This is a genomic window from Nocardia sp. NPDC055053 (genome assembly GCF_053608285.1).
In genome coordinates this window covers 1-56,827 of record NZ_JBSGVD010000029.1, presented here as the reverse complement: position 1 = coordinate 56,827, position 56,827 = coordinate 1, and the positions used below count along the sequence as shown (strand labels likewise).

At 70.4% G+C, this 56,827-nt stretch carries 53 protein-coding genes (1 of these 53 cut by a window edge); 26 read left to right on the top strand and 27 right to left on the bottom strand.

Features of this window, described 5'->3' with window-relative positions; all coding sequences use genetic code 11:
• From ACWF82_RS25605 to ACWF82_RS25595, 3 genes are all read right to left on the bottom strand, one after another.
• Positions 1–741, bottom strand: the 5' portion of a protein-coding gene (locus ACWF82_RS25605; RefSeq protein WP_452505080.1) for a type III PLP-dependent enzyme. Its footprint begins 375 nt before the window's first position; only the first 741 of its 1,116 coding nucleotides appear in the window; it begins with the start codon at positions 739–741; the stop codon falls past the left edge of the window.
• A gap of 104 nt (positions 742–845) precedes the next feature.
• Entirely contained in the window at positions 846–3,344 is a 2,499-nt protein-coding gene (locus tag ACWF82_RS25600; protein ID WP_452505078.1) for a DEAD/DEAH box helicase, read from the bottom strand.
• A gap of 53 nt (positions 3,345–3,397) precedes the next feature.
• Positions 3,398–4,342: a PAC2 family protein gene (locus ACWF82_RS25595; RefSeq protein ID WP_452505076.1), complete on the bottom strand. Its 945-nt coding sequence runs from the start codon at positions 4,340–4,342 to the stop codon at positions 3,398–3,400.
• Between the two features lie 195 nt (positions 4,343–4,537).
• On the opposite strand from ACWF82_RS25595, the gene ACWF82_RS25590 reads away from it, so the two are divergent.
• Together ACWF82_RS25590 and ACWF82_RS25585 are read left to right on the top strand one after the other, a co-directional pair.
• Entirely contained in the window at positions 4,538–5,269 is a 732-nt protein-coding gene (locus ACWF82_RS25590) for a sensor domain-containing protein (RefSeq protein ID WP_452505074.1), read from the top strand.
• Positions 5,270–5,416: 147 nt separating this feature from the next.
• Complete coding sequence (locus tag ACWF82_RS25585; protein ID WP_452505072.1) at positions 5,417–6,583, top strand: DUF4192 domain-containing protein; 1,167 nt, start codon at positions 5,417–5,419, stop codon at positions 6,581–6,583.
• 22 nt (positions 6,584–6,605) lie between these two features.
• Here ACWF82_RS25585 and galE read toward each other — a convergent pair whose 3' ends face one another.
• Both galE and ACWF82_RS25575 read right to left on the bottom strand, forming a co-directional pair.
• Entirely contained in the window at positions 6,606–7,586 is a 981-nt protein-coding gene (gene galE / locus ACWF82_RS25580) for a UDP-glucose 4-epimerase GalE (protein ID WP_452505070.1), read from the bottom strand.
• A 3-nt stretch (positions 7,587–7,589) separates the two neighbouring features.
• The gene (locus tag ACWF82_RS25575; protein WP_452505068.1) at positions 7,590–8,276 is read right to left on the bottom strand and encodes an iron dependent repressor, metal binding and dimerization domain protein; all 687 of its coding nucleotides are present in this window, start codon (positions 8,274–8,276) and stop codon (positions 7,590–7,592) included.
• 129 nt (positions 8,277–8,405) lie between these two features.
• On the opposite strand from ACWF82_RS25575, the gene ACWF82_RS25570 reads away from it, so the two are divergent.
• Together ACWF82_RS25570 and ACWF82_RS25565 are read left to right on the top strand one after the other, a co-directional pair.
• Positions 8,406–9,647 (top strand): acetoin utilization protein AcuC, encoded by a 1,242-nt coding sequence (locus ACWF82_RS25570; protein ID WP_452505066.1) that lies wholly within the window; start codon positions 8,406–8,408, stop codon positions 9,645–9,647.
• Positions 9,640–12,387 (top strand): bifunctional acetate--CoA ligase family protein/GNAT family N-acetyltransferase, encoded by a 2,748-nt coding sequence (locus ACWF82_RS25565; protein WP_452505064.1) that lies wholly within the window; start codon positions 9,640–9,642, stop codon positions 12,385–12,387. The genes ACWF82_RS25570 and ACWF82_RS25565 overlap by 8 nt, the downstream gene beginning before the upstream one ends.
• 99 nt (positions 12,388–12,486) lie before the next feature.
• Here ACWF82_RS25565 and ACWF82_RS25560 read toward each other — a convergent pair whose 3' ends face one another.
• The 3 genes from ACWF82_RS25560 to ACWF82_RS25550 form a co-directional block, all read right to left on the bottom strand.
• Positions 12,487–13,455, bottom strand: coding sequence for a sigma-70 family RNA polymerase sigma factor (locus ACWF82_RS25560; RefSeq protein ID WP_189024020.1), 969 nt, complete (start codon positions 13,453–13,455; stop codon positions 12,487–12,489).
• 170 nt (positions 13,456–13,625) lie between these two features.
• Positions 13,626–15,146 carry a DUF7782 domain-containing protein gene (locus ACWF82_RS25555; RefSeq protein WP_452505062.1) on the bottom strand — a complete coding sequence of 507 codons (1,521 nt, stop codon included), beginning with the start codon at positions 15,144–15,146 and terminating at the stop codon, positions 13,626–13,628.
• A 93-nt stretch (positions 15,147–15,239) separates the two neighbouring features.
• Positions 15,240–15,980 (bottom strand): VOC family protein, encoded by a 741-nt coding sequence (locus ACWF82_RS25550; RefSeq protein ID WP_452505060.1) that lies wholly within the window; start codon positions 15,978–15,980, stop codon positions 15,240–15,242.
• A gap of 548 nt (positions 15,981–16,528) precedes the next feature.
• Here ACWF82_RS25550 and ACWF82_RS25545 point away from each other — a divergent pair.
• Entirely contained in the window at positions 16,529–17,749 is a 1,221-nt protein-coding gene (locus tag ACWF82_RS25545; RefSeq protein ID WP_452505142.1) for an MFS transporter, read from the top strand.
• Between the two features lie 4 nt (positions 17,750–17,753).
• Here the strand turns inward: ACWF82_RS25545 and ACWF82_RS25540 are convergent, their stop codons facing one another.
• A complete protein-coding gene (locus tag ACWF82_RS25540) occupies positions 17,754–18,167 on the bottom strand; it encodes a DUF3099 domain-containing protein (RefSeq protein WP_452505058.1) in 414 nt (137 codons plus the stop codon).
• 83 nt (positions 18,168–18,250) lie between these two features.
• Between ACWF82_RS25540 and ACWF82_RS25535 the strand changes: the two genes are divergently transcribed.
• Positions 18,251–18,490, top strand: coding sequence for a DUF3039 domain-containing protein (locus ACWF82_RS25535; protein WP_189024012.1), 240 nt, complete (start codon positions 18,251–18,253; stop codon positions 18,488–18,490).
• Here ACWF82_RS25535 and ACWF82_RS25530 read toward each other — a convergent pair.
• Positions 18,460–19,428, bottom strand: coding sequence for a YihY/virulence factor BrkB family protein (locus ACWF82_RS25530; protein ID WP_452505140.1), 969 nt, complete (start codon positions 19,426–19,428; stop codon positions 18,460–18,462). The two genes, ACWF82_RS25535 and ACWF82_RS25530, sit on opposite strands and share 31 nt — an antisense overlap.
• Positions 19,429–19,837: 409 nt before the next feature.
• Here ACWF82_RS25530 and ACWF82_RS25525 point away from each other — a divergent pair, with 409 nt between their 5' ends.
• Positions 19,838–21,517 carry a DEAD/DEAH box helicase gene (locus ACWF82_RS25525; protein WP_452505138.1) on the top strand — a complete coding sequence of 560 codons (1,680 nt, stop codon included), beginning with the start codon at positions 19,838–19,840 and terminating at the stop codon, positions 21,515–21,517.
• Positions 21,518–21,542: 25 nt separating this feature from the next.
• Here ACWF82_RS25525 and ACWF82_RS25520 read toward each other — a convergent pair whose 3' ends face one another.
• Positions 21,543–22,148, bottom strand: a complete 606-nt coding sequence (locus ACWF82_RS25520; RefSeq protein ID WP_452505056.1) for a TetR/AcrR family transcriptional regulator — start codon at positions 22,146–22,148, stop codon at positions 21,543–21,545.
• Between the two features lie 148 nt (positions 22,149–22,296).
• On the opposite strand from ACWF82_RS25520, the gene ACWF82_RS25515 reads away from it, so the two are divergent.
• On the top strand, positions 22,297–23,034 hold the full coding sequence (locus ACWF82_RS25515; RefSeq protein WP_452505054.1) for an SDR family NAD(P)-dependent oxidoreductase: 738 nt from the start codon (positions 22,297–22,299) through the stop codon (positions 23,032–23,034).
• 89 nt (positions 23,035–23,123) lie between these two features.
• On the opposite strand, the gene ACWF82_RS25510 is transcribed toward ACWF82_RS25515, so the two are convergent.
• Both ACWF82_RS25510 and ACWF82_RS25505 read right to left on the bottom strand, forming a co-directional pair.
• Positions 23,124–23,672: a hypothetical protein gene (locus ACWF82_RS25510; protein ID WP_452505052.1), complete on the bottom strand. Its 549-nt coding sequence runs from the start codon at positions 23,670–23,672 to the stop codon at positions 23,124–23,126.
• Positions 23,672–25,486: a DEAD/DEAH box helicase gene (locus ACWF82_RS25505; protein ID WP_452505136.1), complete on the bottom strand. Its 1,815-nt coding sequence runs from the start codon at positions 25,484–25,486 to the stop codon at positions 23,672–23,674. The genes ACWF82_RS25510 and ACWF82_RS25505 overlap by 1 nt, the downstream gene beginning before the upstream one ends.
• A gap of 125 nt (positions 25,487–25,611) precedes the next feature.
• On the opposite strand from ACWF82_RS25505, the gene ACWF82_RS25500 reads away from it, so the two are divergent.
• Positions 25,612–26,373 carry a TetR/AcrR family transcriptional regulator gene (locus ACWF82_RS25500; RefSeq protein ID WP_452505050.1) on the top strand — a complete coding sequence of 254 codons (762 nt, stop codon included), beginning with the start codon at positions 25,612–25,614 and terminating at the stop codon, positions 26,371–26,373.
• Between the two features lie 93 nt (positions 26,374–26,466).
• Here ACWF82_RS25500 and ACWF82_RS25495 read toward each other — a convergent pair whose 3' ends face one another.
• Positions 26,467–26,661, bottom strand: coding sequence for a DUF7455 domain-containing protein (locus tag ACWF82_RS25495; protein ID WP_029903635.1), 195 nt, complete (start codon positions 26,659–26,661; stop codon positions 26,467–26,469).
• Between the two features lie 402 nt (positions 26,662–27,063).
• On the opposite strand from ACWF82_RS25495, the gene ACWF82_RS25490 reads away from it, so the two are divergent.
• The 3 genes from ACWF82_RS25490 to ACWF82_RS25480 are packed head-to-tail and all read left to right on the top strand — an operon-like array spanning position 27,064 to position 29,140.
• Entirely contained in the window at positions 27,064–27,435 is a 372-nt protein-coding gene (locus ACWF82_RS25490; RefSeq protein WP_452505048.1) for a DUF952 domain-containing protein, read from the top strand.
• Between the two features lie 38 nt (positions 27,436–27,473).
• Entirely contained in the window at positions 27,474–27,956 is a 483-nt protein-coding gene (locus tag ACWF82_RS25485; protein ID WP_378849682.1) for a cation:proton antiporter regulatory subunit, read from the top strand.
• A gap of 5 nt (positions 27,957–27,961) precedes the next feature.
• Positions 27,962–29,140, top strand: coding sequence for a cation:proton antiporter (locus tag ACWF82_RS25480; RefSeq protein WP_452505046.1), 1,179 nt, complete (start codon positions 27,962–27,964; stop codon positions 29,138–29,140).
• On the opposite strand, the gene ACWF82_RS25475 is transcribed toward ACWF82_RS25480, so the two are convergent.
• From ACWF82_RS25475 to ppgK, 3 genes are all read right to left on the bottom strand, one after another.
• The gene (locus ACWF82_RS25475; protein ID WP_452505044.1) at positions 29,141–30,064 is read right to left on the bottom strand and encodes an MHYT domain-containing protein; all 924 of its coding nucleotides are present in this window, start codon (positions 30,062–30,064) and stop codon (positions 29,141–29,143) included.
• Positions 30,065–30,294: 230 nt separating this feature from the next.
• Positions 30,295–31,662, bottom strand: a complete 1,368-nt coding sequence (locus tag ACWF82_RS25470; RefSeq protein ID WP_189023992.1) for an RNA polymerase sigma factor — start codon at positions 31,660–31,662, stop codon at positions 30,295–30,297.
• 244 nt (positions 31,663–31,906) lie between these two features.
• Positions 31,907–32,665, bottom strand: coding sequence for a polyphosphate--glucose phosphotransferase (gene ppgK / locus ACWF82_RS25465; protein WP_452505041.1), 759 nt, complete (start codon positions 32,663–32,665; stop codon positions 31,907–31,909).
• Positions 32,666–32,761: 96 nt separating this feature from the next.
• On the opposite strand from ppgK, the gene ACWF82_RS25460 reads away from it, so the two are divergent.
• The gene (locus ACWF82_RS25460) at positions 32,762–33,658 is read left to right on the top strand and encodes an inositol monophosphatase family protein (protein ID WP_452505040.1); all 897 of its coding nucleotides are present in this window, start codon (positions 32,762–32,764) and stop codon (positions 33,656–33,658) included.
• A 41-nt stretch (positions 33,659–33,699) separates the two neighbouring features.
• Here ACWF82_RS25460 and cei read toward each other — a convergent pair whose 3' ends face one another.
• Positions 33,700–34,383 carry an envelope integrity protein Cei gene (gene cei, locus ACWF82_RS25455; RefSeq protein ID WP_452505038.1) on the bottom strand — a complete coding sequence of 228 codons (684 nt, stop codon included), beginning with the start codon at positions 34,381–34,383 and terminating at the stop codon, positions 33,700–33,702.
• A gap of 374 nt (positions 34,384–34,757) precedes the next feature.
• Between cei and ACWF82_RS25450 the strand changes: the two genes are divergently transcribed.
• Positions 34,758–35,060 (top strand): DUF4193 domain-containing protein, encoded by a 303-nt coding sequence (locus tag ACWF82_RS25450; RefSeq protein ID WP_218716942.1) that lies wholly within the window; start codon positions 34,758–34,760, stop codon positions 35,058–35,060.
• Between the two features lie 13 nt (positions 35,061–35,073).
• Here the strand turns inward: ACWF82_RS25450 and ACWF82_RS25445 are convergent, their stop codons facing one another.
• Positions 35,074–35,586 carry a DUF3093 domain-containing protein gene (locus ACWF82_RS25445; protein WP_452505134.1) on the bottom strand — a complete coding sequence of 171 codons (513 nt, stop codon included), beginning with the start codon at positions 35,584–35,586 and terminating at the stop codon, positions 35,074–35,076.
• A gap of 96 nt (positions 35,587–35,682) precedes the next feature.
• Here ACWF82_RS25445 and dut point away from each other — a divergent pair, with 96 nt between their 5' ends.
• Together dut and ACWF82_RS25435 are read left to right on the top strand one after the other, a co-directional pair.
• Positions 35,683–36,153, top strand: coding sequence for a dUTP diphosphatase (gene dut / locus ACWF82_RS25440; RefSeq protein ID WP_379306175.1), 471 nt, complete (start codon positions 35,683–35,685; stop codon positions 36,151–36,153).
• Positions 36,154–36,158: 5 nt separating this feature from the next.
• Positions 36,159–37,058, top strand: a complete 900-nt coding sequence (locus ACWF82_RS25435; protein ID WP_452505133.1) for a DUF3710 domain-containing protein — start codon at positions 36,159–36,161, stop codon at positions 37,056–37,058.
• 125 nt (positions 37,059–37,183) lie between these two features.
• Here ACWF82_RS25435 and ACWF82_RS25430 read toward each other — a convergent pair whose 3' ends face one another.
• Positions 37,184–37,909 (bottom strand): alpha/beta fold hydrolase, encoded by a 726-nt coding sequence (locus ACWF82_RS25430; protein ID WP_452505036.1) that lies wholly within the window; start codon positions 37,907–37,909, stop codon positions 37,184–37,186.
• 74 nt (positions 37,910–37,983) lie between these two features.
• Between ACWF82_RS25430 and ACWF82_RS25425 the strand changes: the two genes are divergently transcribed.
• The 3 genes from ACWF82_RS25425 to ACWF82_RS25415 all read left to right on the top strand — a co-directional run bounded on the left by ACWF82_RS25425 (position 37,984) and on the right by ACWF82_RS25415 (position 39,887).
• Positions 37,984–38,391: an OB-fold nucleic acid binding domain-containing protein gene (locus tag ACWF82_RS25425; protein WP_189023975.1), complete on the top strand. Its 408-nt coding sequence runs from the start codon at positions 37,984–37,986 to the stop codon at positions 38,389–38,391.
• 3 nt (positions 38,392–38,394) lie between these two features.
• Positions 38,395–39,138, top strand: a complete 744-nt coding sequence (locus ACWF82_RS25420) for a DUF3159 domain-containing protein (protein WP_452505034.1) — start codon at positions 38,395–38,397, stop codon at positions 39,136–39,138.
• 128 nt (positions 39,139–39,266) lie between these two features.
• Entirely contained in the window at positions 39,267–39,887 is a 621-nt protein-coding gene (locus ACWF82_RS25415) for a sigma-70 family RNA polymerase sigma factor (protein WP_452505131.1), read from the top strand.
• A gap of 6 nt (positions 39,888–39,893) precedes the next feature.
• Here ACWF82_RS25415 and ACWF82_RS25410 read toward each other — a convergent pair whose 3' ends face one another.
• The gene (locus ACWF82_RS25410) at positions 39,894–40,565 is read right to left on the bottom strand and encodes a potassium channel family protein (RefSeq protein ID WP_452505032.1); all 672 of its coding nucleotides are present in this window, start codon (positions 40,563–40,565) and stop codon (positions 39,894–39,896) included.
• 2 nt (positions 40,566–40,567) lie between these two features.
• The gene (locus ACWF82_RS25405; RefSeq protein WP_378854333.1) at positions 40,568–41,233 is read right to left on the bottom strand and encodes a potassium channel family protein; all 666 of its coding nucleotides are present in this window, start codon (positions 41,231–41,233) and stop codon (positions 40,568–40,570) included.
• Between the two features lie 173 nt (positions 41,234–41,406).
• Between ACWF82_RS25405 and ACWF82_RS25400 the strand changes: the two genes are divergently transcribed.
• Both ACWF82_RS25400 and ACWF82_RS25395 read left to right on the top strand, forming a co-directional pair.
• Positions 41,407–43,401, top strand: a complete 1,995-nt coding sequence (locus ACWF82_RS25400) for an APC family permease (RefSeq protein WP_452505030.1) — start codon at positions 41,407–41,409, stop codon at positions 43,399–43,401.
• Positions 43,398–44,768, top strand: coding sequence for a class I SAM-dependent RNA methyltransferase (locus ACWF82_RS25395; protein WP_452505028.1), 1,371 nt, complete (start codon positions 43,398–43,400; stop codon positions 44,766–44,768). The genes ACWF82_RS25400 and ACWF82_RS25395 overlap by 4 nt, the downstream gene beginning before the upstream one ends.
• A gap of 161 nt (positions 44,769–44,929) precedes the next feature.
• Here the strand turns inward: ACWF82_RS25395 and ACWF82_RS25390 are convergent, their stop codons facing one another.
• Both ACWF82_RS25390 and glsA read right to left on the bottom strand, forming a co-directional pair.
• On the bottom strand, positions 44,930–45,598 hold the full coding sequence (locus ACWF82_RS25390) for an SIMPL domain-containing protein (protein WP_452505026.1): 669 nt from the start codon (positions 45,596–45,598) through the stop codon (positions 44,930–44,932).
• 76 nt (positions 45,599–45,674) lie between these two features.
• Positions 45,675–47,483: a glutaminase A gene (gene glsA, locus ACWF82_RS25385; RefSeq protein ID WP_452505129.1), complete on the bottom strand. Its 1,809-nt coding sequence runs from the start codon at positions 47,481–47,483 to the stop codon at positions 45,675–45,677.
• 306 nt (positions 47,484–47,789) lie between these two features.
• Between glsA and dxs the strand changes: the two genes are divergently transcribed.
• Positions 47,790–49,688 (top strand): 1-deoxy-D-xylulose-5-phosphate synthase, encoded by a 1,899-nt coding sequence (gene dxs / locus ACWF82_RS25380; protein ID WP_452505025.1) that lies wholly within the window; start codon positions 47,790–47,792, stop codon positions 49,686–49,688.
• Between the two features lie 55 nt (positions 49,689–49,743).
• On the opposite strand, the gene ACWF82_RS25375 is transcribed toward dxs, so the two are convergent.
• From ACWF82_RS25375 to ACWF82_RS25365, 3 genes are all read right to left on the bottom strand, one after another.
• Positions 49,744–50,580 carry a class I SAM-dependent methyltransferase gene (locus tag ACWF82_RS25375; RefSeq protein WP_452505023.1) on the bottom strand — a complete coding sequence of 279 codons (837 nt, stop codon included), beginning with the start codon at positions 50,578–50,580 and terminating at the stop codon, positions 49,744–49,746.
• Between the two features lie 122 nt (positions 50,581–50,702).
• A complete protein-coding gene (locus ACWF82_RS25370) occupies positions 50,703–51,953 on the bottom strand; it encodes an HRDC domain-containing protein (protein ID WP_452505021.1) in 1,251 nt (416 codons plus the stop codon).
• A gap of 22 nt (positions 51,954–51,975) precedes the next feature.
• Positions 51,976–52,527, bottom strand: a complete 552-nt coding sequence (locus ACWF82_RS25365) for a DUF3000 domain-containing protein (protein ID WP_452505127.1) — start codon at positions 52,525–52,527, stop codon at positions 51,976–51,978.
• A 351-nt stretch (positions 52,528–52,878) separates the two neighbouring features.
• Between ACWF82_RS25365 and hemE the strand changes: the two genes are divergently transcribed.
• The 4 genes from hemE to hemQ all read left to right on the top strand — a co-directional run bounded on the left by hemE (position 52,879) and on the right by hemQ (position 56,700).
• Positions 52,879–53,934 (top strand): uroporphyrinogen decarboxylase, encoded by a 1,056-nt coding sequence (gene hemE, locus ACWF82_RS25360; RefSeq protein ID WP_452505019.1) that lies wholly within the window; start codon positions 52,879–52,881, stop codon positions 53,932–53,934.
• A 328-nt stretch (positions 53,935–54,262) separates the two neighbouring features.
• Positions 54,263–55,621 carry a protoporphyrinogen oxidase gene (locus ACWF82_RS25355; RefSeq protein WP_452505017.1) on the top strand — a complete coding sequence of 453 codons (1,359 nt, stop codon included), beginning with the start codon at positions 54,263–54,265 and terminating at the stop codon, positions 55,619–55,621.
• A gap of 161 nt (positions 55,622–55,782) precedes the next feature.
• Positions 55,783–55,944 carry a hypothetical protein gene (locus tag ACWF82_RS25350; RefSeq protein WP_452505015.1) on the top strand — a complete coding sequence of 54 codons (162 nt, stop codon included), beginning with the start codon at positions 55,783–55,785 and terminating at the stop codon, positions 55,942–55,944.
• A 60-nt stretch (positions 55,945–56,004) separates the two neighbouring features.
• Positions 56,005–56,700, top strand: a complete 696-nt coding sequence (gene hemQ, locus ACWF82_RS25345) for a hydrogen peroxide-dependent heme synthase (RefSeq protein ID WP_379083343.1) — start codon at positions 56,005–56,007, stop codon at positions 56,698–56,700.
• Positions 56,701–56,827: the final 127 nt, after the last annotated feature.

Sequence of the window (56,827 nt, the reverse complement as noted above, 5' to 3'; positions counted from 1 at the left end):
GCGGCCGGGTTCGACGACCAAGCCGGTGGATTCGGGCAGGAACTCCGCGGCGGCGCCGGTCATGGCGGCGGCGATCGCGTCGAGTTCGGGAGCCGCGTCGGCGTAGGAGATCGGCAGACCGCCGCCCACATTGACCGCGGTGACGTGAATGTCCTTGTCCGCCAGCGCCGTGACGATCTCAGCGGCCTGCTGGATACCGATCCGCCAGGCGGCGGGGTCCAGCTGCTGGGAGCCGACGTGGAAGTACGGGCCGCCCACCACCAGGCCCAGGTCGCGGGCGCGCACCAGCAGCCGCAGCGCCTCGGCGGGCGCGCAGCCGAACTTGGTGCCGAAGGGGGTGCGCGACTCCGGCGCCGAGGACAGGAACCGGCACTCGACCTCGGAACCGGGGGCGTGCTCGGCGATGCGCAGCAGATCGTCTTCGGTGTCGAAGGCGTAGCGGCGCACACCGAGGGCGAAGGCGCGCGCGATGTGGGCGCTCTTCTTGATCGGATTGCCGTAGCAGAGCGTGCCGGGGTCGATACCGAGGCGCACGGCCTGGTCGATCTCGCCGATGCTGGCGACGTCGAACTCCGCGCCCTCGGCGTCGAGCAGCGTCAGCAACTCGTCGACCGGTGCCGCCTTCACCGCGTACCTGATCCGGGTGCCCTTGGTACGCCGCGCCGACACGGCGGCTGCGAGAGCTCGGTAATTGGCACGTACCCGTTCGGGGTAGATGACAAGGTACGGGGATTCGGGCATAGTTGAACTTTCGGTCGGCGGCCGGGAGAGACTATCAGCGGCGCCTACCCAACAACGAATCCGTCAAACGTTCGTCATTTTCCGTGATAGCGAACGGGTATGGCTCAGCCCGCCGCCACCGTGACCTCGTCGAACACCACTTCACCCGCGGCGTCGGACTCCTCCAGATCGACGATGGCCGCCAGCGCCCAGCCGTGGTCGCCCGCGGGGTCGTCGAGCACCTGGCGCACATGCCAGAAGCCGGGTCGCTGCTCCACCTGGAACAGCTGCGGGCCGCGTGCGTCGGGGCCGGTGCCGATCGTGGCGTACTCCTCGAAATAGGGCGCGAAGTCCTGCGCCCAGTCGGGGCCGGGGCTGAGCTCCTCCAGGTCGTACCAGCGTTGCCGGGCGGCCAGGTCGACCCGGCGGAACATGGCGTTGCGCACCATCACCCGGAATGCGCGTTCGTTGGCCGAGATCGGGCGCACCGACTCCGCGCCGAACGCGATCTGCTCGGTGTCGTTCTCCGCGCCGGGGTTGGTGAGCTGCTCCCATTCGTCGAGCAGGCTCGAATCCACCTGGCGGATCAGTTCGCCGAGCCATTCGGTGAGGTCGTCGAGTTCCTCGGTGCGGGCCGCGTCGGGCACCGTGCGGCGCAGCGCGCGGTAGGCGTCGGCGAGGTAGCGCAGCACCACGCCCTCCGAGCGGGCCAGTTCGTAGAACGAGATCAGTTCGGCGAAGGTCATCGCGCGCTCGATCATGTCGCGCACCACCGATTTCGGTGACGGCGCGAACTCCGAGACCCACGGATGCCCGGCCCGGTAGGTCTCGAACGCGGGGTCGATCAGCTCGGCCAGCGGCTTGGGCCAGGTGACCTCTTCCAGGAGCTCCATCCGCTCCTCGTATTCGATGCCGTCGGCCTTCATCTCGGCCACCGCGGCGCCACGGGCCTTGTGCTGCTGAGCCATCAGCAGCTGGCGCGGGTCCTCCAGGGTCGCCTCGATCAGCGAGACGACATCCAGTGTGTAGGTGGGGCTCTCGCGATCGAGCAGCTCGAAGGCGGCCAGCGCGAACGGCGACAACGGCTGGTCGAGGGCGAAATCACGTTGCAGGTCGACGGTGAGCCGCGCCATCCGGCCCTTGGCGTCGGGTTCGGAGAGCTGTTGCACCACACCGGCATCGCGCAGGGCGCGGTAGAGCCGGATCGCGCGCAGGATGTGCTTGCGCTGGGCGGCGCGCGGCTCATGGTTGTCCTCGAGCAGGTGCCGCATCGCGGCGAAGACATTGCCGGGGCGGGCGATCACGTTGAGCAGCATGGCGTTGGTCACCGTGAAGCGCGACACCATCGGCTCGGGCTGGGCGGAGACCAGACGGTCGAAGGTCTCCTCGCTCCAGGACACGAAACCCTCGGGTGGTTTGCGGCGCTGCACCTTTCGCTGCTTCTTCGGGTCGTCGCCCGCCTTGGCGATCAGGCGCGCGTTCTCGACCTCATGCTCGGGGGCCTGCACGACCACGGTGCCCATGGTGTCGAAGCCGGCGCGGCCCGCGCGCCCGGCGATCTGGTGGAACTCCCGCGCCTTGAGCCTGCGGGTGCGCACACCGTCGTATTTGGTGAGCCCGGTCAGCAGCACCGTGCGGATCGGCACGTTGATGCCGACACCGAGCGTGTCTGTGCCGCAGACCACCTTGAGCAGCCCGTCCTGGGCCAGTTTCTCCACGAGCCTGCGGTATTTGGGCAGCATGCCCGCGTGGTGCACGCCGATGCCGTGCCGGATCAGCCGGGACAGGGTCTTGCCGAAGCCGGCGGCGAAGCGGAATTCGCCGATGGCGGCGGCGATCGCGTCCTTCTCGGCGCGGGTGGCGAAATTCACGCTGGTCAGTGCCTGCGCGCGCTCCAGGGCGGCGGCCTGGGTGAAGTGCACGACATACACCGGCGCCTGGTTGGTGGTCACCAGCTCTTCGATGGTCTCGGTGATGGGGGTGCGCACGTACGAGAACATCAGCGGGACAGGGCGTTCGGTGCCTGCGACAACCGCCGTGCTCCGCCCGGTGCGGCGTTCGAGGTCGGTCGCGAAGAAGTCGACCTCGCCCAGCGTCGCCGACATCAGCAGGAACTGCGCGCGCGGCAGCTCGATGATCGGCACCTGCCAGGCCCAGCCGCGATCGGGGTCGGCGTAGAAGTGGAACTCGTCCATCACGACCTGGCCGACCTCGGCGGCCGCGCCCTCGCGCAGCGCCAGATTCGCCAGGATCTCCGCGGTCGCGCAGATGATCGGGGCGTCGGCGTTGACGGCGGCGTCGCCGGTGACCATGCCGACGTTCTCGGCGCCGAACACCTCGCACAGGGCGAAGAACTTCTCGCTCACCAGCGCCTTGATCGGCGCGGTGTAGTAGCTGCGCTGCCCGTTGGCCATCGCGAACAGGTGCGCGCCGACCGCGACGAGGGACTTTCCGGAGCCGGTCGGAGTGGCCAGGATGACATTGGACCCCGAGGCCAGCTCCATCAGCGCTTCGTCCTGCGCCGGATACAGGGTGGTGCCCTGCTCGGCGGCCCACGCCGCGAAGGACTCGTAGAGCGCGTCGGCGTCGGTCCCGGGAATTTCGAGCAGGTCGGTCAGATCCACTCCGACCACCCTAGTGGGCGCAGCGGGCGTAGCCCTCGTCAGACCTGCGCGGTTCAGGCCCTGTCGTCGCCGGAGGTGTCGTCGTAACCGCCCTGTTCGGCCAGGAAGCGCTCGAACTCGGCGCCGAGCTCCTCTCCGCTGGGCAGTTCGCCGTCGCCTGCCAGCAGGCTGGACTGGCGTTCCTGGGCGGTGACGAAGCTGTCGTACTGGCGTTCCAGCGCCGTGACGACCGTCTCGACCTCCTCGTTGCCCGCGATGTGCTCGGCGACCTGCTCGCGCACGCGGGCCGCGGCCTCGCCCAGCGCCGCCAGCGGCAGTTCCAGGCCGGTGTTGTCGGCGACGTTCTCCAGCAGGGTCTGCGCGGCCTCGGGGTAGTCGGTCTGGGCCAGGTAGTGCGGCACGTGCACGGAGAACCCGAGCGACTCGTGCCCGTGCTGGGCCATCCGGAACTCGAGCAGCGAGGACGCGCTGCCCGGCACCTGCAGCTCACCGGGCCAGCGCTGGTGCTCGCCGATCAGCGAGCGATCCGAGGAATGCGCGGTCACGCCGAGCGGGCGGGTGTGCGGGATCGCCATCGGAATCGCCGACAGGCCGATCGTGCGGCGCACCCCGAGCTGTTCGGCCAGCAGCCGCACCGCGGTGGTGAACTTCTCCCAGCGCAGATCCGGTTCCAGGCCCGCCAGCAGCAGGAACGGGGTACCCGCGGTGTCGCGCAGGGCCCACAGGTTCAGCTCGGGCTCGGCGTAGTCGGAGAAATGATCGGTCTTGAACGTCATCAGCGGACGGCGCGAGCGGTAGTCGAGCAGCTCGTCCACGTCGAAGGAGGCGACGAGCTCGGATTCGAGACTCTCGCGCAGATGGGTGGTCGCCAGGCGCACGGCATGACCGGCGTCGGTGAAACCCTCGAGGCCGTGCACCAGCACGGGGCCCGCACCGTCGTCCGACGACAGCTGCGGTGCCGGGAACTCCAGCTCGTACATGTGCGACTGGTCATCCATCGCGTACTCCTTCCTGCGCGGTCCACCAACGCTCGCGGCGGGGGAGGCGTTCTCCATTGTCCCCCACGCGAGCAGACGCATCGCACACGGCCGGAGGACGGCTCGTCCTGCTGCACAACAGCCGCCGCTGCCTCGGCATTCCCGCGCGGCGTGGCGGCGGCCGCCGGATCGGCCCGGTGGGGCACAGTGGGTGGTGTGAACGTGGCGGAAACGACACCGACCGGTATGGGCCCGCGCTCCTGGACGCGGCGTCGGGTGCTCGCCTGCGCGGCGGCGGTCTCGGTCGTTGCGGCGGCCGGGTGCGGGCACAGCATCAGCGGGACGCCGGTCGCCGAGAGCGCGATGGCGGTGCGGCACGTCGACGGCGCGCTGCCCGATCTGCTGCCCGCTCCGCAGCAGTTTCCGGCCCGGTATCCGGCGGTGGTGCTGCCACCGCGGGCGGCGGCCGCTGCCGCCGGTGATCTCGACGGGGTCGGGGCGGGCGCCACCGTCAGCCCGGCCACCTGCACTCCGCCCGAGCCCGACGCGGGCGCCGAACCGGCAGCCGTCATGGTCGGTTCCGACGACGCGAGCCGCGCGACGCTGACCGTCGAGCTGTCCAGGACCGCCGAACAGCTCGCCCGGCTCCGGGACCGGCTCGGTGGGTGCGAGCAGATCCGCGTCGGCAGGGCCGGTGCGGAGTCGACCGTCACGACCGTGCTCGGCGAGACCGTCCCCGGCGGCGCCGACGACGCGGTGTCGTTGCGGCGCACCGTGATTCCCGATGTCGGCGGGGCCGGGCTGACGCAGACGATGCAGACCTCGATCGGGCAGATCGGCGACGTGCGGATCACGGTGACGTCGATGACCTTCGGTGCCGGGCAACCCGACGGCGCCGCCGTCGAGGAGATGTTCGCGACCGCCGTGCGCGGCGTGCGCGGCAGCTGAGGGCTTCTACCACGCGGCGGTGACAGATTCGATCCGGCGGCAGTGCTCGGACCGGGATCGTTCCACAGCCGAGGCGTTGCCAACAGGGCAAGAGAAAGCCCAGGTCGCGGATCGAGTCCCGGAGTAGGCGGCGGGCACGGTGGAGCCATGACACCGTCGACGAACTCCACCCGCCGCGCCAAGCGCACCGGACCCTTCCCCCGAGCGCTCACCTGCGCCGAATCGACCCCCGCCTATCCCGCCGAGCTGCCACAGCCGCCCCTGCGGGTGCACGACCCCGGCGAGCTGATCGCCGCGTTGCCCGCGATGCTCGGCTTCGTTCCCGAACGTTCGCTCGTCGTCGCCGTCCTGCACGGGCCGGGACGTGGCGGCACCGCCGCGATCGAAGCGGTCGTGCGGTTCGATCTGGACGGTGTCTGCGATCCGCGGCGCATCGACCAGTTCACCGCGTGCGTCGGGTCGATCTGTGTGCGCGAGCAGGCGACCGGGGTGCTGGCGATCTTCGTCGACGACCGTACGGAATCCGGTGTGCCGGCGGCGCTGCGCGACGTGGCACTGCTCGAAGCGCTCGGCGCGTCGGGGATCGCGGTACGCGGGGCCTGGGCGGCGCCGGCGATCGTGGCGGGCGCGCGTTTTCGCAGCCTGTTCGACCGGGCCGCCGGAGGTGTCGTCGGTGACCCGGCCGCCTCGCTGGTCGCGCTGTCGCACGTGCTCGACGGCAGGCAGATCCGCCGCTCACGCGGGGAACTGACGGCCCTGGTCGTGCCGGACCGGCAGCTGTGCGCGCGGGTTTCGGCCCGGCTTGGCCCCGAGGTGGCGCGATATCGCGGCGGGCTGTCCGCCGCGATACGCGCCGGGAACGGCGTGGCGTTCCAGCGACGCCGCCTGGAATGGGTGCTGTGGCAGATAGCCGACACCGCCTCCGGGGTGCCGCGGGCCGACCGCGAACTCGCGCGGCTTGCCGCCACGCTGCGCGATCGGCCGATCCGTGACGCGATGTACGGCCTGGCGCTGGGTGACCACGCCGAGGCGGCCGAGCAGCTGTGGGCCCAGCTCGCCCGGGCGACACCCGGCACCGACCGCGCCGAGGCCGCGGCACTGCTGGGATTCAGCGCCTACGCGCGCGGGGACGGTCCGTTCGCCGGCGTCGCCCTCACCGCCGCGGTGGAAGCCGACGCCACCCATCCGATGGCGGTGCTGCTGGAGACCTCGCTGCAGAGCGGTCTGCGCCCGGAACGGCTGCGCAAACTCGCCCACTGCGGTCAGCAGATCGCCGCGGACCTCGGGGTCGACATCGGCCCGATCGGCCTGTGACGCCGTCGATCTCGCCGCCGGATCAGCGGGCGCTGTGTGCCTTGCCGCCGAGCGAACGCAGGAAATCCCAGGCGTCGGTGACGATCTCGTCGAGATCGTTGTGCTCGGGCTGCCAGCCGAGTTCGGCGATCGCGCGGTCGCTCGAGGCGATGAGCACCGCAGGATCGCCTGCCCGGCGCGGCGCGTCGATCGCCTCGATCGGCAGGCCGGTCACCCGCTCGCACGCCGAGATCACCTCGCGCACCGAGAAACCCGTGCCCGAACCGAGATTGAGGATCCGGTGGCTGCCCGGCTGCGCCGAGGACAGCGCGAGCAGATGCGCCTGCGCCAGATCGCGGATGTGGATGTAGTCACGCACACACGTACCGTCCGGCGTCGGCCAGTCGGTGCCGTACACGGAGATGGCCTTGCGGTGGCCCAGCGCCACCTGCAACACGAGGGGGATCAGATGTGTTTCCACGACCCGGTTCTCGCCGAGACCGCCGTAGGCGCCCGCCACGTTGAAGTAGCGCAGGCTCGTCGCGGCCAGGCCGTGCGCCACCGCGTAGGAGGTGATGGCGTGATCGATGGCCAGCTTGCTCGCGCCGTAGGGATTGGTGGGGCGAGTGGGCGAGTCCTCGGTGATCGGCACCTGCTCGGGCTCGCCGTACACCGCGGCGGTGGAGGAGAACACCAGTCGCGGCGTCGCGGTCTCACGGATCGCCTCGAGCAGCGCGAGGGTCTTCACCACATTGCCGTGCCAGTACTTCTCCGGCCGCTCCACCGACTCGCCGACCAGCGACTGCGCCGCGAAATGCAGGACACCGTCGAAGGATTCGGCACGCAGGAGCTCCGGCGCCGCGACCGCGATGTCACCGTCGACGAACCGGGCGCCCGCGGGCACACCGTCGGCGTTACCGGTCGAGAGGTCGTCGACGACGACCACCTCGTGGCCTTCCTCGAGCAGGACGGCGGCGCACACGCCACCCACATAGCCGGCGCCGCCGGTGACCAGGAGTTTCACGAATCAGACCAGCCTCACCTGGACGGCGTGCGCCATCTCTTCGGACAGTTCGAAACCGGTGTGCCCCGGCACCGTGATCAGCACCGCACCCGGCTTGGTCTCCACGGTGACGCGCGCGTCGGGCACCACACCCGCCTCGCGCAGCCTGCTGATGACCTCCGGGTCGGTCTGGATGTGCTCGGCCAGCCTGCGTACCACCACGGCGTGCAGCGTGCCGTGGGGCAGGTCGGACAGGCGAACGAGCGTCTCCTCGGCGGCGGGGGAATCGCCGAGGCCGAGCTCGTCCAGGCCGGGGATGGGATTGCCGTAGGGCGAGGTGGTCGGGTGGTTGAGCACCTCGATCAGGCGCCGCTCCACCTCCTCGCTCATCACGTGCTCCCAGCGGCACGCCTCGGCGTGCACGTTCTCCCACTCGAGGCCGATGATGTCGACCAGCAACCGCTCGGCGAGCCGGTGCTTGCGCATCACCGCGACCGCCATGGCGCGGCCCTTGTCGGTCAGCTCGAGATGGCGGTCACCCGCGACGAGCAGCAGGCCGTCGCGTTCCATCCGCGCGACCGTCTGGCTCACCGTCGGACCACTCTGCTCGAGCCGCTCGGCGATGCGCGCCCGCAGCGGCACCACGCCCTCTTCCTCGAGGTCGTAGATGGTACGGAGATACATCTCCGTGGTGTCGACCAGATCCTTCACCTGTTACCCCTTCGTCGGCACGAATTCTACCCACGCGCGAACGCCTGTCCGCCCGCCGGACCGGCGGCCCTATTTCTACTGCATTGCAACGCCACACGGGGTCCGCTGCTTCCGGCTAGCGTGGCGAGCATGGTCACGCCGTCGCGCAGCGCAGAGTCCGGGACCGTCGTGTGGACCGAGCGATTCCTCGGCTATACCTGGAGTCCCGAGCATCCGATGAAACCGGCGCGCTTGCAGTTCACCATGTCGCTGGCCGAAAGTCTGGGCGTCCTCGACGGTGTCGAGCCGCTGGCGCCCGACGCGGCGACCCGGACAGACCTCCTGCGGGTGCACAGCAACCCCTATATCGAGGTGGTGCGCCGGGCCGGTGACGGGCCGCCGACGCCCGAGGACACCGTGTACGGCCTGGGAACGGCCGACAATCCGCTCTTCCCGCACATGCACGAGGCGGCCTCGGTCATCGTGGGCGGCACTCTTGCCGCGGCCAGGGAGATCGCGGCGGGACGGACCCGGCGGGCGGTGAGCATCGCCGGTGGAATGCATCACGCCATGCCGGATTCGGCGTCGGGCTTCTGCATCTACAACGATGCCGCGATCGCGATCTCGTGGCTGCTCGATCACGGGTACGACCGCATCGCCTACCTCGATGTCGACGTCCACCACGGCGACGGCGTGCAACGCGCCTTCTACGCCGATCCCCGGGTCCTCACGATCTCGCTGCACCAGCACCCGGCGACGCTGTGGCCCAATACCGGCTGGCCGACGGAGACCGGACTCGGCGCGGCCGAGGGCACCTCGATCAACCTGCCGCTCCTGCCCGGCACCCGGGATGCCCAGTGGCTGCGCGGGTTCCACGCGGTGGTGCCCGGCGCGGTCGCGGCGTTCCGGCCGCAGATCATCGTCAGCCAATGCGGGGTGGACACCCATCGGGAAGACCCGCTGGCCGATCTCGAACTCACCGTGGACGGTCAGCGCGCGGCCTTCCTGGCCATGCGCGACCTGGCCGACCGCCATGCCGAAGGGCGGTGGCTGGCCATCGGGGGCGGCGGCTACGGCGTGGTGCGGGTGGTGCCACGCGCCTGGACCCACCTGCTCGCCGCGGCGCTGGACCGGCCGCTGGCACCGGAGACACCCGTCCCGGACGACTGGATCGACCAGGTGCGCGCCGCGTCCCCGCGCGTGCAGCCGCCGACGAGCATGGGCGATGGGGGCGATACCGCCTACCGGCCGTGGGACGGTCCCGGCGGCACCCCCGAGATCGGCGACGCCGGGCAGATCCGTGCCCAGCGGGCGGTCGACACCGCCATCACAGCCACCCGACGGGCGAGTTTCGGCCTGCTCGGCCTCGACCCGGAGGATCCTCGTGACTGAACCACTGCTGCCTGACACCCCCGATACGCCGGCGAATCCGCCTGCGCCACCGCAACAGTGGTACGGCGATGTGCTCGCGGCCGACGGCGGTGTGGTCCGGGTGCGCCCGATCATGCCCGCCGACGCCGGGTCGCTGACCGCGTTCCACACCGGGCTGTCGGATCGCACGCGCTATCTGCGCTATTTCGGTCCGTACCCGCGGATCTCGCCGAAGGACATGTATCGCACCACCCACGTGGACTATCACGACCGCGTCGGCCTGGTCGCGCTGCTCGGCGACGCGATCATCGGCGTCGCCCGCTACGAGCTGCTCGACCGGCCCGGCCCGCGCGCGGCCGAGGTGGCCTTCGTCGTCGCCGACGAGCACCAGGGCCGTGGCCTGGGATCGGTGCTGCTCGAACACCTCGCCGGCGCGGCGGCCGAGAACGAGGTGGTCGCGTTCGTCGCGGAGGTGCTCGCCGAGAACGAGGCGATGATCACAGTGTTCCGTGATGCCGGCTACCAGCTGCAGCGCAGTCGCGACGGCGCCGAGGTGCACCTGGAGTTCGCCATCGACCCCACCGAAGCGCTGCGCACGGTCAGGGACGCGCGCGAGGCCGCCTCGGAGGCGCGCAGCGTCGGCAATCTGCTCGCGCCCGGTTCGGTGGCGGTGATCGGCGCGTCGCCGGAGCGGACCAGGGTCGGCGGCGCGGTGCTGGCGAACCTGCTCGCCGGCGGGTTCAGCGGGCCGATCTTCCCGGTGAACCCGAACCGGCGGTCGGTGCGGGGCGTGCGCGCCTACGCCACCGTGCGCGAGATTCCCGACGAGGTCGACCTGGCGGTGGTTGCGGTGCCGCCCGCCGCGATCGGGTCGGTCCTCGACGACTGCATGGCCAAGGGTGTGAAGGGCCTGGTGGTGCTGACCGCGGGCTTCGGGGAGACCGGTGCGGCCGGTCTGGCCGCCGAAGACGACCTGGTCGCCGCGGCCCGCGGCCACGGGATGCGGGTCGTCGGCCCCAGCGCCCTCGGCATCGCCAACACCGACCCCGCGGTCGGCCTCAACGCCACCCTCGCGCCGGTGCTGCCCGAGCGAGGGCGGATCGGCTTCTTCTGCCAGTCCGGCCCGCTCGGCGCGGCGATTCTCGGCGAGGCCGCGGCCCGCAATCTCGGCCTGTCGACCTTCGTCTCGGCGGGCAATCGCGCCGATGTCTCCGGCAACGATCTGCTGCAGTTCTGGGACACCGCCGCCGACACCGAGGTGATCCTGCTGTACCTGGAGAGCTTCGGTAACCCGCGCAAATTCTCCCGGCTGGCCCGGCGGGTGGCGCGGGGCAAGCCGATCGTCGCGGTGAGCAGCGGCAGGCTCGCCGCAGGCGCCGACATGGACCGCACGGTGGTGCGTGACCTGTTCACCCAGGCCGGGATCATCCAGGTGGACTCCATCTCCGAACTGTTCGACTGCGCCGCGCTGCTGGCCTGTCAGCCACTGCCACGGGGCCCTCGGGTGGCCGTGGTCGGCAACAGCGCCGCGCTGAACTGGCTGGCCATCGATGCCGCCGACAGCGAGGGCCTCGGCGTGCATCGGCCGGTGACCGCCGTCGACCGTGGGCCTGGCGCGCGGCCGACCGAGCGCAGCCTCGGCAACGCGCCGGTCGACGGGCCGGTGGATCTGGGGCCGGAGGCGACTCCCGCCGATTATCGGGAGGCGGTGCTGGCGGCGCTGCGCAGCGACCAGGTCGACGCCGTGATCGTCGTCGTCGTCCCGCCGGTGCCGACGTCCATGGGCGGTTTCGCCGACGCGCTGCGCGCGGCAGTGGCGGCCGCACCGGACAGGGCCAAACCGGTGCTGACGACCTTCGTCGCCGAGTCGGGCATTCCGCAGCTCCTTGCGGTCCGCACGACCGGCGGCGCGCCCGCGCGCGGCTCGATCCCGTCCTACCCCGATCCGGAACGCGCGGCCAGGGCGCTGGCCAGGGTCGAGCGGTACGCGCGCTGGCGCGACCGGCCCGTCTCACCGGTGGTCCGGCCACCCGGCATCGACACCGCGGCCGCGTCGGCGCTGGTGGCGGGCTGGCTGGCCGAATCGGGCGGGCGCTGGCTCACCGACGAGGAAGCGGCGCGGCTGCTCGAGTGCTACGGCATCGACGTCGTCGAGTTCCGGGCCGTGCGTGACGCCGAGCAGGCCGTCGCGGCGGCCGCGGAACTCGGGTACCCGGTCGCGGCGAAGGCGACGGGGGAGCTGTGGCGGCGCAGGCCGGATCTGCTGGGGGTCCGTCTTGACCTGTGGGGGCCCGATGCCGTCCGCCAGGCCTACACCGACCTGGTGGCGATCTGCGGCGATCCGCTGCTGCACGTGCAGAAGATGGCGACCAAGGGCGTCGGCTGCGTCCTGCGGGTCACCGACGATCCCTCGTTCGGGTCGGTGATCGAGTTCGGCCTCTCGGGCATGATCATCGACCTGCTCGGCGACCGTGCCTACCGGGCACTCCCGCTGACCGCCGACGAATCCGCCGCGCTGATCGACGCGCCGCGCGCCGCGCCGCTGCTGTCCGGTGGCCCGGCGGGTCCCGCGGTCGACAAGGCGGCACTGGCAGAACTGGCGCAACGCATCTCGGCCCTGTTCGACGACATCCCGCAGATGCGGGAGCTGTCGTGTGACCCGGTCCTCGCCGCACCGGCGTCGGCGGAGATCATCTACGCCCGCGCCAGGATCGGCCCGGAACCGAGCCGCTTCGACACCGGTCCGCGGCGGTTGGCGTGAACGAACAACGCCGACCGGCTCGCGGCCACGGAGGGGAGTGGTCGCGGACACCGGTCGGCGTTTCGGCAGACGACCCTGAGGGGGCCGTCGAGTAGGGGATCAGCTGGCGTAGGCACGCAGCCGGTCGGCGCGCTCACCCTTGCGCAGCTTGGACATGACCTCGCGTTCGATCTGGCGGACCCGCTCGCGGGACAGGCCGAACAGCTTGCCGATCTGATCGAGGGTGCGCGGCTGGCCGTCGTCGAGGCCGAAGCGCAGGCGGATGACCTGCTGTTCGCGCTCGTCGAGGGTGGCCAGGACGCTGCGCACGTCGTGGTGCAGCAGGCCCGCGATGACCGCGCTCTCGGCGGAGGTGGCCTCGGAGTCCTCGATGAAGTCGCCGAGCGGGGCTTCTTCGTCATTGCCGACAGGCATGTCCAGGCTTACCGGGTCGCGGCTGTGGTCGAGCAGGTCGGCGATCTTCTCCACCGGGATGCCCGACTCGTTGGCAAGTTCGGCGTCGGTGGCTTCGCGACCGAGCTGCTGGTGCAGTTCACGCTTGATCCTGGCGAGCTTGTTGACCTGTTCGACCAGGTGCACAGGCAGGCGGATGGTGCGGCTCTGATCGGCCATACCGCGGGTGATGGCCTGGCGGATCCACCAGGTGGCGTAGGTGGAGAACTTGAAGCCCTTGGCGTAATCGAACTTCTCCATCGCGCGGATGAGTCCGAGGTTGCCTTCCTGGATCAGGTCGAGCAACGGCATGCCGCGGCCGGTGTAGCGCTTGGCCAGCGAGACGACAAGGCGCAGATTGGCCTCGAGCAGATGCGAGCGGGCGGACTGCCCCTCACGGACCAGAATCGCCAGATCACGCTTGCGGGTCGCCGATAACCGCTTACCGGTCTCGAGCAGGTGCTGGGCATACAGGCCCGCCTCGATACGCTTGGCCAGTTCGACCTCGTCGGCCGCCGTGAGCAGTGCCGTGCGGCCGATTCCGTTCAGGTACACGCGTACCAGATCGGCTGCGGGGCTCTGGGCGTCGATATCGGACTCGCTGGGGCGCACACGAGTAGTGGCGGGGCTTGTCATGACTTGCCTCCTGTCGGTGGTGTCTCACTCCGATCAACGGACCCGACTTAGAGAAAGTTCCCGATCCCGTCGGTAATAAACCGCTCTGAGCTGCGGGTTCCTACCCTTACGGCTGAGAAGTTCCTGAGAAGAGCTCCGGGTTCGGAACTCGGCCCCCACCGCCGTGCGGCTCAGATGGGCCGCACCAGTCCATGGCGTACCAATCCGGCGACGACGCCGAGCGCCTTGGCGGCGAATTCAGGGGTCACCTGTTCGGCGCCGTCGGCCAGAGCGAGCAGTTCGAGCAGTTCGTACAACGGCAGACCGTCGGGCCGCATTCCCGCGACCAGCGCGACCGTCGACTCGTCGACCTCGTGCTGCCAGCGGGGACCGTCGCCGCGATGCAGCCGGGCCACCTCCTCGGTCCAGCCGTGTTCACCGGGCAGATATACCCGTTCCAGCGCGGTCGCCGGGCTCGGCGCGAAACGGGACGTCCAGGCGAGATTCTCGTCGGCGGCGACGGCGCGCAGCCACGCCGACCGGGCGAAATAGGCCGCTGCCTCGTTGCCGAGCGGATCGTCGAATCCGTGCGTGAGGTCCTCGGCCATCAGTTCGGTCGGGCCGTCGATGGCGTGCAGATAGACGAACCCGAAGCCGATGCCCTCGACGCCGGCGGCGTCGAACGCCGCCAGCCACTGCTCGGCGCGCGCCTGCGCGGCCGGGTCGCGGGGGTCCAGGCCCGCGTCGCGCAGCCAGGTGCCGACGTAGAGCGCCGGGTCGGCGACATCGCGCTGCACGACCCAGGCGTCGATGCCGTGCTCAGGCAGCCACGACGACACCCGCTGCCGCCAGTCCTGGCCCTCGACATGCACCCAGGCGGCCAGCATGGCTGCGAGGCCGCCGGGTGCGAGCAGCTCGGGCGCCTGCCCGATGACCAGCTCGCTGGCGCCGTCGAGCGCGAGCCCGGAATCGCGATAGGTGTGCTCGATGCGGGCAGGGCCGACGACGAACGGGGGATTGGCCACGATCTGATCGAAACGGCGACCGGCCACCGGCTCGAACCAGGACCCTTCGAGCAGTTCGATGTCGAGTTCGTTCAGCGCGGCCGTGGCCTGCGCCAGCCACAGCGCCCGCGCGTTGACGTCGGTGGCGGTGACCCGGCCCGCGTACCCCGCGGCGTGCACGGCCTGTACGCCGCAGCCGGTCCCCAGGTCCAGCACCACGCCCACCGGGACGGTGGGCGTGGCCCGCAGCAGCGACAGCGACGCGTGTCCGACGCCGAGCACGTGGTCCTCGGTCAGGGTGCGCCTGCGCATCGAATCGTCGAGGTCGGACAGGATCCAGCGGGTGCCCGCACCGGTGTCGAGCGGACGCAGGTCCAGTGCGGCCCTGAGCTCGTCGCCGTCACGGGCCAGCAGACCCGCCGCGACGGCGTCGTCGATCCGCACCGGCGCCAGCGCCGCGGCCACCTCGCGCTCCGGCAGCGCGTCACCGAGCAGCAGCAGCCGGATCAGCGTGCCCAGCTCACCGGCCGCCCGCGCCACCCGCCGCACCGGCACCGGCTCCGAACGGCCCAGTGCCGCATGCACATCGGGGCCGAGCGCCTCGACCAGCGTGTCGGCGTCGTAGCCGACCCGGATCAGCGCCGTGCGCAGGGCGGGGCACAGTGCGGTGAGCGGGGAACCGGAGGTGGCGGCGGGGTTCGTAGGCACCCGATTACTCTGCCAGGGTCGCGCACCGGGCGAACGACCCGCTCGGGCCGCGTGTCGTGGCGTGGTGTGAGTGCCGGGAGGGATGCGGGCGCGTCAGCTGGGGAGCAGGCCGGTGTACGGGTCGCGGCCGGTGACGCAGTAGAGCGCGCCGCCGGGATCGCGCATGACGATCCAGCGCTCGGCCTCGGCGACGCGGTCCGCACCCAGAGATTCGTGCCAGGTGGCGGTGGCGGCGATGTCGGTGGAGGCCAGGTCCACGTGGGCGGCGGCCGGGCGGGGGTCGTCGAGGCGCTGGAGCAACAGCTGCAGTGGCTCGTCGTCGCCACGTACCCGGGAGAATTCGGGGCGGCGTGACGGCTGGTGGGTCCAGCCGGTCAGCGATCGCCAGAACGCGGTGTCGGTCGCGATGTCGGCGGGGGCCAGGTCGAGGCAGATCTGGTCCAGGCGGGTCACGGTGCCGTCCGGTGCGGTCGACACGGTGACCGGAGGCGGCGTGTCGTTCTTGACCGGGGTGAAGCAGAACGTTTGTCCGGCAGGGGATTCGAGCACGGTGTAGTCGGGCGCGACCAGGACGATGTGTGCGCCGAGCCCGGTCGCTGTCGCCACCGCGGCGGGGATGTCGTCGACATCGAGGTCGAGGTGGATGCCCCCGCCGTCACCGACCGCCTGCATCTTGACCCAGGCCGGTCCGGTGGCAGGCAGCAGCGTCACGAACTCGTCGTGCGCTCCGCGTGGCGCCGACACCGTCGAGCCGGTGACGGTCGCCCAGAAGCGGACACAGTCGTCGAATCTGTCGGCAGGCCGATCCAGGAACGCCCACATCCAGCGAATCATGTTGTCTCCCTGCCAGTGCGCCACATCGTCACCGATGAAGCCAGGTGTCTACGGCTCGTCGGCGAAGACAGCCGGAACGGGAATCGGCGCCGGGTGCGACGACGCTCCGCGTGACTCCGGTCCGCGGCCACGCGGTCGATGGCTGAATCCTGTAAGGCCCCAGCGCGATCGCTCGTCTGCGAGTCGAAGTCGACAGAACCATGGTCCGCCCGATACGAACGGTAGGCCTCCCACCGCGCGCTGTCGACCGGATTCCCGCGAGCTACACGAGAAACGAGCGAACTCGATGGCTTGGTATCCATTGGCAGGATATCGACGAAAGATGGCATACCGGCCACTCGTTCGTGTCGCGAAGATCCGGCACCCTGTGTCGGGTGACCGATCTCCGCGCGCCCCTGTCGCCCACCGGCGACGACGACTCGGCCGAACGGGCCATTCCCACGCCTCACGCCGCCACCGACACCCACCGTCCTGATCGCCCCGAGGACGCCGTCGGCAGCGAGAGCGACGCGGCGCCGCGCGGCCGAACGACTCTCCATCCCGCGTGGATCGTGGCGGGCGTCGGCTTCGTCGCCCTGCTCGGCGCCGCCGCGTTCCGCTCGGTGCCCAGCGTCCTGATCGACCCGCTGCACACCGAGTTCGGCTGGTCGCACGCCACCATCTCCACCGCCGTCTCGCTGAATATGCTGCTCTACGGCCTGATCTCGCCGTTCGCCGCCGCGCTGATGGATCGCTTCGGCATCCGCCGGGTGGTGTGCGCGGCGCTGGTGCTGATCGCGGCGGGCAGCGGGTTGACGGTGTTCATGACCCAGGCCTGGCAGCTGGTGGCGACGTGGGGACTGCTGGTCGGGGTCGGCGTCGGGTCGATGTCGATGCCGTTCGTCGCCACCATCACCGGGCGCTGGTTCGTGCGCAGCCGCGGGCTGGTCACCGGCGTGCTCACCGCGGCGGGCGCGACCGGTCAGCTGGTGTTCCTGCCGCTGGTGTCGATGCTGGCGCACGAGCACGGCTGGCGATTGCCGTCGGTGATCGTGGCCGCGGTCGCGCTGGCCGTGGTGCCCCTGGTGTGGTTGTTCGTGCGCGATTACCCCAGCGACGCCGGGGTGCGGGCCTACGGCGCACCGCCCGGCTCGGACGCCGGTGCGCGGGTCCCGGGTACCGGGGGCGCGGGCCGGGCGCTACAGGTGTTGGCCGCGGCCGCGCGCAGGCCCGGGTTCTGGCTGCTGGCAGGCGGTTTCGCGGTGTGCGGGGCATCGACGAACGGCCTGGTCGGCACGCATTTCGTCACCGCGGCCCACGATCACGGGATGCCGCCGACCACCGCGGCCGGACTGCTGGCGCTGGTCGGGATCTTCGACGTGGCGGGCACGATCGCCTCGGGCTGGCTCTCGGATCGGGTCGATCCGCGCTATCTGCTGCTGGGTTACTACTCGCTGCGCGGGTTGTCGCTGCTGATCCTGCCCTCGCTGCTCGGCCCGCATACCCAGCCGAGCATGTGGGTGTTCATCGTCTTCTACGGTCTGGACTGGATCGCGACCGTCCCGCCGACGGTGCTGCTGTGCCGGGAACTGTTCGGCGCCGACGGCCCGATCGCGTTCGGCTGGGTATTCGCCGCCCACCAGGTGGGCGCCGCCGTCGCGGCCACCGGCGCGGGGCTCATCCGCGACCTGCAGGGTTCCTACGATCTGGCCTGGTACCTCGCGGGCGCCCTGTGCGGGCTCGCGGCGGTGATGTCGATGCTGGTGCGCCGACCGGCGCCGACCGCGTAGACCGCTATTCGATCGCCTTGCGCGATCGAGATTCCAAGGCGATCTGGTTGTTGCGGCCGTCCCAGCGGCTCGGTTCGTTCTTGGTGCGCGGCGGCCGGTCGTTGGCGATCAGCACGGCGATCCACGGCAGCGGCACCGAGGCGACGATGATCAGGATCGACAGCAGCGGGTTCTCGAACGCGCTGTAGGCGATCGCGGCCAGGACCAGGCAGGGGATGCGGAACGCCATGATGATCGTGTAGCGACGCACCCTGGCGCGATGCTGATCGTCGAGCGAGGGCGCGGCCTCGGTGATGAGCACCGGGTGCTTGGCATCGGCGCCGGGGAAATAGCCGCGCGAGCTGGGCGCGGCGGGCCCGGTCACCTCCGGGTCCGGGGTCGGCTCGTCGGCGCCGGAGGGCTCGCCGTAGGACTGCATACCCCGAGTCTCCCACTCGGCTCGTGCGAGCGCACACGCGGCTGGTCAGCGGTGCACGGCCGGGATGCGGCATCATGGAAGGCGTGAGTACAGACACTCTGGTACGCCCGGAAACCACGACCGATGAGACGACCGGCGACGATGTCCCCAAGTTCTTCCACTACGTGAAGAAGGACCGGATCGCCGAGAGTGCCGTGATGGGCACGATGGTCGTCGCGCTGTGCGGTGAGGTCTTCCCGGTGACGCGCTCGCCCAAGCCCGGATCGCCGGTGTGCCCGGACTGCAAGAAGGTCTACGACGGTTTGCGCAAGGGCGGCGACTGAGCGGGTTCCGCGGCAGGTGTGGCCGGCGCCTCCGGTGAGGCGTCGGCCGGCTCGTCGTCGCCGCGCACCTGGTTGGTCAGCCACTCCTTGACCTGCTCCATCCTGGTCGCCCGCGCCGGCCAGAACTCCTGCACCGCGGCGTTGAACTCCGCGCCGAGAATCACCGCGAAGCCGAGGAAATAGGTGAACAGCAGGAACGCGATCGGGGTGGCCAGCGCGCCGTAGCTCACGCCGGTGGCGGTGATCCAGGACAGATACCGCCGCAGCAGATCGCTGGCCCCCATGAAGAAAACCCCGGCCACCAGCGCGCCGCCGAACAACCGGTGCCACGGCAGCGATTTGTGCAGGGCCAGCTTGTAGAGCGTGGTGAGCCCGACGATCAGCAGCAGGCCGACGATCGGGTAGTAGAAGGTGTCGATCAACCGCAGCCCGGGTTCACGCCAGGTGTCGGGCAGGACACGGCCGATCCGGGTGGGTCCCAGCGCGATCACCGGCAGGATCAGCACCGCCGCCACCAGGAACTGCACATACAGCAGCAACGCGAAGATCCGCTGCCAGACGGGATGGCGGGCATCCTGCTGATCGTGGGCTTCCACGATCGCGTCGACGAAGGTCGCCATCGCCGAGGAACCCGCCCACAGCGACAGCACGAAACCCACCGACACCACCGCGCCGCGCCCGCGGCCGAGCACGTCGTCGACGGTCGGCTCGATCAGGTCGGCGACGACCGAGGGGCTGAAGAACTCCCGGCTGAACGCGATGATCTTGGCCTCGACGATCTGCACCGTGTCCGGCCCGAACAGCCCGCCCACATAGCCGAGGCTGCCGAGCAGCCCGAGCAGCAGCGGCGCGAGCGAGAGCGTCTGCCAGAACGCGGCCGCGGCAGACTTGGCGAAGATCGAGTTGTTCCAGCTCTTGATCGCCACCCGGACGATCAACCGCCACGCCGCGGCGGGCCACCGCACCCACCACGCGTGTTCGCGGGGACGTTGCGGGACGGGCTCGCCTGCGGTCGCGGGCAGCGCGGGGGGACCGCTCGGCTGGTGCGCCCGCGGTGGGTGCGCCGCGTCGGCTGCCCGGACCTGGTCGTTGTTCATCTCGGGTCAAGCATCCCGCACGAAGCGGACGCGTGGGGTACGGGCCGGGCATCGTGTCGGCGGGTAACAGGTAAATGGCCGGTGACCTCGGGCGGTGTTGTGATGCCTGTCGCGCACCCCGCGTCGGTTTGGCGACACGCCGCACCGGGCGGCTAGGGTCATCTGCGTGACTGGGTCGGGTGACGCCGCTGCGGCGAGGGATGCGGGTACACCGGGCGATTCGGCTGCCGGGGGTGCGCCGGGGGGTTCCCTGCGCGCGTGGCAGCGGCGCGCTCTCACGAAGTACCTGGCCACCAAGCCGCGCGACTTCCTCGCGGTCGCCACGCCGGGCGCCGGTAAGACCACCTTCGCACTGCGGGTAGCCGCGGAGTTGCTGGCCGACCGCACGGTGGATCAGATCACCGTCGTCGCGCCCACCGAGCACCTCAAGCACCAGTGGGCCGCCTCGGCCGCCCGCTCGGGCATCCAGCTCGACTCCCGGTTCTCCAACTCCACCGGCGGCACCTCGGGTGACTATCACGGCGTGGTGGTGACCTACGCGCAGATCGCGGCCCATCCCACCCGGCACCGGGTGCGCACCGAGAACCGCCGCACGCTGGTGATCCTCGACGAGATCCACCACGCGGGCGACGCCAAGACCTGGGGCGAGGCCACCGAGGAGGCCTTCGGCGACGCGACCCGGCGCCTCGCGCTGACCGGAACCCCGTTCCGCAGCGACGATTCCAAGATCCCGTTCGTCACCTACGAGCCCGACGAAGCCGGTTTCCCCCGCTCGCGCGCCGACCACTCCTACGGCTACGCCGACGCGCTCGCCGACGGCGTCGTGCGCCCTGTCGTGTTCCTGGCCTACTCCGGGGACGCGCACTGGCGCGACAGCGCGGGCGAGGAACACACCGCCCGCCTCGGCGAACCGCTCAGCCCCGAACAGACCGCGCGCGCCTGGCGCACCGCGCTCGACCCGGCCGGTGACTGGATCTCGGCGGTGCTGCGCGCCGCCGACGTCCGCCTGCGCCAGCTGCGCGCCTCCGGCATCCCCGACGCCGGTGGCCTGGTGATCGCCACCGACCAGGAACGCGCCCGCGACTACGCCGAACTGCTCGAACACATCTCGGGTGAGCGGCCGACCGTGGTGCTCTCCGACGACCCGCAGTCCTCGCAGCGCATCGGCGAGTTCGCCGACGGCACGCAGCCGTGGATGGTGGCGGTGCGCATGGTGTCCGAAGGTGTCGACGTGCCGCGTCTTGCTGTCGGTGTCTACGCGACCAGTGCGTCGACCCCGCTGTACTTCGCGCAGGCCATCGGCCGTTTCGTGCGTGCCCGCAGGCCGGGGGAGACAGCGAGTGTGTTCCTGCCGTCGGTGCCGGTGCTGCTCGACCTGGCCGCCCAGCTGGAGTTGCAGCGCGATCACGTCATCGGCAAGCCGCACCGCGAGAAGAACGCCCTCGACGACGAGCTGCTGATCGACGCCAACAAGACCAAGGACGAGCCCGGCGAGGAGGAGAAGTCCTTCGTCGCGCTGGCCGCCGACGCCGAACTCGACCAGGTGATCTACGACGGCTCCTCCTTCGGCACCGCCACCATCGCGGGCAGCGACGAGGAAGCCGACTACCTGGGCATCCCCGGCCTGCTCGACGCCGACCAGATGCGGGCCCTGCTGCGTGACCGGCAGACCCGTCAGCTCGCCGACCGCAGCGCCGCCCAGGAGTCCGCGCCCGCGCCCGCCGCGGTCGCCGAACGCATCGCCACCTCCGACAAGCTCGGTGAACTGCGCCGCGAACTCAACAGCCTGGTCGCGATGCACCATCACCGCACCGGGAAGCCGCACGGCGTGATCCACGGTGAGCTCCGCCGCGAATGTGGCGGTCCCCCCACGGCATTGGCGTCGGTCGACCAGCTGGGCGAGCGGATCGCGGCGCTGCGCCGCCGGTAGCGGTCACGGTCGCCGAGCTCGATGCCTAGGTCGTCGTCGCTGCCGAGAGAGCCTGCAGTGCGCTGTCCACCGCGGCACTGAGTTCGGCGTGGTCGACGTCGTCCCTGGCCTGGATCGACAGGCCGAACAGGACGGTGCTGTAGAACGCGGCCAGCGCGGCCGTGTCGGTGCCGGGTTTCAGGTCGCCGTCGGCGATGCCGCGGTCGAGACGGGCGTGGATGTCCGCGGTGGTGTGGCGGCGGGCCTCGACGAGGAACTCGCGGACCGAGGCTGTCCGGGTGGTGTAGGTGGCACCGGCGAGGACCACCATGCAGCCATGTGGGAGGCCGGGGTCGGTGTAGGTGGTGATGTTGTCGCGCAGCATCGCCTCGATCGCGGCGTAGGCGGTCGGTTCCTCGCGCAGCGCCCGCGCGGTGCGTGACCCTTCGGTGCGGCCGTAGAGCTCGATCGCGGCGCGGAACAGGGCTTCCTTGTCACCGAACGCGGCATAGAGGCTCGGGGAGTTGATACCCATGGCGGTCGTGAGATCGGCCATGGAGGCGCCGTCGTAGCCGCGTTCCCAGAACACCTCCATGGCACGCCGCAGGGCCACCTCGCGATCGAAGCCGCGCGGGCGGCCGCGTTCTGCCATGACAAACCTTTCTGTGCCGATCGGTAAATATACCGCGAAGGCAGCGCGCCGGAGAATTCTGTATCGATCGATAAGAAACTCTTGACGCCGACGTCGGCATGCGCTTGTCTAATTATGTATCGCCCACTACAGAATTGGAGTACGCCTGATGACGAGCAGCACCACCGTGGCTCTGGTGACCGGCGGCAGCCGGGGGATCGGCGCCGCCATCGCCCGCAAGCTGGCCGCCGGCGGCGCCGATGTGGCGTTCACCTACCAGCGCGACGAGGCCGCGGCGAAGTCGGTCGCCGCCGATATCGAGGCGCTGGGCAGGCGAGCGCTGCCGATTCAGGCCGACAGCGCCGACGCCGCCCAGGTCGTCGCCGCCGTCGACCGGACCGCGCGCGAGCTGGGCGGCTTGGACGTGCTGGTGAACAACGCCGGGATCTTCCCGGCCAAGCCGTACGAGGAATTCAGCGTCGACGAGATCGACCGTGCCCTCGACATCCACGCCCGCGCGCCGTTCGTCGCGGGCCAGGCCGCGCTGGCACATCTGGGCGAGGGCGGCCGGATCATCTCTATCGGCTCGAACCTGACCGACCGCGCGCTCTTCGGCGGACTGGCCCTGTACAACCTGAGCAAGTCGGCGCTCAACGGCTACACCAAGGCGCTGGCCAGGGAACTCGGTCCGCGCGGCATCACCGTCAACCTGGTCCAGCCGGGTCCGACCGACACCGACATGAACCCGGCGGGCAGCGACCACGCACCCGCACAGCGGGAATTCAACGCGCTCGGCCGGTTCGGCGCCGCCGAGGATGTCGCCGATCTGGTCGCGTTCCTGGCTGGCCCGTCGGCCCGGACGATCACCGGGGAGATCATCACGATCGACGGCGGCACCAACGCCTGAGTGCGGCGCCCCCCGGTGAACGTGCCATCGGCATCGCCGGTGCCGTCGCCGCGGCAAGTCGCGGCACCGGCACCGGCTCGGCGGAGCTCTCAGTGGACCCGCTCGAAGAACTGGGTCGGGTCGAGCGCGTTGATGCTGGTCCACCGCGGTTCCTGGACCGGACCCCCGGCCTCCTCGGTGGCGTCGAAATACCCCTGGAGCTCCAGCGCCAGCCGCGGATTCTCGTCCACCTGCCGGGCGAGCGCGTACAGCGCCGCGAACACGTGCAGACACCGCGCGCTCCGCGCCGAGCAGGAACAGTCGGTGCTCACCAGCGTCGGTGCGGGAGAGTGCCCCGCGTCGAGCAGCGCCCGGTGCATCTCGTCGGTGAGCACGCTCGGATCGGGAATCACCCGCGCGATCGCGGTGACCGCCGCCCTGGTCAGCGGCGCCACCTCGACATGTGCGATCGAGGCCTGTCCGCCGCGGTGCAGGTGCGCGCGCACCGTCCGCCCCCCGATCTCGGTGCGGACCCCGTCGTTGCGGGCGATGCTGCGGGCGCGGGGCAGCAGCGGTTCGGGGCGGGTCTGGCGCAGCGGTTCGGCCAGCCGCACCCAGTCCTTGCCCCATGCCGTGTAGCCGAATTCGTTGTCGGGCATCAGTTCTCTCGCTTCCGTCGCAGGATGTCGACCAGGGCGTCGTCGTCGAGCCGGGCCAGCTCGGCGATGCCCGCCGCGTCCGAGAGATCGGTGAGCGCCGACTTGCGGGTGTGCATCGCCGCGATGTGTTCCTCGACGGTGGTCGCGCTGGTCAGCGTGGTGACGGTGACCGTGCGGGTCTGGCCGATCCGGTGCGCCCGGTCCGAGGCCTGCGCCTCGACGGCCGGATTCCACCAGCGATCGAAATGGATCACATCGGCGGCACGGGTCAGGGTGAGTCCGGTGCCCGCGGCGCGCAGGCTCAGCACGAGCACCGGTGGGCCGTCCGGTGATTGGAACGCGGTGACGATCCCTGAGCGCTGGTCGGCGTCGAGTCCGCCGTGGAAGAACGGCGCGTCGACCCCGAACTGTTCGGCGAGATGACGCACCAGCAGTTCACCGGTCTGGCGGTACTGGGTGAAGATCAGCGTCGGGTCACCGGTGTCGAGATTGGTGGCGACGATGTCGGTGCACAGGTCGAGCTTGCCGGAACGACCGCCCAGTTCATCCAGGTCACCGGAGATCAGCCCGGGATGATTGCAGACCTGTTTGAGGTGGGTGAGCGCAGCGAGCACGCGGCCCTGACGTTGCAGACCGGAACCGAAGCCCTCGTCGAGCGCCTCGGCCAGGACCGCGTCGTACACCCGTTCCTGCTCGGCGGTCAGATCGCACAGCAGATCGCTGTGGATCTTCGCGGGCAGCGAGGCCGCGACGTGAATCTTCTTGCGGCCCAGCACCACCGGCTCGACGGCATCGCGCAACCGGGCCGCGGCGGCGGCGGAACCCTCCTCGATCGGCCGGACGAACCGGCGCCGGAACTGCGTGCGATGCGCGAACAGTCGCGGCACCGTGAGATTGAGCAGCGCGAACAGTTCGTCGAGGTGGTTCTCCACCGGGGTGCCGGTGAGCGCCACCTTGGCGTCCGCGGGCAGGGCGCGCGCTGCCTTCGAGACCTGGGTGCGTGGATTCTTCAGCGCCTGCGCCTCGTCGAATACCACGGTGGCCCACTGCTGTCCGGTCAGTGCCGCCCCATGTAGCCGCAGGGTCGGATATCCGGTGACGACCACGGTCCCCGCGCCGGCGGGCACATCGCCGCCACGCCAGGACACCGCCTTCAGTGCCGGTGCGAACCGGGTGATCTCGTGCACCCAGTTGCCCACCAGCGAGGTCGGGCACACCACGAGTTGCGGCCCGTCGGCTCGCCCCTGCAGGAACCCGATGGTCTGCACGGTCTTGCCGAGTCCCATCTCGTCGGCCAGCACCGCGCCGCCGTACGCGCCGACGGTCTCGCGCAGCCAGCTCACCCCGCGCACCTGATACGGCCGCAAGGTGGCATCCAGGACCGCTGCCAGCTCGGCGTCGGCCGCCGCGGTCTCGCGCAGCACGCGCACCGCTCGCTGGGCCGAGACGATCGAGGTGCCGACCGCATCGGGGACGGCGTGCGCCGCGACGGGTAGTTCCACGGGGATCGCCGACCCGTCGCCGTGTGGTCCCACCGCGCCGGTGTCGCGGCTCGGCGGTGCGGTGGCCTCGCCCGCCGTGGCTGTGCGTCGTGCGGCGGCCAGCAGCTCGCGCCACACCAGGGCCGACGGCGCGAGGTCCGCGTCGGTGGCGCCGATCAGCTCGGCTGGTGTCACCACGGCGGCCGGGATCTCGACCGGCTCGATCGCGCCGCGCTCGCCGACGGGCAGCGCGAGCGTCAGTGCTTCGGGGTCGCCGATGCCGGTGGGCGCGGCACCGGCACCATGACCGGTCCAGGTCCACAGCGCGAACAGGTGACGGTCGGGGAGATAGGTGGCCTGGGTGGCGGGCAGAGCGGTCTCCTCTGATCGGGCAACACGAACAACCGAACAACGTACACTGTACTGAGTTTGTTCCCGAGTGCCAGAAAGGACGGCTCGTGCCCACCGACGGCGACGAGAAAGCCACCGCGCAGGCCACCCAGATCCTCGAGCTGCTGTGGCGGCACGCCCTGCCCGCCAAGCCGGGAGCGCGCGGCCCGAAACCCGGTCTCACGGTCGACGCCGTGGTCGCCGCCGGCATCGCCCTGGCCGACCTCGATGGCATCGGGAAGCTGACGATCCGCGCGGTGGCCGCCGAACTCGGCCTGCGCGCGATGAGTCTCTACACCTACGTGCCGAGCAAGGACGCGCTGCTGGTGCTCATGGTCGACGCCGTCGCCGCCGACGACCCGCCGATCCCCGCCGACCTGCCGATGCGGGACCGGATGATCGCGATCGCCACCCGGATCCGGACCGAGCTGATCGCGCACCCGTGGCTGCTCGAGGTCTCCCCGTGGCGCCAAGTGCTCGGCCCGGCCAGGATGCGCCGCTACGAGAATCAGCTCCGCGCGATCTCCGGCACCGGTCTGACCGACCTCGCCATGGACCGCGCGATCGCGGTGCTCACCGACTTCGCCACCGGCAATGCCCGCCTCGCCGTCGCGGCCGCGGGTGCGACGGCCCAGCTCAGCGACGCGGACTGGTGGCAGGTGCACGGCCCGCTGCTGGCCGAGGTGATGCCCGCCGCCGACTTCCCCCTCGCGGGCCGGGTCGGCACCGCCGTGGGCGAGCACTATCAGGCACCGGCCGACCCCGACGGCGCCTTCGCCTACGGCGTCGCGACGCTGGTCGACGGCATCCTCGCCGACGCCGGCGACTGACCCCGGACACAACAACAGCGGGCGCCCTGCTCGGGTCGCCCGCTGTCGGGATGTTCTGTTGTCAGATGTGATTGTTTCGGACGCGAGGAGTGGTCAGAGAGCGGGAGCGGATTCCGTGTCGATCACGGCTTCGAGCTCGCGCAAGCGGTCCATGTGTTCATTCGCGTGGTGCTGGCAGAAGAGCAACTCGCCACCCGCGGGAAGAACGGCACGCACTCGGGCAGCCGCCCCGCAACGATCGCAACGATCGACCGCGGTCAGTGGGGTGCTGGTCAGGGTTCCTGGCATGACTCCTCCGTCCCGGCTCCCGGCGCTGCGTGGCCGTTCGCCTAGGTGTGGGCCCCGTGGTCACTCCACGAGGCTCGCATCCGCTACTTCCCAGCAGGGGTACGACTACTCTGTCAGACGTTCGGGGTTCAGGCTTTGTTCCCGGAAGTGAATCTTTGTGTTTTCGATAACACGACCTGCGGTTTCGCTGAAAGCGAACACCACTGGTCACCGTCTCGAGCACCTGCCGATCACCCACGGCGCCGTCGCTGCCACCTCCCACTCGAACCAGTCACTGATCGATATGTCGCTCGCTGCGGTGTTGCCCGTAACCCGAGGGCCGCGCCACCGAACCGAGCCGCATTCTCGATGCTGTGCCAGGGTCTAACACGTCCGAACCTGTTGTCTACCCGGAGATTACCCGTGACATCCGACACCCACACGCTTGTTCACCTGTGTTCTTCCCAAGAATGGGAACAATCCCAGCGAACCGGGGAACGCAGGCCGCCGTCGCTGACCGAGAGCGGCTTCGTCCACCTGTCCACCCCCGCCCAGGTCCACCTGCCCGCCAACCGGCTCTTCGCCGGGCGCACCGACATGCTGGTGCTGTGGCTCGACCCGGCCCGGTTCACCGGCGAGGTGAAATGGGAGCCGGGTGTGCCGACCGATCCGGCCTCGATGCTGTTCCCGCATCTGTACGCCCCGCTGCCGGTGGCCGCGGTCCTCGCGGCCGAGCCGTACCTGCCCGGCACGGACGGATTGTTCAGCACGCCCCAGCGCGGCGAAGTGGCGTAGACCACATCCTTGGTCACCGCGCGACTACTGTGGACGGTGTGAACGTCGACGTCACAGCGCTACCGGGGATCGGAGTGCGCAAGGATTTCGAGGTCAAGTCGGGCCGCCGCGTCGGGGTGATCGCCCACCGCGACGGTGACATCGACCTGATCGTGTCCAAACCCGACGACCCGGACGCGATCGCCGCCCAGGTGCCGCTGTCCACCGACGAGGCGTCGGTGCTGGCGAACCTGCTCGGCGCGCCGCAACTGGTCGCCAAACTCAACGACGACCATCGCGACCTACCCGGGATCACCACCCGGCAGCTCGCGATCGGCGACGAATCACCGTTCGCGGGTCGCACGTTGGGCGAGACCGGCATGCGCACCCGCACCAAGACCTCGATCGTCGCGGTGATGCGCGCCGGTCAGCTGCACCCGTCGCCCGGCCCGGATTTCACCTTCACCGAGGGTGATCTGCTCGTCGTCGTCGGCACCCCGGACGGCCTGGACGCGGCCGCGAAGATCCTCGCGCACGGCTGACGGCCGTGACCTCGCAGGCCCTGGCTCTGCTCGAGCTCGGCGTGATCTTGTTCGGGCTGGGCATCTGCGGGCGAGTCGCGGGCCGGTTCGGGATGTCGCCGATCCCGCTGTACCTGCTGGGTGGGCTGGCGTTCGGGCGCGGGGGATTCTTCGAGCTGGAGGTGGCCACCGAGTTCGGGCACCTGGCAGGCGAGATCGGCGTCGTGCTGCTGCTGTTGCTGCTCGGGCTGGAGTACACGGCCCCCGAGTTGATGACGGGTCTGCGGCGCTCCTGGGCGGCGGGCGTTGTCGATCTGGTGGCCAACGCGCTGCCCGGCGTCGCGGTGGCGCTGATTCTGGGCTGGGGCGTGACCGGCGCCGTCGTCCTCGGCGGCGTCACCTACATCTCGTCGTCGGGCATCGTGGCCAAAGTCCTCGACGACCTGGGCCGCCTCGGTAACCGCGAGACGCCGGTCGTGCTGTCGATCCTGGTCCTCGAGGACCTGGCGATGGCGGTGTATCTGCCGATCCTGACGATGATGCTGGCCGGGCTGAGTCTGCTCAGCGGGCTGGTGTCGCTGGCGATCGCCCTGGCCACCATCTCGGTGGTGCTGGTGGTGGCGCTGCGCTTCGGCAGGCTGGTCTCGGCGGTGCTCGACAGCGCCGACCGCGAGGTGTTCCTGCTGCAACTGCTCGGCGCCGCGCTGCTGGTGGCCGGTGCCGCCTCGGCGCTGAACGTCTCGGCCGCGGTCGGCGCGTTCTTGCTCGGCATCGCGATCTCCGGTTCCACCGCGCACGAGGCGGCGAAACTGCTGGAGCCGCTGCGAGATCTGTTCGCCGCGATCTTCTTCGTCGCCTTCGGGCTGTCGATCGATCCGGCCGCGGTGCCGCCGGTGTTCGGCTGGGCGGTCGCGCTGGCGGTGGTCACCACCGGCACCAAGGTGGCCGTCGGCTGGTGGGCGGCGAGCAGGCAGGGAATCCGCCGGATGGGCCGCGCCAGGGCCGGTGCCGCGCTGGTGGCGCGCGGCGAGTTCTCCATCGTCATCGCGGGCCTGGCCGTCGCCTACGGCAAGGCCGACGCCCGGCTGGCCGCTCTCGCCTCGGCCTATGTGCTGCTGATGGCGATTCTCGGGCCGATCGCGGCCAGGGTCGTCGAGCCGGTCGTCGAATTCGCCCGGCGCCGGACCGAGGTGGCGGCGAGCTGATCAGTCGACGACCCGGCGCGGCCAGCTGCCCGCGCCGTCGTAGACCAGTTCCTCGGTGCGGTAATCGATGTGCTCGTGGGTCGGCGCGCCGGGGGCCGGGGGCAGGGGAGCGGGCGGAAGCGGAAGCTGTCGCCGGGTTTTCGGCTGATGCCGGGAGGTCAGCCACATCCGCGGCAGCGCCTCCTCGTTCTCGATCTCGGTGAGACTCACGCTGATCAGCACCAGCATGGTGACGATGCTGCTCACCCCGATCAGCGGTGCCAGCAGATCCATCGCGCCCGAGCCTGTCGGCGGCGCGGCGTGATGGTTGGAGTGCGCGTGCATGGCGGCCATACCGGTGTAGTGCATCCCGGTGACGGCAACGCCCATGATGACCGCCGCGCCCACCGTCGCGAGAAAACCCTTGACGCGCAACGTGAACCAGAGCGCCACGATCGAGGCCACCACCGCGATCACCATCGACAGCGTGACGATCTTCGGGTCGTAGGTCACCGTCGCCGTCGACCTCATCGCGTACATGCCGGTGTAGTGCATGGTGCCGACGCCGAGGCCGGTGATCGTGCCGCCCGCCAGCAGCGAGCGCAGCGTCGGCTGGGGCTTGTTGACCATGAACAGCCCGATCCCGACCACCACCATCGCGGTGATCGCGCTGAACAGCGTCAGCGGGATGTCGTAGCGGATCTCCGCGCCGCGGATGGTGAAACCGAGCATGGCGATGAAATGCATGACCCAGATGCCGGTTCCGCCGATGGCGATCGCCGCGCCGATCAGCCAGCCGACCCGTCCTTCCACCGCGTTGCGGCCGCGGGCCGCGCACTGCAGGCCGAGCAGGCAGCCGGTGACGGACATGAAATACGCGAGAACGGGGGTGAACCAGCCGTAGCTGAAGTGATAGATGTCGAGCACGCCGCGAAAAACCCTCAATGCCGTACCGCAGACCGGTGGCGGTAGAACGAAAAACTGTCTGTGACAATACGGTGAAGATCGCGAATTCGCGGCGTTCACAGCGCAATCCAGCACTGTGGGTTTGATCACGAAACGGTTACCGTCTCCGGTTTATTGGTAATACGGACCGTTCGGCATTTTTATCCGGAAATGAAAAGAGGCCCGTATCCATCCGGATGAATGGATACGGGCCTCGCGGTAGAGCTCGGTCAGTCGAGGTAGTCGCGCAGCACCTGCGACCGGCTCGGGTGCCGCAGCTTGCTCATCGTCTTCGACTCGATCTGGCGGATTCGCTCGCGCGTCACGCCGTAGACCTGGCCGATCTCGTCGAGGGTGCGCGGCTGACCGTCGGTCAGGCCGAAGCGCAGCCGGACAACGCCCGCCTCACGCTCGGACAGCGTCTCCAGCACCGACTGCAGCTGATCCTGCAGCAGGGTGAAGCTCACCGCGTCGACCGCGACGACGGCCTCGGAGTCCTCGATGAAGTCACCGAGCTGGCTGTCGCCCTCGTCGCCGATGGTCTGGTCCAGCGAGATCGGCTCACGCGCGTACTGCTGGATCTCGAGGACCTTCTCCGGCGTGATGTCCATTTCCTTGGCCAGCTCCTCCGGGGTGGGCTCACGGCCCAGGTCCTGGAGCAGCTCGCGCTGGATGCGGCCGAGCTTGTTGATGACCTCGACCATGTGCACCGGGATACGGATGGTGCGGGCCTGGTCGGCCATGGCGCGGGTGATGGCCTGACGGATCCACCACGTCGCGTAGGTCGAGAACTTGTAACCCTTGGTGTAGTCGAACTTTTCGACCGCGCGGATCAGGCCGAGGTTGCCCTCCTGGATCAGATCCAGGAACGCCATGCCGCGACCGGTGTAGCGCTTGGCCAGCGAGACGACCAGGCGCAGGTTGGCCTCGAGCAAGTGGTTCTTGGCGCGGTTGCCGTCGCGCACGATCCAGTTGAAATCGCGGCGGGTGGTCACCGAGAGCTTCTCGCCCGCCTCGGCGAACTCGCGCATCTTCTCCGCGGCGAACAGGCCCGCCTCGATCCGCTTGGCGAGTTCGACCTCCTCCTCCGCGTTGAGCAGCGCGACCTTGCCGATCTGCTTGAGGTAGGCGCGCACCGAGTCGGCGGAGGCGGTGAGCTCGGCGTCCTTGCGTGCCTGGCGCAGCGCCTCGGACTCCTCCTCGTCCCAGACGAAATCGCCGGAGGCCTTGTCCTTCTCGGAGGGCTCCTCGGTCTCGGCTTCCTCGGTGGTGTCCTCGGCCACTTCTTCGACCAGGGCGTCGCCGTCGGTGAGCTCGTCCTCGGAGACCTCGAGATCACCGAGATCGTCGAGTTCGATCGACTCGTCGTCGAGCTGTTCCTCGCCACCCTCGGCCGAGGTCGCCTTCTTCGCGGCGGTCTTCTTGGCCGGTGCCTTCTTGGCGGCAGCCTTCTTCGCCGGAGCCTTCTTGGCAGCGGCCTTCTTCGCCGGTGCCTTCTTGGCAGCGGCCTTCTTGGCCGGAGCCTTCTTGGCCGTGGTGGTGGCGTCGGCGTCGGCGTCGGCCGAGTCGGCGGTCTGACGGGTATTCGTGGCTACCACGTACGCCCTTTCGTGACGGTCTCGTGCGGCGTCACGCCAGAGTGGTTTTCCGGCGGAGCGGTCGGTCGGGTTGCACCGGCGGTGCGTCGGTCGGGTGACGCCGGTATGTTCACCGGCCTTCTCGCGACCGGCCGCGGCCGGAAGGTTTCACCGGCTCACCGCCGGACGTGTTCCATTGTAACGATCCAACCAGGGTACTCATGGCACGATGCCATCGAGGCGTTGCGCCGCCCTGCGCGCCGCACTACGGCGCGATGCCCATCTCGACGGCCATGGCGGCGCCGACGATACCCGCGGTGTTCTTCAGAACGGCCGGAATCACCGGAGTTCGGTTGGTGAGCAAGGGGATCCACTGCTCATAATCGCGGCTGATGCCGCCGCCCGCCACGATCACGTTCGGCCAGAACAGGTCCTCGATGTGGCGCAGCACCGTGCTGACCCGCTCGGCCCACTGCGGGTAGGTCAGGCCCTCGCGGTCCTTCACCGAGGCGGCGGCCAAGTGCTCGGCCTCGGCGCCGGTGACCATCAGGTGGCCGAGTTCGGAGTTGGGCACGAGGGTGCCGTTGTACATCAGCGCCGAGCCGATGCCGGTGCCGAAGGTGAGCAGCAGCGTCAGCCCGGTGAGGGCACCGGCGGCGCCGTAGCTGTCCTCGGCAAGGCCGGCGGCGTCGGCGTCGTTGAGGACCGTCACCGCACGCCCGCCCAGCGCCTTGCCGAACAGCGAGCGGGCGTCGGTGCCGATCCACCCGTGGTCGACGTTGGCGGCGGTCCTGGCGTGCCCGTCGAGCACCACGCACGGCAGGGTCAGGCCGACCGGTCCGTCCCACCGCGCCTGCGCGACGAGCTCGGCCACCGCGTCGGCGACCGCGTCCGGGGTGGACGGCTGTGGCGTGGCGATCTTGATCCGGTCGTGGGTCAGCAAGCCCGTGGCCAGATCGACCACCGCGCCCTTGACGCCGCTGCCGCCGATATCGATGCCGAAGGCGTGCCCTCGAGCAGACATGGTTCAACCCCTCGCTCGTGCGGTCGATGTGCCTGACAAAGAGTAGCGGTAGTCACGTCCCGGGCGAGTCGACTCGGCATGTGATGCCATGGAGTGGTGCCCGAACCCACAGCCTTCGAGACCACCGCCCCCACCGTCGCCGCCGAGTACGACGAGTTGCGTTCGCTCGCCGTGGAACTCGCCGAAGCGGCCGCAGCGCACGTGCGTGCCCGCAGACCCGAGGTGTTCACCGACGGCGGTCCCGCCGAGGGCGCCGTGGCCACCAAGGGACACGTCACCGATCCCGTCACCGTCGTCGACACGGAGTCCGAGCAGCTGATCCGCGGGCTGCTCGCCGAGCGCAGGCCCGCCGACGCGATCCTCGGCGAGGAGGGCGGCGGCGATGTCGGGGCGAGCGCGCCTGGCACCGTCACCTGGGTCGTCGACCCGATCGACGGGACCGTCAACTTCCTGTACGGGCTGCCCGGCTACGCCGTCTCGGTGGCCGCGGTGCGCGACGGCAGTCCGGTCGCGGGCGCGGTGGTCGACGTGGCGACGGCGACCACCTACAGCGCCGCGCGTGGCGGTGGCGCCACGGCGGTGCGCGCCGACGGCGCAGCGACGATCCTGACCTGTGCCCGCGAGGACTCGCTGGCGGTGGCCCTGGTGGCCACCGGCTTCGCCTACGGCAGGCAGCGCCGGGCACGGCAGGCGCAGCTGCTGACCGAGATCCTCCCGGAGATCCGCGACATCCGCAGGCTCGGCGCGGCGGCCATGGACCTGTGCCATGTCGCGGCGGGCGAACTCGACGCCTACTACGAGCACGGCCTCAACGCGTGGGACTGGGCGGCGGGCGCGCTGATCGCCGCCGAGGCGGGCGCCGTCGTGCGCGTCCCCGAGGTCACCGTCGGCGGTGCCGCGGGCGAGATCACGATCGTGGCCGCCCCCGGAGTGGCCGGGGAGCTGACCACGTTGCTCGAGCGCGTCGGCGCCACCGAGGCGCTGCCGGACTGAACCGCGAGGGCGGTCCCGGCGTCAGGGCCGGGACCGCGGGCTCAGCACTTGACGTCGCGGGCGGCCTCGATCAGCGCGGGATCGATCGAGGACGAGCTGGCGCCGGGCGCCAGGTTCTTCAACGCCCGCAGGACAGCCTCGGCGTCGGCGCCGGGCCGCAGCGATTCGCCGAAGGCCAGACCGAGAACCAGGTCGACCGAATCGTCGGTGCGCGGGTCCTCGATCAGTTCGGCGCACGGCGCGACCAGCTGGACCGACGCGGCCGCCGGCCTGCCGTTGACGCCGAAGCGGATCTGCCCGGTGCAGTTGAGGTCGCCGCTGACATAGACCGGATCGTTACCGACCTGTGTCCCCGGCGCGCCGGCGAAGCCGAGGTCGCCCAGCGCGGAGGCGATGTTGCCCGCCTGGCCGCTCTTGCCGTTGGCGTTGAAGACCCTGACCTTCGACTCCGCCAGCGCGGCGGGATCGACCTCGTCGAGGCGGGAGAGGCCGACCCGCGTGCCGAGCGGCGCGGGCTGGGCTGCGTTGGTGGCCGTCGGCGTGCTCGGCGCGTTGCAGGCCATCGGTTCGTTGCTGTCGTCATGGGTGCGAAACGCCGTGATCCAGACGAGCAGGCTCACCAGAGCCAGCACGAGGACCAGCGCGAGCCAGAGCTCGGGCCGCCGTCGCGGGAAGGGTGTGCCGTCGCGATCGGTCGCGCTGCCTTCGGTGATCAGTGAAACCACGCGCTCACTCTACGAGTCCGGCGGCCGGGTGTGAGTGCGGGATGTCTCGGCGAGTTTCCCACCAGGTGAAGATTCGTCGTCGGTTTCGACTCGGCCGGGTTTTGATTGCGACATTTGTCCGTAGGTCCGCTATTGTCTGCCCGCCCAGATCGAATAATCACCGGTGAAACTGTGGTCGGTCGCGGGAACAACAAGGGCATGTCCTGCGTTAACCGAACGCTGTCGGAGTGATCGATCGCCGATCGACCCTGATAGGCGACCGGTGTACGTGTGAGGTGCACCACCGGCGGGGCGGTACGAACGCCGGACCCCTGCGGGGTACGGCAATCGAACTGATCCGGGATATACGGAGTAAGGACTGAGGGGAAGACGACATGGCAACCGACTATGACGCACCGCGGCGCACCGAATCCGACGAAGTGTCGGAGGATTCGCTCGAGGAGCTGAAGGCCCGCCGCAACGAGGCGCAGTCCGCCGTCGTGGACATCGACGAATCCGATACAGCGGAATCGTTCGAGCTTCCCGGCGCGGACCTGTCCGACGAAGTACTCAGCGTTCGGGTGGTCCCGAAGCAGGCCGACGAGTTCACCTGTTCGAGCTGCTTCCTCGTGCACCACCGCAGCCGACTGGCCAGCGAGAAGGGCGGCCAGCTGATCTGCATGGACTGCGCCGCATAAGCGACGCGACGGGTCAGCCCGCGCTCGGGAGTCCGAGCGCGGCCAAGACCCGGTCCGGCCTGCGCGTACTGATCAACCAGTACGGCGTCGGGTCGTCCGGGTCGTCGAGAACCAGCAGCGCCATCGGGCCGATCCAGGCCCGGTGCTGCACATACGCGGCGGGGTCGAGCTGTCGGCCCAGCGCCGCGCTCTTGGCCGTCGGCGCGACGGCCGCGGCGCGCGCGACGAAGCTCACCGGCAGGTGGGCGCGGTCGACGCGCAGTTCCGCGGCGCCGTCGGGCGCGACGGTCACTTCCAGGCGATGCCTGCTCATCCACAACAGAATCCAGACCGGCACCGGCGCGAGGAGCACGTAGGGCAGCCACGCGCGCAGGCCGGGCGCTCCCATGTGGATCTCGGCGGCCAGCAGTCCCGCGATGGCGAAGCCGATCGGCCACCACCAGAGCGGCACCCAGAGGCGTTCCCGGTAGGGCGAGGCACCGTGCGCCGAGGGCGCGGGGCGGTCGGTGTCTGCGGCGTCGGCGATCGGCGAATGGGGCTGGTCGGGCACCCCTCAACACTAGGTCACCACGCTGGGGCGGCGACGAGAAGGTCCGGCGCCGACCGCGTAGGCTCGACCGATGTGAACGCACTTGCACCGATTCCGCTGCGGCGGCTCGATCCCGGCATCCCCGTGCCGACGCGTGCCCATCCGGGTGACGCGGGCGTCGATCTCTGTACCACCGAGGACGTGATCATCGAACCGGGCGAGCGGGTGCTGGTCGGGACCGGGATCGCGATCGCGCTGCCCCTCGGCACGGTCGGGTTGATCCATCCCCGGTCCGGCTTGGCCGCGAAGGCAGGCCTGTCGGTGGTCAACACCCCCGGCACGGTCGACGCGGGCTATCGCGGCGAGATCAAGGTGTGCCTGATCAATCACGACCCGCGCACGGCGATCGAGCTGCGCCGCGGCGACCGCATCGCGCAGTTGCTGGTGCAGCGGGTCGAGCTGGTCGATTTCGCCGAGGTCGACGATCTCGACGACACCGCCCGTGGCACCGGCGGATACGGGTCGAGCGGCGGGCATGCCAGCCTGGCCGGCGAGGAGGCGTAATGGGGCTGTTCGGCAAGAGCAAGAAGAAGCGCGCACCGCGCGAGGACGAGTACGCGGGCTACGACGACGAGGTCGACTACGACGAATCCGGTGATTACGCCGATTCCGACGAGTACGACACCGACGAGTTCCAGCGTCCCGACTTCGCGCACCTGGACTTCGACGACGCGCCGACCGACGAGCGCATCTACGGCAATTTCGACCACGAGCCGGATGCCGCCGCGGGGCCGTACGACATCAGCGAGGTCACCGACGAGATGATCGAGCGCCGCCTCGATCTGGGGTCGGTGGTCATCCCCGTGCCCGCGGGCGGGCAGTTGCAGGTGGAGATGAGCCCGGACGGCACCCCGCAGGCGGTGCACCTGGCCACCGAGCACGGCAGGCTCACCGTCGCCGCCTACGCCGCGCCGAAATCGGCGGGCCAGTGGCGCACGGTCGCCGCGGATCTGGCCGAATCGCTGCGTGGTGACGGCGCGAGCGTCGCCGTGGAGAAGGGCCCGTGGGGTCGCGAGGTCAAGGCGATCACCGAGGGCGCCGACCTGCGCTTCATCGGTGTCGACGGACCGCGCTGGATGATCCGCCTTGTCGCCGCTGGCCCGTCGGGCGCGGTGGACGAGCGCAGCCCGCTGATCACGGCCGCGCGCGCGGTCCTGGCCGATGCCGTGGTGCGTCGCGGTGACGAGCCGCTGCCCGTGCGTGATCCGCTGCCGGTGGTGCTGCCGCAGGAACTGGCCGAACAGCTGGCCGCCGCCCACCAGCAGCAGGTGCTGGCCCAGCAGCAGGCATTGGCCGCGCAGGCCGCCGCCGCGCAGGCCCCACCGACCTCGGCGCTGCCCCCTAAGCTGCCCGACGAGCCGCGTCGTGGCGCGGACGGGTCGGCGATGCAACAGCTCGGCTTGAACTAGACGGGTGCCCGCTGCGGGACAAGCAGCGGGCAATCCTGCGGGACAACTGATTTCGCGAGCACACGGGTACTCGCCCAGCGCGCCGACCCACACCTGACCGTCGGCCCGGTCGACAGGCCGACCGCCTACCCGCGACCGGCCGAAGTCGCGGAGAGGCGGTGGAGCTCGGCGAACCCGGCATGTCCGAGTACCGCCGGATCGGCACCCAGCTCGTCCAGGGTCACCCGATGTAGCCGCGCCTGCGGCAGGATGCCCGCCCACTGTTCGGCGACGGCGATCGGGTGCACCGGGTCGTCGCTCGCGCCGACCACGGCCACCGGTACCGCGCTCTCGGCCAGCTGCTCGACCGTCGGCCAGGCGTAGGCGGCGGCCTCGTCGAGTGCCTGCGGCAGATGCGGCCACTGTCCGCGCCAGGATTGGGTGAGCGCGTCGGCCAGCCAGCCGGGACTCGACGCCCGCATCCGCTCGATCACCGCGTCCAGCCCGTCGGCGCGCAGTTGCCCGGCGGTAACCGAGGCGCTCAGCGCGGCGGGGCAGGACGCGGTTTCGGCGCCCGTCCAGGCGGGTAATGCTGTGATGACACCGACCACCGCGGTGCGGTGCCCGGCTGCCCAGTCGAGTGCGATCGCGGCGCCGAGGGAGATGCCTGCGGCCAGGACGGGGCCGCGCGCTGCGGCGGCGTCCAAAGCCGCGGTACAGCTCGCGATCACGGCCTTCGGGTCCGGTTCGACGGCCTGGAACGCCAGTCCGTGCGCGGCTGCGGCCGGTCCGAACGCACGGGCGGCGAAAGCGGCGTCGGAACCGGTTCCGGGCAGGGCGACCACGGTGAGCTGGGGTGGGGTGCGCAACACGGACCGAGCGTAGCGGCCGCCCGTTTGCCCATCTACAGTGGCGGTGTACGGCCAACTAGCGGGAGAAGCGTGCCATGTCGTCATCCACGGGCGGACACAAGTCGGGATCGGGTCCGGACTCGGGATATTTTCGTCGACTCGGGCGCCGCTTGACCGCCGATATCGATCAGCTCGACGCCGAGGAGCTGGCGGAGACGGCCGACGCCTCCGGTGCCCGGCGCGCGGCGGACTGTTGTCGCGGTGAGGAAGCCACGATTCTGGGCAGGCTGCGCAGCGTCGAGGCGTGTCCCAAGGCCGCGGGCGCGACCGTGCAGGCCGAGTTCTTCGACGGCACCGACGCGATCACCCTCGTCTGGATCGGCCGCAGGCGCATTCCCGGTATCGAACCGGGCAGGCGCATCCTGGTCCGTGGTCGCGTCGGCGACCGCGACGGCCGCAAGGTGATCTTCAACCCCTACTACGAATTGCGCGGGAACAGCTGACGTATGCCCACCAGCGACGATTACCGCATTGCCGCGGACCCCGAACCCACCGTGGCGCTGCCGGTGCCGACCGATAACCCGGTCGACCCCGAGGTCGACGCCGAGCTGGAGCAGAAGCAGACCCTGCTCCAGCAGCTGGGCGGGATCAGCGGCCTGATCTACTCCACCGTGCCCGTGCTCGTGTTCGTCCCCGTGAACACCGTCGCCGGCCTCACCGCGGCCATCTGGGCCGCCCTCGGTGTGGCCGCCGGTGTGCTCGGGTGGCGGTTGTTCCGCCGCAGCCCGATCCAGCCGGCGATCTCCGGTTTCCTCGGTGTCGGCGTGTGCGCGTTCATCGCGTCCAGGACGGGGGAGGCCAAGGGCTACTTCCTGTTCGGGATCTACACCAGCCTGGTGTACGCGGGTGTGTTCGCGGTGTCGATCCTGTTCCGGTGGCCGCTGGTCGGCGTCATCTGGGGCGCCCTCAACGGGCACGGCACCGCCTGGCGCGGCGATCGCCGCATCCGCAGGCTCTACGACCTGGCCACGGTCGTGTGGGTGGTCGTGTTCGGCGCCCGCTACCTGGTCCAGTCGCAGCTCTACGACACCGACCACACCACCTGGCTGGCGGTGGCCAGGATCGGCATGGGCTGGCCGCTGACGGCGGTGGCGCTGGTGGTCACCGTGTGGGCGGTGCGCCGCGCGGGTCACCTGCCGGTCGGGAAATCCGATTCCGCCCGCGCCGGAACGGATTCCGCGCACGCCTGAGCCGTGGCCGAAGTGCCGCGGGAGGTGGGGATCTACCCACCCTGGGGTGTCTGGTCCGGCCGCCGAGTTCGTCGCACGATCAATGCGTAACTGAAAACGCAGTGATCGTGAAAGGACCGGCGACCATGATGGCTCCCGAGCACCGTCTCTCCGGCGCATCGAAGAACTCCGCCTCCGTGCTGTCGGAGAGCAAGCGCATCGGAGCCGAGCTGGACGCACTGATCGCGCCCGCCGCGGCCGGTGACCGCGGCGCCGTCGCCGAGATCGTGCGCCTGGTGCATCCGCTGGTCCGGCGCTACTGCTCGGCCAGGATGGGCGCCACCGGTCATCTCACCGTCACCAGCGACGATGTCACCCAGGAAGTGCTGATGGCCACCGTCACCGCCATCCCGCGCTACCGCGACCAGGGCAAATCGTTCCTGGCCTTCGTCTACGGCATCGCCGCCAACAAGGTGTCGGACGCGTTCCGCCGCGCCAGGCACACCGCCTACCCGATGGCCGAGCTGCCCGACGCCGCCAGTGTCGCGGCGGGCCCGGAGGAGTGGGCGCTGGCCCATGAACGCGGCGCGGCCACGCGCGAGCTGATGCGGGTGCTGGCGCCGAACCACCGCGAGGTGCTGGTCATGCGGATCGTGCTCGGCTGGAGCGCGGCGCAGACCGCCGAGGCCATCGGCACGAGTCCGGGCGTGGTGCGGGTGATGCAACATCGCGCGCTGAACAAGCTGCGCGCGGAGCTGCAGGTCGCCTGAGCGCGGTTACGGTTTGATGCCGTGGGTGGCCAGCGTCAGGCGCAGGTCCTCTTCGGCTTCCACCGAGGTGACGAACAGCAGTTCGTCCTCGCCTTCGAACGGGTCGTCGGCCTGCGGCACGATCACCCGGCCGCCGCGCAGGATCGTCACCAGGACGGTGTCGCGTGGCATCACCAGGGTCCGGACCGGCTTGCCCGCCAGCTGGGTGTCGGCGGGCAGGGTGATCTCGACCAGGTTGGCCTGTCCCTGCCGCAACGTCATCAGCCGGACGAGGTCACCCACCGACACCGCTTCCTCGACGAGTGAGGCGAGCAGCCGCGGCGTCGACACCGCCACGTCGACACCCCACGACTCGTCGAAGAGCCATTCGTTGCGCGGATCGTTGACGCGCGCGACCACCCGGCGCACCCCGAACTCGGTCTTGGCGAGCAGGCTGTGCACCAGGTTCGTCTTGTCGTCGCCGGTGGCCGCGATGACCACCTCGTAGGTCTCGAGCTGGGCGTTCTCGAGCAGCGACAGCTCGCAGGCGTCGGCGTGCACCCACACCGCGTCGGGGATGGCCGCGGGGTCGATGTGGTCGAGCTGCCGTTCGAGCAGCATCACCCGATGCCCGCCGCGCAGCAGTTCCCTGGCGATCGAGCGCCCGACGGCGCCCGCTCCGGCGATGGCCACCTTCATGTTCAGTCCTCGCTCAGGGGAGCCTTGGCGGCCAAGGCGACCGCCTCACCGACACTGCCGGACGTCGCAGCGACGTAGACCACGTCGTCGGCCTGGACGATGGTCTTGGATTCGGGCAGCAGACCCTGGCCGAAGCGCAGGATGAACGCCACCCGCACCCCGAGTTCGCGTTCCAGATCGCGCACGGTGCGTCCGGACCAGTCCTCGTGCAGGGTGAGTTGCGTGACAGCCACCGCGCCCGTCGGATCACGCCAGGTGGTGGTCGAGTTGTCGCCGATGAGCGTGCGCAGGAACCGGTCGGTGGTCCACGGCACGGTCGCGATGGTGGGGATGCCGAGCCGCTCGTAGACCTCGGCGCGCTTGGCGTCGTAGATCCGGGCGACGACGCGCTCGACGCCGAACATCTCCCTGGCGACCCTGGCCGAGATGATGTTGGAGTTGTCACCGGAGGACACGGCCGCGAAGGCGTCGGCGCGCTCGATTCCCGCGCGGGTCAGCACATCCCGGTCGAAACCGACACCGACCACTTCCTGCCCGGTGAACCCTTCACCCAGGCGGCGGAACGCGCTGGGATCGCGGTCGATCACCGTGACCTCGTGTCCCACCCGGACCAGGGCGCGCGCCAGCGACGAGCCGACCCGTCCGCACCCCATGATCACTACGTACACCGTGCACCCTCGTTCCTTGCCGAACCCGTGGCGTCCGGCAAGGACCGTACCCGCCGGATGCTCCCATCGCCCATTTTCCCCTGGGCGAGGCGGCGCAAACAATCACGACACCGGCGCAGGGCGGGGCGAACGTGCGCGCGAAGGTACCGGTGAACTCCTCTATGCTCAGCCCGGTGTCCAAGTTGACGACGGCAGCCAAGCGCGTGCTGCTGGGCAGGCCGTTCCGTAGCGATTCGCTCGGCCACACGTTGTTGCCCAAGCGTATCGCTCTTCCGGTGTTCGCCTCCGACGCGATGTCCTCGGTGGCCTACGCGCCGGAGGAAATCTTCCTGGTGCTGTCGGCGGCGGGCATCTCGGCCTACATGTACGCGCCGTGGGTCGGGCTGGCCGTCGCGTTCGTGATGGCCGTTGTGGTCGCCAGCTACCGGCAGAACGTGCACGCCTACCCGTCCGGTGGCGGTGACTACGAGGTCGCGACCAAGAACCTGGGGCCGACCGCCGGTCTGACGGTCGGTAGCGCGCTGCTGGTCGACTATGTGCTCACGGTGGCGGTGTCGATCTCCTCGGCCGCGTCGAACATCGGCTCGGCGATCCCGTTCGTCGCGACGCACAAGGTGCTGTTCGCGGTGGTGGCGATCGCGGTGCTCACCGCGATCAATCTGCGCGGTGTCCGGGAGTCGGGTAAGGCGTTCGCGATTCCGACCTACGCCTTCATCTTCGGCATGGCCGTCATGCTCGGCTGGGGACTGTTCCGGCTCTACGTCCTCGGTGACGATATCCAGGCCGTGTCGGCCGGGTTCGGGCTCAACGCCGAGAACGAGCACCTCTATGGTCTGGCTTTCGCCTTCCTGATCGCGCGCGCCTTCTCCTCCGGCTGTGCCGCGCTGACCGGTGTGGAAGCCATCAGCAACGGCGTGCCCGCGTTCCGTAAACCCAAGTCGCGCAATGCCGCGACCACCCTGCTGCTGCTGGGTTCCATCGCGATCGTCCTGCTGATGGGCATCATCATCCTGGCCCAGAGGATCGGGGTCGTCTACGCCCACGACACGTCGAACCTGGTCGGCGCGCCCGCCGACTACCACCAGAAGACACTGATCGCCCAGATCGCCGAGACCGTCTTCCACGGCTTCCCGATCGGCTTCTTCTTCATCACCATCGTCACCGCGCTGATCCTCGTGCTGGCCGCGAACACCGCGTTCAACGGTTTCCCTGTCCTCGGCTCGATCCTGGCGCAGGATCGCTACCTGCCCCGTCAGCTGCACACCCGCGGCGATCGGCTGGCCTTCTCCAACGGCATCCTGTTCCTCGCGGGCGCGGCGATCGCGTTCGTGGTGCTGTTCGACGCCGAGGTCACCAAGCTCATCCAGCTCTACATCGTCGGTGTGTTCGTCTCGTTCGTGCTCAGCCAGACCGGCATGCTGCGGCATTGGACGCGGCTGCTGCGCACCGAGACCGATCCGGCGCAGCGGGCGAAGATGAAGCGGTCGAGAGTGATCAATGCGATCGGCCTCACGTTGACCGGCACCGTGCTGGTGATCGTGCTCGTCACCAAGTTCTTCGCCGGCGCCTACATCGCGATCATCACGATGGTGGCGATCTTCATCGTGATGAAGCTCATCCGCAAGCACTACGACTCGGTCTCGCGTGAGCTCGACGAATCCGATTGGGACGGTGTGCTGCCCAGCCGCACTCATTCCATCGTGCTGGTCTCCAAGCTGCACCTGCCGACCAAGCGCGCCCTGGCCTACGCCCGCGCGACCCGGCCCGACACCCTCGAAGCGGTGACGGTGAACGTCGACGACGCCGACACCCGCAAACTCGTGCGCGAATGGGAGAACAGCGAGATCAACGTGCCGCTCAAGGTGATCGAATCGCCCTACCGCGAGGTCACCAAGCCGGTGCTGGACTACGTGAAGCGGGTGCGCAAGGACGCCCCGCGCGATGTCGTCACCGTGTTCATCCCCGAATACGTGGTCGGCCACTGGTGGGAGCAGGTGCTGCACAACCAGTCCGCGCTGCGGTTGAAGGGCAGGCTGCTGTTCGAACCGGGCGTGATGGTGACGAGCGTGCCGTGGCAGCTCAGTTCCTCCGCGCACGCCAAACAGCCCGCCGACGTGAACGCGCCGGGTTCGGTGCGCCGCGGTTTCGAGCCGGGCCGCCGCGGATGAGCGAGTGGGTCGGACAGGAATTCGAGATCCGGCTCGGGCCGCCGGGGCACGGTGGTTTCTGTGTCGGCAGGCACGAGGGCCGCGTGGTGTTCGTGCGCCACGGCTTGCCGGGTGAGCTGGTGCGTGCCAGGGTCACCGAGGATCGGGGCGGGTCGTTCTGCCGCGCCGATGCCGTCGAGATCATCGAGGCGTCCCCGGATCGGGTGCCGGCGACCTGCCCGGTGTCCGGTCCCGGCGGCGCGGGCTGCTGTGATTTCTCCTTCGCCACGCCCGCCGCGCAACGCGCGCTGAAGGCGACGGTGGTGGCCGATCAGCTGCGCAGGCTGGCCGGGGTGGAGCGGGACGTGACGGTCGAGCCGATCGCCGGTGATTCCGGCGAGGTGACCGGTGGCTGGCGGACCCGTCTGCGGCTGGTCGTCGACGGCGCAGGTCGTGCCGGGGTGCACCGTTTCCGCAGCACCGCGGTGATCCCGGATCTGCGGTGCCCGCAGCCCGTCGCCGGCGCGCTCGACGGTGTCGCGGACCGGCTGTGGACGCCGGGCGCCGACCTGGTCGTCGCGGTCGACGGCGACGGAGTGCGGCACATCGTCGAGCTGGCCGCGGTGCCCGACACCGTCCAGGCCGGTGGCCGTCCGGAGACGCGGCGTGGCGCGGGTCGCGGGCGTGGTCGTCAGCATCCCACCCGGCGCCGGGAATCCGGCGGCCCCGGCGGTGACGAGCGTGGGGCGGTCCGCGACCGCGCGGCCGCGCGCAAGTCGGCCACCAACGCGCCGCGCGAGGAATGGGTGATGGCCGGGACCGGCAGGGCGGTGGAGTACGTCGCCGGGCGACGCTGGGAACTGGCGGCGACCGGCTTCTGGCAGGCGCATCATCGTGCCGCGCAATGCTATTCGGACCTGGTCGCCGAGTGGTCGGGGCTGACGCCAGGTGGGTCCGGGTGGGACCTGTACAGCGGTGTCGGCGTCTTCGCCGCGCGCCTGGCCGAGCAGACCGGGCAGACCGGCGCCGTCGCGGCCGTCGAATCGGCGCGTTCGGCCGTCGCCGACGGCATCGCCGCCCTGCGCGATCTGCCCTGGCTGGACCTGCGCGCCGACCGCGTCGAACGCTGGGTGCGCACCCACAGCGCCGCGGGCACACCGGACGTCGTCGTCCTCGACCCGCCGCGCGCGGGCGCGGGCAAGGAGATCGTCGCCGCCGTCACCGACGCCGACCCCCGCCGGATCGTCCACATCGGCTGTGACCCCGCGTCGTTCGCCCGCGACCTCGGCCTCTATCTCGACGCCGGCTACCACCTGGCCGACCTCCGCGCCTTCGACGCCTTCCCCGCCACCCACCACGTCGAATGCGTCGCCCTGCTCGACCGCTGAGTCACACCTCGACGGTGCTGCGAGGCTGGTGTCTTCGTCCGTGCGCCCGAGGCGATCGCCGCCGACGTCCATCGGTCCTGCCCCATCGTGCCTGGCAGCCATCGGATCCGGTGGGGCGCAGCCGATCGCGGACTCTGCCGACGATCAGTGCTACTGGAGTGTCAGTCCAGGGCCCAGGTGACCCGGACGGTGGCGCCGATCTCGGTCTCACCCGGCACCACCGGCACGGGGGAGCTCGCCCGGGCCATCAGCATCGGTGCGCTGTCCATTTCGGCGATCTCGTAGGCGCGTGGCATCGGTGTGGCGATGTCCTCGGTGATCTGCATGACCTCGCCCAGCCGCACACCCGCGCGGGCCGCGTACTGCTCGGCCTTGGTCTTGGCGTCGTCGAAGGCGGCGTCGCGCGCCTGCGCGAGCAGTGGCTCCGGATCGGCGATGCCGCGGGTCAGGCCGCCCAGGCGGACATCGTCGCCGCCCGCGGTCACCGCGGCGGCCACGGTGTCGGCGGGTTCGGTGCCGGTGCCCTCACGCAGTGACACGCTCAGGCTCGTCGACGCCAGGTAGCCGGCGATCTCGCTGCGCCCGTTGTCGGTGTAGACGGTCTCGGTGCGCACGCTCAGCCCGCTGGTCGCCAGGTCGGCGTCGCTCACCCCGGCCGCGCGCAGGGCGGCGACGACGGCGCTCACCCGGTCACCCGCGCGCCCGTAGGCGGCGGCCACCGTGTCGGCGCGCGACTCCACCGACAGCGTGACCCGGATCAGATCGGGGACCGCGCGCACCGTGCCGCGCCCGAATGTCGTCGTGCTCGCCTGCCAGGACTTCTTGCCCACCGCGCTACTCCTGTCGGTCGAAGGATGCTGTGCTGACCAACGTCTCGCGACGGGCGCTGGTTCCGGGGCCGACCGGTCAGTAGTTGCCCGCGTTGCGGGAGATGGTCCGCACCGCGGCGTCCATCTGCGCGTAGGCGCCCGCGGCGAGGCGCTGCAGCAGTACCAGTTTCAGCCGCGGGTGTCCCTCGGTGAGCTGATCGAAGACACCGGGCGGCATCACCGCCACCCGCACCGGCGTCTCGGCGATGATCTCGTTGACGAACGGTTTCCCGATCAGCATCGGAATCTCCCCGAACGACATCCCCGCCGACAGCGTCACCAGCCGGTGGACCCGCCCGTCGGTGCCGGGGAAGGTCCCCCGCACCCGCCCGTCCAGGATCAGATACAGCCCTGAGCGCGGATCGCCACGGTCGGCGATCAGTTCACCGCGCGCGAAGGTCCGCGACTCGAAATCGGCGGCCAACCGGGCGCGATCGTCGTCGTCGAGCCCGGCGAGCAGCGGATGCTCGTCGAGGCGGATCGAGGTGCGGGCACGCTGCCCTGGCGGACGGTGCAGGTCCAAGACGATGTCCTCGCACCATTCGGTCGCGGTGTCCCGGTCGATGAACACCCGCCCGCAGGGATCGGCGGGGTCGAGGCTCGACGCCTCGCGACCCAGCCGCGCGTCGGGATCGACCAGCGCGACCCGGCTGCCGCCCCGGACGAGTTCGGTCTGCAGGGCGTCGAGCATCCCGCGCGCCACCGCGCTCACCTCGCCGACCCGGCGCAGGTCGATCACCAGCGCGTCGAGCGCGCCTGCCTTGCTCTCGATGGCCCGCACCGCGCGTTCGGCGCCGGCGAAGAGCAGGTCACCGTGCAGTTCGTAGACCCGGGCGCGGTCGCCGTGCGCCGCCAGCACCTCGGCGTCCTCGGGGGAGCGCCGCAACCGCGACGGCACCTGCGCCACCGAGTAGTCGGCGCGGATGGCGGTGCGCGCCGAGCGGGTCACGTGACAGAAGTGCAGTTCGAGCCGCCGCGACAGCTCCCGGCACGCGGCGACCCCGCGCACGCTGTTGCCCTGACCGTCCAGCCGTGGCGAGTACACCGAGATCCCGATCTGGCCTGGCAGCACCGCGATGATCCCGCCACCGACCCCGCTCTTGGCGGGCAGGCCGACCGTGGTCACCCAGTCGCCCGCCGCGTTGTACATGCCGCAGGTCGTCATCACGCTGAGCACCCGCTCGGTCAGCGCGGTCGACAGCGCCCGTTCCCCCGTCTTCGGGTTCACCCCGTTGTCGGCCAGCGTCGCCGCCATCAGGGCGAGGTCGGCGCACGTGATCTCGATCGAGCACTGCCGGAAGTAGCGGTCGACCGCGTCGTCGGGATCGACGTCGATGATGCCGACCGAGCGCAGCATGTAGCCGATCGCGCGGTTGCGGTAGCCGGTGCGCGCCTCCGACTCGTAGACCGCCTGGTTCATCCGCAATTCCCGCCCGGCGAAACGTGAATAGCAGCGCCGGACCCGCTCGAACTTGTCGGCGGCGTCGCGGCCGTTGATCAGCGAGGCCGCCGTGATCGCCCCGGAGTTGATCATCGGATTGCTCGGCCGCTGGGTCTCCGGTTCCAGGCTGATCTCGTTGAACGGCTCACCCGACGGCTCGACATCGATGTGCGCGGCCACTCCATCCAGGCCGCGATCGGCCAGTGCGAGCGCGTAGGTGAACGGCTTGGAGATGGACTGGATGGTGAACCCGATGCCGGTATCGCCCACCGCGTAGACCAGGCCGTCCGCGGTCGCCAGGCACAGCCCGAACGCGTCGGGCGCCACCGCGGCCAGCTCGGGGATGTAGTCGGCGGGCGTGCCGGAGGTGTCGTCGCGGCAGGCCGCGTACACCTCGTCGAGCATGCCAGCCACCACGCCGGGGTCGATCGTGCGCGCAACACCGTCCGGTTCGGCCACAGCGGTCACTGTAGGTCGCGTCGTCGCCTCCCCGGTGGGGACGCGCGGGGGAGATAGTCCTCACAGCCGATCGACGGCCGCTGGGAGGGCGGTTCGCCGCCGGGCGCCCAGTTCAGCGGGCGGGGGTGGGCAGCTCGGCCTGGTAGGACTATGGTCGGCGCGACGGATCGGGAAGGGCCCGCGAGCCGGGGCCGCCCGCACGGCCAAATACACTGGGCGGATCACACAATAGTCCGGAGGGAGCGAGTTCAGGTGGGAGTGCTGTCGCGGGTGGATTCACCCGAAGATCTGCGCCGGCTGAGCGTGCCGCAACTGCGGGAGCTGGCGGAGGAGATCCGCGAGTTCCTGGTGCAGAAGGTCGCCGCCACCGGAGGCCATCTCGGCCCCAATCTAGGGGTGGTCGAGCTGACCATCGCCCTGCACCGGATCTTCGATTCCCCGGCGGACCCGCTGATCTTCGACACCGGTCACCAGGCCTACGTGCACAAGATCCTCACCGGCCGCAAGGACCGGTTCGACTCGCTGCGCACGCGCGACGGCCTGTCGGGCTACCCGAGCCGCGCCGAGAGCGAACACGACTGGGTGGAGTCCTCGCACGCTTCGGCCGCGCTGTCCTACGCCGACGGCCTGGCCAAGGCGTTCGCGCTGTCCGAGCAGAACCGCACCGTCGTCGCGGTCGTCGGTGACGGCGCGCTCACCGGCGGAATGTGCTGGGAGGCGCTCAACAACATCGCGGGCGCGCCCGACCGCCCGGTGGTGGTCGTGGTCAACGACAACGGCCGCTCCTACGCGCCGACCATCGGCGGCCTCGCCGACCGGCTGACCGCGCTGCGCACCCAGCCCGCCTACGAGCACGCCCTCGACGCGGGCAAGCGCATCCTCAAAAGCATTCCCGCCGTGGGGGATTCGGCGTACTCGATGGTCCACGCGCTCAAGGCCGGGATCAAGGACGCGGTGAGCCCGCAGGAACTGTTCTCCGATCTGGGCATGAAGTACGTCGGCCCGGTCGACGGCCACGACCTCGTCGCGCTCGAGGCGGCGATGCGGCGCGCCAAGGACTTCGGCGGCCCGGTCGTCGTGCACGTGGTCACCCGCAAGGGCAACGGCTACGAGCACGCCGAGAACCACGTCGCCGACCAGATGCACGCCTGCGACCCGATCGACCCGCTCACCGGCCGCCCGCTCGCGGGCAAGAAGGCCAAGGGCTGGACGGCGGTGTTCTCCGAGGAGCTCATCGACCACGCGTCGCGGCGCGAGGACATCGTCGCCATCACCGCGGCCATGCCAGGCCCGACCGGGCTTGCCCCGTTCGGCGAGCGCTTCCCGAACCGCATGTTCGACGTCGGCATCGCCGAGCAGCACGCGATGGCCTCGGCAGCCGGTCTGGCGCTGGGCGGTATGCACCCCGTCGTCGCGATCTACTCCACCTTCCTCAACCGCGCGTTCGACCAGCTGCTGATGGATGTGGCGCTGCTGAAGCAGCCGGTCACCGTGGTCCTTGACCGAGCCGGCATCACCGGTCCCGACGGTGCCAGCCACAACGGCATGTGGGACTTCTCGCTGCTCGGCATCATCCCCGGCATCCGCGTCGCCGCCCCGCGCGACGGCGCCACCCTGCGGGAGGAACTCGCCGAGGCGCTGGCTGTCACCGACGGACCGACCGTGCTGCGTTTCCCGAAAGGCAGTGTCGCCGAGGACATCACCGCGGTGGAGCGCGTCGACAGCATCGATGTGCTGCGGCTGGCCGTTCCCGGCGCGGGCTCGGCGCAGTCCCAGCACGGTGACGTCCTGATCGTGGCCGTCGGCCCGTTCGCCGAGACGGCCATGCAGGTCGCCGAACTGCTTGCCCCGCAGGGCATCTCGGTCACCGTGGTCGATCCGCGCTGGGTCATCCCGGTGTCGGACACCCTGGTCAAGATGGCCGAGAACTATCGCCTCGTCGTCACCGTCGAGGACGGTGGCCTGCACGGCGGCATCGGTTCGACGGTGTCGGCGCGCCTGCGCGATGCCGGTCTCGACGTGCCGGCCCGCGATCTCGGTGTGCCCCAGCAGTTCCTCGACCACGCCTCGCGCGGCGAGATCCTCGAGGAACTCGGTCTCACCGCGGACGCGATCGCTCAGCGCATCGGCGGCTGGCTGCAGTCGCGCTGACAGCACACCGCATCGATCCCGCGCGCCCGGTGACTACACCGGGCGCGCAGCTCGTTCAGTGGGGACGCCGGGCGACGACGGCGAAATTCAGCGGGATCCGCGGCTTGCCGGGAGGCAGCGTCCAGCCCTCCGCACAGGGGACGAGCTCGGGGAACGGCCGCCAGTCCATGTACGGCAGTTCGGCCAGCGCCTCGATGACAAGCCCCGCCGCCAGCAGCGCGCCGACGACCTCGCCCAGGTCGTGCCGCCATTCGTGATTGGTGGTGTGCGTGATCGACCCGTCCGAATCCTCGGTGTAGGTGCCCGAATCCGAGTACGAGCGGGCGCCGCCACCGGCGAGATAGTCGTCGTCGATCTCCCACGGCTCGAACTGCATCGCACCCAGGATCGGGTGGTCGTCGCGAATGGCGAACACACCGCCCGGGGTCAGGAGATCATGGATCGAGCGTGCCCACGCGGTCAGCTCCGGCAGCCAGACGATGGTGCCCGCGCTGGTCACGACGGTATCGAACCGCCGGCCGATGACAGCGGCGGCGAAGCGGGCGTCGCCTTCCACCCAGGTGATGTCGCGCCCATCCGCCGCGGCGATCCGGGCCGCGTGCCGCAGCGAGTTCGGCGACAGGTCGAGCCCGTGCACCTCCACCGCGCCGAGCCTGGCCCAGGACACGGTATCGGTCCCGATATGGCATTGCAGGTGCAGCAGCGAACAGCCCGCGATCCCCGTCTCCGGCAGATGTGGCGCCAGCACCTCGAGATCGTTGCGCACCACCGAGGAGACGGCGCTCGGGTCGGCCAGGAAGGCGTCGACGTCGTACATCCGCGACCGCGCGTGGACGTCGGCCCGATCGTCCCAGTTCGCGCGGTTGGCGGCGATCGCCTCGGCTTCGGACACGGCGGATCCTCTCGACGGTGGCAGGCGGGCGAGGAACCACGCTAACGCCGAGAGGTCGCCGGGTCGAGGGAATTTCGGTCGGTACGCGGCAGGCGGTGGGCCGGCCGGCTGGTGTCCCTCGGCTACCTGGCGGAGGGCGTCAGCGCTTTGGTGAGGGCGGGCACGGCGAGACTGCGCTGCCACCGTCGCGCACCGCCGGCGCGCAGGAACTCCTCGATCGTGGCCGACAGTTCGTCCGGTTCGCCGACGTTCTTGTAGTCGGGGAGACCGTCCCAGCACAGCCGTCGCACGAGATCGGGGGACAGCAGGTTCTCCACCGGGATGGCGTATTCGGTGGAGAGCTCGCCCATGGCGCTACGGGCGGTGGCGAGCCGGGCGGCGGCAGCGGGGTCGCGGCGTTCCCACCGGTTGACCGGGGGCGGCCCGTCGAAGGGGAGGGTCAGCGGCGGGAGTTCTTTGTCGGGCAGGGTGCGGCCGCGTTCGATCGCGCCGAGCCAGTCCCGGGAATAGCGGCGCTGGCGTGGGCCGCCGAAGACGGCCAGGGTGCGCAGCTGGGCGATGCTGCGTGGCTCGGCGGTCGCGGCGGCCACGATGGCGGAATCGGGCAGGATCCGGGCCGGCGCGACATCGCGGGCGCGGGCGAGCGCGTCGCGGGTGGTCCACAGTTCGCGCACGATCGCCAGCTGACGAGTGCGGCGCAAGGTGTGGATGCCGGAGGTGCGCCGCCACCGGTCGGCCTTCGGCGCGGGCGGCGCCATGGTGCGGATGTGCTCGAATTCCTCGGCGGCCCAGTCGATCTTGCCCTGTTCGGCCAGGTCGGCGGCGACGGTGTCGCGCAGTTCCAGGAGCAGTTCGACATCGAGGGCGGCGTAGTTGAGCCACTCGTCGGGCAGCGGGCGGGTCGACCAGTCGGCGGCGCCGTGCCCCTTGCGCAGCGAGCGGCCGAGCAGATTCTCCACCATCGCGGCCAGGCCGACCCGTTCGTAGCCGGCGATGCGGCCGCCCAGTTCGGTGTCGAACAGGCGGGCCGGGCGCAGGCCGAGTTCGGCGAGACCGGGCAGGTCCTGGTCGGCGGAGTGCAGGACCCATTCGAGGTCGTTGATCGCCTCGGCCAGCGGCGTCAGCGCGTCGGTGATCGGGATCGGGTCGATAAGGAAGGTCCCGGCACCAGCGCGCCGCAGCTGGATCAGATACGCCCGCGCCGAGTAGCGGAAACCGGACGCGCGTTCGGCGTCGACGGCCAGGGGACCGGTACCCGCGGCGATCTTCTTGGCGGCCTGGGCGACGTCGTCGGCGGTCGCCAGCACAGGGGGAACCCCCTCGGCGGGGGCGAGCAGGGGCTCTGCTGCGGTTGGTTCCTCGGCGACCGGCATAAACGTGAACTCTACGTGGCGTTCAAGGGCGATCGGTGCGGGTATACGACTCCGGTCGCAAATGAGTGATCCCGGCGGGCGGCAGCCCGGCGGCGAAGGCCAGTACCTCGCAGAAGGCCTCCACGTGACGGCGCATCTCGGTGTTCATCGCCGTCCAGGAGGCACGCAGCTCCAGCTGGTGGGCCCTCGGCGGGCCCGCGATGTCGCCGTAGCGGACCGAACTGGTGGCCGTGACCGTGCCACCGAGGGCGGTGAACTGCTCGCCCCGCGACTCGAGGGAGTCGACCAGCCAGCTCCAGGCCACCTCGGGCAGCAGCGGGTCGGCGGCCAGCGCGGCATCGATATCGGCCTGGATGTAGGCGACCAGCCGGAACACGCCGTGCCAGGCCTCGTCGCCCTCGGGGTCGTGCAGCAGGATCAGCCTGCCGAACGCGTCCCCTTCGGAATCGATCGGCACGATGGCGCTGTCGGGGTGGGTGACCTCCGCTCCGAGCGCATAGGAGAACGGCGCCAACCGTTGCGGGGGACGGATAGGCGCCAGCTCGATTCGGGGGTGCACTGTTGCGGTGCCCATCGCATCGACCGCCGCCCGGAAAGAAGCAGGCTCGCGGGGCGTTCCCCCGGTCGGTGCGGCGCCGTCGCGGATGTCGAGCGGTGTCACGAGGAGAGACGGTAGACGGTGTGCGCCCGGCGCTGTCGGAGGCGCGCCGCCAGACGCGGCCGGGTACGGGCTACGTTGCGCAGAGCGCATTCTCGGCACTCGTGTGGTGCACGATGCGCGACGATCGCCGCCGTAGACCGGCACATGGCCGGTTCGTCCGATTCCCGCCGGTCGGTGGGGTGCGGATGTCGCGTCCGGCGGGCAGCGCGTTCGGCGGTGACCTCGGACCGGAATCGGTGGCGGGTCCGCTTAGGATGAACAGCGATGAGCACTTACACCCGCCGCCGGTTGACCGATGCCCCGTTCCTGGCCGCCGCCACCGGCGCGACGCCGAGCAGGCGGCCTGTCTGGTTCATGCGCCAGGCAGGCCGGTCGCTGCCGGAATACCGGGAACTGCGCAAGGGCATCGGGATGCTCGAGTCCTGCTTCGACCCGGATCTGGTGTGTGAGATCACCATGCAGCCGATCCGCAGGCACGGCGTCGACGCGGCAATCCTGTTCTCCGACATCGTCGTTCCGCTCAAGGCCGCAGGCATCGACCTCGACATCGTGCCCGGCGTCGGCCCCGTGGTCGCCTCGCCGGTGCGCACCGCCGCCGACGTGCGCGCGCTGCCGCGGCTGCGGCCCGAAGAGGTCGGCGCGGTCGCCGAAGGCGTCCGCCTGCTCACCGACGCGCTCGGCGACACCCCGCTCATCGGTTTCGCGGGCGCACCGTTCACCCTGGCCTCCTATCTGGTGGAGGGCGGGCCGAGCAAGCATCACGAGCGCACCAAGGCGATGATGCACGCCGACCCACAGACCTGGCACGCGCTGCTCGGCGCGCTCACCGACATCACCATCGCGTTCCTGCAGGCCCAGCTGGCCGCCGGCGTCGACGCGGTGCAGCTGTTCGATTCGTGGGCAGGCGCGCTGTCGCTGGCCGACTACCGCGAGTACGTGCTGCCGCATTCGGAGCGGGTCTTCGCCGAGGTCGCCGCGGCGGGCGTGCCGCGCATCCACTTCGGCGTCGGCACCGGCGAGCTGCTCGGCGCGATGGGTGAGGCGGGCGCCGATGTGGTCGGCGTGGACTGGCGGGTGCCGCTCACCGACGCCGTGCGCCGGGTCGGGCCGGGAAAGGGCTTGCAGGGCAACCTGGATCCCGCGATCCTGTTCGCCGGGTTCGACGCGGTCGAGAAGGAGACCCGCCGGATCGTGCGCGAGGCCGACGAGGCGATCACGATGGGCGCGAGCGGGCACATCTTCAACCTGGGCCACGGGGTGCTGCCGGATACCGATCCGGGTGTGCTGACCGCGCTGGTCGAGTTGGTGCACTCGCTGTAGTCGCCGTGTGGCGGTAATCGAAGGCGCCGGACCAGCGGCTGGCCGACCGGGCGGCATCGACGACGCATCGCTGTGTGGCGTCGAGCCGGGATGGGTGGCGATGGTGCCGACGAGGATCTGCTGGTGGCTGCCGGATCCGGCGCAATCGCGCATTGTGTCGCCGTGCAGTCAGTTTTCTGACTCGCGGACGACGAATTGCACGATGAGGCCGGTCTGATCGGCGGTCGCCGCCGATCCGGCGCCACGGTGCACGAGCCTGCGCGTGATCAGGCCGACATCCACCGGGTGGGTGTAGGTCGCGGTGGGTCGGCGCGGCTACGGTCGAGGTATGCGGATCGCGGTCATCGGTGGCGGAATCAGCGGGCTCGTCGCGGCGTATCGGTTGCGGCAGCGGCTCGGGGACAGCGCCGACATCGTCGTTGTCGAGCAGGCCGCGCGGCTCGGCGGGGTGCTGCACACCGGTGAATTGGCCGGGGAGCCACTGGATCTCGGCGCCGAGGCCTTTGTCGGGCGGCGGCCCGAGGTGCTCGAGCTGATGGGCGAGCTCGGGCTCGACGAGCAGCTGGTGCGGCCCGCGGGGAAGCGGCCGCTGGTCTGGGCGCAGGGGGCGGCGCATGCGCTGCCGGGGCGCACGCTGATGGGGATTCCGTCCGACGCGGAGTCGCTGCGCGGCCTTGTCGACGAGGCGACACTCACGCAGGTCGCCGCCGAGCCGCAGCGGCCGCTGCACTGGGAACCCGGCAGCGATACCGACGTTCACAGCCTCGTCGCCGACCGGTTCGGCCGTCAGGTGGTCGAGCGCAGTGTCGACCCGCTGCTTGGCGGCGTCTACGCGGGCACCAGTGCGTCGATCGGCGTCCGGGCCGCCCTGCCCACCCTCGCCGCCGCCCTCGATCGCGGCGCGCGCAGCCTCACCGATGCCGTTCGGGACGCTCTGCCACCGCCGAGTACCGCGCCGGTCTTCGGCGGCCTGCGCGACGGCTACGGCGCCCTGCTCAGGGCACTCGTCGAGGCGTCGGGCGCCCGGTCGGTCACCACTTTGGCGGCGACCAGGGTGGCCGCCGCGTCCGGTGGCTGGGTAGTGGACCCGCTCGGCCTGGTCGACGGCGTCGTCCTGGCCACCCCGGCACCCGTCACCGCCCGCCTGCTGCACTACGTCGCCCCCGTCGCCGCCGAGGCCGCCGCGGGCATCGAACTGTCCTCGTCGGCCCTGGTCGCCATGGCACTGCCACGCGAGACCGGACTGCCGGACAACTCCGGCATCCTCGTCGCCACCGGAGAACCCTTGCGCGCCAAGGCCTTCACGCTGTCCAGCCGCAAATGGCCGCATCTGGGCGCGCGGGATGTCGCGCTGGTCCGCGCCTCCTTCGGCCGCTTCGGCGACGAATCCCCGCTGTCCTGGTCCGACGACGACCTCGTCGCGGCCGCCGTCACCGACCTGACCACGGTCACCGGCATCGAGATCACCCCGATCCAGTCCGTCGTCCAGCGCTGGCCCGGCGGCCTGCCCCAATACGCCCCCGGCCACACCGACCGCGTCGCCACCATCGAATCCGCCGTCGCCCCCCTCGACGGCCTCGCGATAGCAGGCGCCTACTTGCACGGCGTCGGAGTCCCCGCCTGCGTCGCTTCCGGCACCACGGCCGCCGAGCGCGTCGCTACCGCGCTGGCGTCGCGCGTCCAATAGCGACCGATACCGACCGGCCCGCCGCACGTGGCCGGCGAGCGCGTCGCAACCACGCTGGCGTCGCGCGTCGAATAGCCGCCGACACCGACGGCCCCGCCGCACGGCCGATCCGCGGCGTGTCGACGACCTCGAGCGATAGTGATGCTGCATGATCGCGCGCTGTGACCATCACCGGTGAGCAGACGACCAGCGCCCGCATCCTATTCCTCGATCCGGAGCTCGGTCCCGTGGAACTGCACGCGGGCGAGGTGACGACGGTGACCTCGGTCTTCGGCAGCGAGGAATCCTCGCCGTGGCGGGCGACCCGGCCTGCCGCCGGCTGACCGCGGCCGCAGCCCCCGCCCACCCGGCGGGCGAAAACACCGCAGTGGCACCATAGATCCATGGCGCGACTCGACTACCAGGCCCTCAACTCCACCATTCGCTACCTGATGTTCTCGGTGTTCCAGGTGCAGCCGGGCGTGCTCGGCGAGGACCGCGCCGAGGCGATCAAGGAAGCGCAGGCTTTCTTCGACGGCCTCGCCGACAAGGGCGTCGTGCTGCGCGGCATCTACGACGTCGCGGGCCTGCGCGCCGACGCCGACTTCATGCTGTGGACCCACGCCGAGCGCGTCGAGGACCTGCAGGCCGCCTACGCCGACTTCCGCCGCACCACCGAGCTGGGCAGGGCCAGCGCGCCGGTGTGGAGCAATGTCGCGGTGCACCGGCCCGCCGAGTTCAACAAGAGCCACATCCCGGCGTTCCTGGCCGGCGAGGACGCGGGCAACTACATCTGCGTGTACCCGTTCGTCCGGTCCTACGAGTGGTACCTGCTGCCCGACGAGGAGCGGCGCAAGATGCTCGCCGACCACGGCAAGGCCGCCCGTGGCTACCCGGACGTGCGGGCCAACACCGTCAGCTCGATGGCGCTCGGCGACTACGAGTGGATCCTCGCCTTCGAGGCGCCGGAACTGCACCGCATCGTCGACCTCATGCGTGACCTGCGCGCCACCGAGGCCCGCCTGCACGTCCGCGAGGAGATCCCGTTCTTCACCGGCCCGCGCGTCGAGGTCGAGCAGCTGGTCACCGCGCTGCCGTAATTTTGGAGCGCTGGCGCGCTCGAGTTCGCGGCCCCTCCTGTCCCGCCGGTCAGGCACCGTTGCTTGCTCCTACGTCGCGTACGCAACGGCACCTGACCGGCGGGACGGCCGCGAACCGCCGCTGCGC

Excerpts from the sequence above, each read along its gene's own strand:
- ACWF82_RS25595 (WP_452505076.1), bottom strand. The coding sequence starts at position 4,342 with ATGGATGACCAGTCGCACATGTACGAGCTGGAGTTCCCGGCACCGCAG.
- ACWF82_RS25585 (WP_452505072.1), top strand. The coding sequence starts at position 5,417 with ATGACACCGTCGACGAACTCCACCCGCCGCGCCAAGCGCACCGGACCC.
- ACWF82_RS25570 (WP_452505066.1), top strand. The coding sequence starts at position 8,406 with ATGGTCACGCCGTCGCGCAGCGCAGAGTCCGGGACCGTCGTGTGGACC.
- ACWF82_RS25560 (WP_189024020.1), bottom strand. The coding sequence starts at position 13,455 with ATGACAAGCCCCGCCACTACTCGTGTGCGCCCCAGCGAGTCCGATATC.
- ACWF82_RS25550 (WP_452505060.1), bottom strand. The coding sequence starts at position 15,980 with ATGATTCGCTGGATGTGGGCGTTCCTGGATCGGCCTGCCGACAGATTC.
- ACWF82_RS25540 (WP_452505058.1), bottom strand. The coding sequence starts at position 18,167 with ATGCAGTCCTACGGCGAGCCCTCCGGCGCCGACGAGCCGACCCCGGAC.
- ACWF82_RS25520 (WP_452505056.1), bottom strand. The coding sequence starts at position 22,148 with ATGGCAGAACGCGGCCGCCCGCGCGGCTTCGATCGCGAGGTGGCCCTG.
- ACWF82_RS25515 (WP_452505054.1), top strand. The coding sequence starts at position 22,297 with ATGACGAGCAGCACCACCGTGGCTCTGGTGACCGGCGGCAGCCGGGGG.
- ACWF82_RS25510 (WP_452505052.1), bottom strand. The coding sequence starts at position 23,672 with ATGCCCGACAACGAATTCGGCTACACGGCATGGGGCAAGGACTGGGTG.
- ACWF82_RS25495 (WP_029903635.1), bottom strand. The coding sequence starts at position 26,661 with ATGCCAGGAACCCTGACCAGCACCCCACTGACCGCGGTCGATCGTTGC.
- ppgK (WP_452505041.1), bottom strand. The coding sequence starts at position 32,665 with ATGTCTGCTCGAGGGCACGCCTTCGGCATCGATATCGGCGGCAGCGGC.
- ACWF82_RS25450 (WP_218716942.1), top strand. The coding sequence starts at position 34,758 with ATGGCAACCGACTATGACGCACCGCGGCGCACCGAATCCGACGAAGTG.
- ACWF82_RS25425 (WP_189023975.1), top strand. The coding sequence starts at position 37,984 with ATGTCGTCATCCACGGGCGGACACAAGTCGGGATCGGGTCCGGACTCG.
- ACWF82_RS25420 (WP_452505034.1), top strand. The coding sequence starts at position 38,395 with ATGCCCACCAGCGACGATTACCGCATTGCCGCGGACCCCGAACCCACC.
- ACWF82_RS25415 (WP_452505131.1), top strand. The coding sequence starts at position 39,267 with ATGGCTCCCGAGCACCGTCTCTCCGGCGCATCGAAGAACTCCGCCTCC.
- ACWF82_RS25410 (WP_452505032.1), bottom strand. The coding sequence starts at position 40,565 with ATGAAGGTGGCCATCGCCGGAGCGGGCGCCGTCGGGCGCTCGATCGCC.
- ACWF82_RS25395 (WP_452505028.1), top strand. The coding sequence starts at position 43,398 with ATGAGCGAGTGGGTCGGACAGGAATTCGAGATCCGGCTCGGGCCGCCG.
- glsA (WP_452505129.1), bottom strand. The coding sequence starts at position 47,483 with ATGCTCGACGAGGTGTACGCGGCCTGCCGCGACGACACCTCCGGCACG.
- ACWF82_RS25370 (WP_452505021.1), bottom strand. The coding sequence starts at position 51,953 with ATGCCGGTCGCCGAGGAACCAACCGCAGCAGAGCCCCTGCTCGCCCCC.
- ACWF82_RS25365 (WP_452505127.1), bottom strand. The coding sequence starts at position 52,527 with ATGGGCACCGCAACAGTGCACCCCCGAATCGAGCTGGCGCCTATCCGT.
- hemE (WP_452505019.1), top strand. The coding sequence starts at position 52,879 with ATGAGCACTTACACCCGCCGCCGGTTGACCGATGCCCCGTTCCTGGCC.
- ACWF82_RS25355 (WP_452505017.1), top strand. The coding sequence starts at position 54,263 with ATGCGGATCGCGGTCATCGGTGGCGGAATCAGCGGGCTCGTCGCGGCG.
- hemQ (WP_379083343.1), top strand. The coding sequence starts at position 56,005 with ATGGCGCGACTCGACTACCAGGCCCTCAACTCCACCATTCGCTACCTG.